The sequence below is a fragment of the Maribacter caenipelagi genome (assembly GCF_004364175.1).
GTDB lineage: Bacteria > Bacteroidota > Bacteroidia > Flavobacteriales > Flavobacteriaceae > Maribacter > Maribacter caenipelagi.
The window spans coordinates 307,339-365,009 of sequence record NZ_SNZW01000015.1 but is presented as its reverse complement, the minus strand read 5'-3'; the positions used below and the strand labels follow the sequence as shown (position 1 = coordinate 365,009).

Annotated in this window: 51 protein-coding genes and 1 other RNA gene (2 of these 52 only partly in view); 34 read left to right on the top strand and 18 right to left on the bottom strand. The window is 35.7% G+C overall.

Features of this window, described 5'->3' with window-relative positions; all coding sequences use genetic code 11:
- Positions 1–1,729, top strand: partial view of an endopeptidase La gene (gene lon, locus DFQ03_RS12075; protein WP_133673536.1) — the 3' portion only. It extends 722 nt beyond the left edge of the window; only the last 1,729 of its 2,451 coding nucleotides appear in the window; the start codon falls outside the window, past its left edge; its stop codon occupies positions 1,727–1,729.
- Between the two features lie 28 nt (positions 1,730–1,757).
- Positions 1,758–2,453 (top strand): (d)CMP kinase, encoded by a 696-nt coding sequence (gene cmk / locus DFQ03_RS12070; protein ID WP_133673429.1) that lies wholly within the window; start codon positions 1,758–1,760, stop codon positions 2,451–2,453.
- Between the two features lie 50 nt (positions 2,454–2,503).
- Here cmk and DFQ03_RS12065 read toward each other — a convergent pair whose 3' ends face one another.
- The gene (locus DFQ03_RS12065; RefSeq protein ID WP_133673428.1) at positions 2,504–2,884 is read right to left on the bottom strand and encodes a LysM peptidoglycan-binding domain-containing protein; all 381 of its coding nucleotides are present in this window, start codon (positions 2,882–2,884) and stop codon (positions 2,504–2,506) included.
- A gap of 266 nt (positions 2,885–3,150) precedes the next feature.
- Between DFQ03_RS12065 and rpsA the strand changes: the two genes are divergently transcribed.
- Complete coding sequence (rpsA, locus tag DFQ03_RS12060) at positions 3,151–4,986, top strand: 30S ribosomal protein S1 (RefSeq protein WP_133673427.1); 1,836 nt, start codon at positions 3,151–3,153, stop codon at positions 4,984–4,986.
- A 456-nt stretch (positions 4,987–5,442) separates the two neighbouring features.
- Here the strand turns inward: rpsA and DFQ03_RS12055 are convergent, their stop codons facing one another.
- Positions 5,443–6,693 (bottom strand): OmpP1/FadL family transporter, encoded by a 1,251-nt coding sequence (locus tag DFQ03_RS12055; RefSeq protein ID WP_133673426.1) that lies wholly within the window; start codon positions 6,691–6,693, stop codon positions 5,443–5,445.
- Complete coding sequence (locus tag DFQ03_RS12050; RefSeq protein ID WP_243834489.1) at positions 6,683–8,023, bottom strand: DUF4270 family protein; 1,341 nt, start codon at positions 8,021–8,023, stop codon at positions 6,683–6,685. Before DFQ03_RS12050 ends, DFQ03_RS12055 begins: the two co-directional genes overlap by 11 nt.
- Before the next feature lie 240 nt (positions 8,024–8,263).
- Between DFQ03_RS12050 and DFQ03_RS12045 the strand changes: the two genes are divergently transcribed.
- From DFQ03_RS12045 to DFQ03_RS11990, 12 genes are all read left to right on the top strand, one after another.
- A complete protein-coding gene (locus tag DFQ03_RS12045) occupies positions 8,264–9,256 on the top strand; it encodes a Kelch repeat-containing protein (RefSeq protein WP_133673425.1) in 993 nt (330 codons plus the stop codon).
- A 74-nt stretch (positions 9,257–9,330) separates the two neighbouring features.
- The gene (locus DFQ03_RS12040) at positions 9,331–9,672 is read left to right on the top strand and encodes a DUF4907 domain-containing protein (RefSeq protein ID WP_133673424.1); all 342 of its coding nucleotides are present in this window, start codon (positions 9,331–9,333) and stop codon (positions 9,670–9,672) included.
- Positions 9,673–9,679: 7 nt separating this feature from the next.
- Positions 9,680–10,714: a sensor histidine kinase gene (locus DFQ03_RS12035; RefSeq protein WP_133673423.1), complete on the top strand. Its 1,035-nt coding sequence runs from the start codon at positions 9,680–9,682 to the stop codon at positions 10,712–10,714.
- The gene (locus DFQ03_RS12030) at positions 10,711–11,439 is read left to right on the top strand and encodes a LytR/AlgR family response regulator transcription factor (RefSeq protein ID WP_133673422.1); all 729 of its coding nucleotides are present in this window, start codon (positions 10,711–10,713) and stop codon (positions 11,437–11,439) included. Before DFQ03_RS12035 ends, DFQ03_RS12030 begins: the two co-directional genes overlap by 4 nt.
- Positions 11,440–11,552: 113 nt before the next feature.
- Positions 11,553–12,092 carry a bifunctional pyr operon transcriptional regulator/uracil phosphoribosyltransferase PyrR gene (pyrR, locus tag DFQ03_RS12025; RefSeq protein WP_133673421.1) on the top strand — a complete coding sequence of 180 codons (540 nt, stop codon included), beginning with the start codon at positions 11,553–11,555 and terminating at the stop codon, positions 12,090–12,092.
- A gap of 4 nt (positions 12,093–12,096) precedes the next feature.
- The gene (locus DFQ03_RS12020; RefSeq protein WP_133673420.1) at positions 12,097–13,023 is read left to right on the top strand and encodes an aspartate carbamoyltransferase catalytic subunit; all 927 of its coding nucleotides are present in this window, start codon (positions 12,097–12,099) and stop codon (positions 13,021–13,023) included.
- A gap of 1 nt (position 13,024) precedes the next feature.
- Positions 13,025–13,357, top strand: coding sequence for a ribonuclease Z (locus tag DFQ03_RS12015; protein ID WP_133673419.1), 333 nt, complete (start codon positions 13,025–13,027; stop codon positions 13,355–13,357).
- 41 nt (positions 13,358–13,398) lie between these two features.
- Entirely contained in the window at positions 13,399–14,304 is a 906-nt protein-coding gene (locus DFQ03_RS12010; protein ID WP_133673418.1) for a ribonuclease Z, read from the top strand.
- Between the two features lie 78 nt (positions 14,305–14,382).
- The gene (gene pdxH, locus DFQ03_RS12005) at positions 14,383–15,030 is read left to right on the top strand and encodes a pyridoxamine 5'-phosphate oxidase (protein ID WP_133673417.1); all 648 of its coding nucleotides are present in this window, start codon (positions 14,383–14,385) and stop codon (positions 15,028–15,030) included.
- 15 nt (positions 15,031–15,045) lie between these two features.
- On the top strand, positions 15,046–15,534 hold the full coding sequence (locus DFQ03_RS12000) for a SixA phosphatase family protein (RefSeq protein WP_133673416.1): 489 nt from the start codon (positions 15,046–15,048) through the stop codon (positions 15,532–15,534).
- Positions 15,531–17,597 carry a polyphosphate kinase 1 gene (gene ppk1 / locus DFQ03_RS11995; RefSeq protein WP_133673415.1) on the top strand — a complete coding sequence of 689 codons (2,067 nt, stop codon included), beginning with the start codon at positions 15,531–15,533 and terminating at the stop codon, positions 17,595–17,597. Before DFQ03_RS12000 ends, ppk1 begins: the two co-directional genes overlap by 4 nt.
- Positions 17,598–17,609: 12 nt before the next feature.
- Entirely contained in the window at positions 17,610–18,500 is an 891-nt protein-coding gene (locus DFQ03_RS11990; RefSeq protein WP_133673414.1) for a Ppx/GppA phosphatase family protein, read from the top strand.
- A gap of 8 nt (positions 18,501–18,508) precedes the next feature.
- Here the strand turns inward: DFQ03_RS11990 and miaE are convergent, their stop codons facing one another.
- Positions 18,509–19,090 (bottom strand): tRNA-(ms[2]io[6]A)-hydroxylase, encoded by a 582-nt coding sequence (gene miaE, locus DFQ03_RS11985; protein WP_133673413.1) that lies wholly within the window; start codon positions 19,088–19,090, stop codon positions 18,509–18,511.
- A gap of 121 nt (positions 19,091–19,211) precedes the next feature.
- On the opposite strand from miaE, the gene DFQ03_RS11980 reads away from it, so the two are divergent.
- From DFQ03_RS11980 to DFQ03_RS11950, 7 genes are read left to right on the top strand one after another with little or no spacing between them, the layout of a single operon-like run.
- Complete coding sequence (locus DFQ03_RS11980; protein WP_133673412.1) at positions 19,212–20,060, top strand: EboA domain-containing protein; 849 nt, start codon at positions 19,212–19,214, stop codon at positions 20,058–20,060.
- Positions 20,061–20,064: 4 nt separating this feature from the next.
- Positions 20,065–20,973 (top strand): TatD family hydrolase, encoded by a 909-nt coding sequence (locus DFQ03_RS11975; RefSeq protein WP_133673411.1) that lies wholly within the window; start codon positions 20,065–20,067, stop codon positions 20,971–20,973.
- 1 nt (position 20,974) lies between these two features.
- Complete coding sequence (gene eboC / locus DFQ03_RS11970; RefSeq protein WP_133673410.1) at positions 20,975–21,874, top strand: UbiA-like protein EboC; 900 nt, start codon at positions 20,975–20,977, stop codon at positions 21,872–21,874.
- A 7-nt stretch (positions 21,875–21,881) separates the two neighbouring features.
- Complete coding sequence (locus DFQ03_RS11965) at positions 21,882–23,042, top strand: 3-dehydroquinate synthase (RefSeq protein WP_133673409.1); 1,161 nt, start codon at positions 21,882–21,884, stop codon at positions 23,040–23,042.
- Positions 23,043–23,047: 5 nt separating this feature from the next.
- Positions 23,048–24,241, top strand: a complete 1,194-nt coding sequence (gene eboE, locus DFQ03_RS11960) for a metabolite traffic protein EboE (protein ID WP_133673408.1) — start codon at positions 23,048–23,050, stop codon at positions 24,239–24,241.
- A gap of 1 nt (position 24,242) precedes the next feature.
- The gene (locus tag DFQ03_RS11955; protein WP_133673407.1) at positions 24,243–25,616 is read left to right on the top strand and encodes an alkaline phosphatase family protein; all 1,374 of its coding nucleotides are present in this window, start codon (positions 24,243–24,245) and stop codon (positions 25,614–25,616) included.
- Between the two features lie 6 nt (positions 25,617–25,622).
- Positions 25,623–25,970, top strand: coding sequence for a transmembrane 220 family protein (locus DFQ03_RS11950; RefSeq protein ID WP_133673406.1), 348 nt, complete (start codon positions 25,623–25,625; stop codon positions 25,968–25,970).
- Here DFQ03_RS11950 and DFQ03_RS11945 read toward each other — a convergent pair.
- Positions 25,965–27,830 carry a DNA polymerase III subunit gamma/tau gene (locus DFQ03_RS11945; RefSeq protein ID WP_133673405.1) on the bottom strand — a complete coding sequence of 622 codons (1,866 nt, stop codon included), beginning with the start codon at positions 27,828–27,830 and terminating at the stop codon, positions 25,965–25,967. The genes DFQ03_RS11950 and DFQ03_RS11945 overlap by 6 nt on opposite strands.
- Positions 27,831–27,939: 109 nt before the next feature.
- Between DFQ03_RS11945 and rnpB the strand changes: the two genes are divergently transcribed.
- Positions 27,940–28,249, top strand: an RNA gene (rnpB, locus tag DFQ03_RS11940) — RNase P RNA component class A.
- 93 nt (positions 28,250–28,342) lie between these two features.
- Here the strand turns inward: rnpB and DFQ03_RS11935 are convergent.
- The 3 genes from DFQ03_RS11935 to DFQ03_RS11925 are packed head-to-tail and all read right to left on the bottom strand — an operon-like array spanning position 28,343 to position 30,343.
- Positions 28,343–28,879: an RsmD family RNA methyltransferase gene (locus DFQ03_RS11935; protein ID WP_133673404.1), complete on the bottom strand. Its 537-nt coding sequence runs from the start codon at positions 28,877–28,879 to the stop codon at positions 28,343–28,345.
- Positions 28,879–29,715 carry a DUF3822 family protein gene (locus DFQ03_RS11930; RefSeq protein ID WP_133673403.1) on the bottom strand — a complete coding sequence of 279 codons (837 nt, stop codon included), beginning with the start codon at positions 29,713–29,715 and terminating at the stop codon, positions 28,879–28,881. Before DFQ03_RS11930 ends, DFQ03_RS11935 begins: the two co-directional genes overlap by 1 nt.
- Positions 29,693–30,343 (bottom strand): hypothetical protein, encoded by a 651-nt coding sequence (locus tag DFQ03_RS11925; protein WP_133673402.1) that lies wholly within the window; start codon positions 30,341–30,343, stop codon positions 29,693–29,695. Before DFQ03_RS11925 ends, DFQ03_RS11930 begins: the two co-directional genes overlap by 23 nt.
- Positions 30,344–30,444: 101 nt before the next feature.
- On the opposite strand from DFQ03_RS11925, the gene DFQ03_RS11920 reads away from it, so the two are divergent.
- From DFQ03_RS11920 to DFQ03_RS11880, 9 genes are all read left to right on the top strand, one after another.
- Entirely contained in the window at positions 30,445–31,878 is a 1,434-nt protein-coding gene (locus DFQ03_RS11920; RefSeq protein WP_133673401.1) for an ATP-dependent DNA helicase, read from the top strand.
- Between the two features lie 60 nt (positions 31,879–31,938).
- Positions 31,939–32,508 carry a DUF4126 domain-containing protein gene (locus DFQ03_RS11915; RefSeq protein WP_133673400.1) on the top strand — a complete coding sequence of 190 codons (570 nt, stop codon included), beginning with the start codon at positions 31,939–31,941 and terminating at the stop codon, positions 32,506–32,508.
- 26 nt (positions 32,509–32,534) lie between these two features.
- Entirely contained in the window at positions 32,535–33,248 is a 714-nt protein-coding gene (gene kdsB, locus DFQ03_RS11910) for a 3-deoxy-manno-octulosonate cytidylyltransferase (protein ID WP_208295924.1), read from the top strand.
- Entirely contained in the window at positions 33,239–33,937 is a 699-nt protein-coding gene (locus DFQ03_RS11905) for an HAD family hydrolase (RefSeq protein ID WP_133673398.1), read from the top strand. Before kdsB ends, DFQ03_RS11905 begins: the two co-directional genes overlap by 10 nt.
- Positions 33,938–34,014: 77 nt before the next feature.
- The gene (locus DFQ03_RS11900) at positions 34,015–35,070 is read left to right on the top strand and encodes an iron-containing alcohol dehydrogenase family protein (protein WP_133673534.1); all 1,056 of its coding nucleotides are present in this window, start codon (positions 34,015–34,017) and stop codon (positions 35,068–35,070) included.
- Positions 35,071–35,140: 70 nt separating this feature from the next.
- Positions 35,141–35,671 (top strand): 1-acyl-sn-glycerol-3-phosphate acyltransferase, encoded by a 531-nt coding sequence (locus DFQ03_RS11895; protein WP_133673397.1) that lies wholly within the window; start codon positions 35,141–35,143, stop codon positions 35,669–35,671.
- 396 nt (positions 35,672–36,067) lie between these two features.
- Positions 36,068–36,628 carry a peptidase associated/transthyretin-like domain-containing protein gene (locus tag DFQ03_RS11890; protein ID WP_133673396.1) on the top strand — a complete coding sequence of 187 codons (561 nt, stop codon included), beginning with the start codon at positions 36,068–36,070 and terminating at the stop codon, positions 36,626–36,628.
- 12 nt (positions 36,629–36,640) lie between these two features.
- Positions 36,641–37,153 carry a phage tail protein gene (locus DFQ03_RS11885; protein ID WP_208295919.1) on the top strand — a complete coding sequence of 171 codons (513 nt, stop codon included), beginning with the start codon at positions 36,641–36,643 and terminating at the stop codon, positions 37,151–37,153.
- A 38-nt stretch (positions 37,154–37,191) separates the two neighbouring features.
- Positions 37,192–42,816, top strand: coding sequence for an Ig-like domain-containing protein (locus DFQ03_RS11880; RefSeq protein ID WP_133673394.1), 5,625 nt, complete (start codon positions 37,192–37,194; stop codon positions 42,814–42,816).
- A 132-nt stretch (positions 42,817–42,948) separates the two neighbouring features.
- Here the strand turns inward: DFQ03_RS11880 and DFQ03_RS11875 are convergent, their stop codons facing one another.
- From DFQ03_RS11875 to thrA, 8 genes are all read right to left on the bottom strand, one after another.
- Entirely contained in the window at positions 42,949–43,659 is a 711-nt protein-coding gene (locus DFQ03_RS11875; RefSeq protein WP_133673393.1) for a YebC/PmpR family DNA-binding transcriptional regulator, read from the bottom strand.
- 100 nt (positions 43,660–43,759) lie between these two features.
- Positions 43,760–44,050 carry a 4a-hydroxytetrahydrobiopterin dehydratase gene (locus DFQ03_RS11870; protein WP_058105510.1) on the bottom strand — a complete coding sequence of 97 codons (291 nt, stop codon included), beginning with the start codon at positions 44,048–44,050 and terminating at the stop codon, positions 43,760–43,762.
- A 17-nt stretch (positions 44,051–44,067) separates the two neighbouring features.
- On the bottom strand, positions 44,068–44,895 hold the full coding sequence (locus DFQ03_RS11865; protein WP_133673392.1) for a sugar nucleotide-binding protein: 828 nt from the start codon (positions 44,893–44,895) through the stop codon (positions 44,068–44,070).
- Positions 44,892–45,806 (bottom strand): glutaminase, encoded by a 915-nt coding sequence (locus tag DFQ03_RS11860; protein WP_133673391.1) that lies wholly within the window; start codon positions 45,804–45,806, stop codon positions 44,892–44,894. The genes DFQ03_RS11865 and DFQ03_RS11860 overlap by 4 nt, the downstream gene beginning before the upstream one ends.
- A complete protein-coding gene (gene gcvT, locus DFQ03_RS11855) occupies positions 45,807–46,892 on the bottom strand; it encodes a glycine cleavage system aminomethyltransferase GcvT (protein ID WP_133673390.1) in 1,086 nt (361 codons plus the stop codon).
- A 99-nt stretch (positions 46,893–46,991) separates the two neighbouring features.
- The gene (gene thrC / locus DFQ03_RS11850; protein ID WP_133673389.1) at positions 46,992–48,287 is read right to left on the bottom strand and encodes a threonine synthase; all 1,296 of its coding nucleotides are present in this window, start codon (positions 48,285–48,287) and stop codon (positions 46,992–46,994) included.
- Positions 48,288–48,328: 41 nt separating this feature from the next.
- Complete coding sequence (locus DFQ03_RS11845) at positions 48,329–49,255, bottom strand: homoserine kinase (protein ID WP_133673388.1); 927 nt, start codon at positions 49,253–49,255, stop codon at positions 48,329–48,331.
- Positions 49,256–49,278: 23 nt separating this feature from the next.
- Positions 49,279–51,720, bottom strand: coding sequence for a bifunctional aspartate kinase/homoserine dehydrogenase I (gene thrA, locus DFQ03_RS11840; protein WP_133673387.1), 2,442 nt, complete (start codon positions 51,718–51,720; stop codon positions 49,279–49,281).
- Between the two features lie 268 nt (positions 51,721–51,988).
- Here thrA and DFQ03_RS11835 point away from each other — a divergent pair, with 268 nt between their 5' ends.
- Positions 51,989–53,536, top strand: coding sequence for an NAD(P)H-hydrate dehydratase (locus DFQ03_RS11835; protein ID WP_133673386.1), 1,548 nt, complete (start codon positions 51,989–51,991; stop codon positions 53,534–53,536).
- A 7-nt stretch (positions 53,537–53,543) separates the two neighbouring features.
- On the opposite strand, the gene DFQ03_RS11830 is transcribed toward DFQ03_RS11835, so the two are convergent.
- Positions 53,544–53,942 carry an STAS/SEC14 domain-containing protein gene (locus tag DFQ03_RS11830; protein ID WP_133673385.1) on the bottom strand — a complete coding sequence of 133 codons (399 nt, stop codon included), beginning with the start codon at positions 53,940–53,942 and terminating at the stop codon, positions 53,544–53,546.
- A gap of 207 nt (positions 53,943–54,149) precedes the next feature.
- Entirely contained in the window at positions 54,150–56,702 is a 2,553-nt protein-coding gene (locus DFQ03_RS11825) for an ATP-dependent Clp protease ATP-binding subunit (protein ID WP_133673384.1), read from the bottom strand.
- Positions 56,703–56,961: 259 nt separating this feature from the next.
- On the opposite strand from DFQ03_RS11825, the gene gyrA reads away from it, so the two are divergent.
- Positions 56,962–57,671 carry the beginning of a DNA gyrase subunit A gene (gyrA, locus tag DFQ03_RS11820; protein WP_133673383.1) on the top strand. The gene runs 1,849 nt beyond the window's last position, so the window shows 710 of its 2,559 coding nt (coding positions 1–710); its start codon is at positions 56,962–56,964; its stop codon lies beyond the right edge, outside the window.

The following is a 57,671-nucleotide window of genomic DNA, read 5'->3' as shown; positions in this document are numbered from 1 at the left end:
GCTGGAGCTTAAGAATGATATACAGTCTAAAGTTAGAAATGACTTAGATCAACAGCAAAGAGAATACTTTTTACATCAGCAAATGAAAACCATTCAAGAAGAATTGGGTGGCGTTTCTTATGATGAGGAATTAGAGGAGATGAAAATCAAGTCTAAAAAGAAGAAGTGGGGTAAAAAAGTAAAAGAGCATTTCGATAAAGAATTAGCGAAAATGAAGCGGATGAATCCGCAGGTCGCAGAATATTCTATTCAAAGAAACTATTTAGATCTTTTATTGGAATTACCTTGGAGGGAGTATTCGAAAGATAAGTTCGATTTAAAAAGAGCGCAACGAATTTTGGATCGTGATCACTATGGTTTAGAAGATGTTAAAAAGAGAATCATTGAGTATTTAGCGGTATTAAAACTGAGAAACGATATGAAATCTCCTATTTTATGTCTGTACGGACCTCCGGGTGTTGGTAAAACTTCGTTGGGTAAATCTGTTGCAGAGGCATTAGGTAGGGAATATGTACGTATGTCTTTAGGTGGGTTACGAGATGAAGCTGAAATTAGAGGACATCGTAAAACTTACATTGGTGCAATGCCGGGTAGAATTATTCAAAGTCTCAAAAAGGCTGGTACTTCAAATCCTGTTTTTATACTTGATGAAATAGATAAATTGTCTAATAGCAATCAAGGAGATCCTTCGTCTGCCATGTTAGAAGTGTTGGATCCGGAGCAGAATAGCGACTTTCATGATAACTTCTTAGAATTGGGCTATGACCTTTCTAAAGTAATGTTCGTGGCTACCGCTAATAACCTAGGGAGCATTCAACCTGCACTTAGGGATCGTATGGAGATTATACATGTAAGTGGTTATACTATTGAAGAAAAAGTAGAGATTGCCAAAAAACATTTGTTACCAAAACAATTGACCGAGCATGGTTTAGATTCTAGTCACTTGAAAATTGGAAAACCACAGCTAGAGAAAATTGTTGAAGGGTATACACGTGAATCTGGAGTACGTTCTTTAGAAAAGCAAATTGCCAAAATGGTACGTTATGCAGCGAAATCTATTGCTACAGAAGAAGAATATGATATTAAGGTAAGTAATGAAGATATTATTGAAGTATTGGGAGCGCCTAAAATGGAGCGTGACAAATATGAAAATAATGAAGTTGCGGGTGTAGTTACAGGTTTAGCTTGGACGAGTGTTGGTGGAGATATTTTATTCATTGAATCTATACTCTCAAAAGGTAAAGGGACAATGAGTATTACCGGTAACCTTGGTAAAGTCATGAAAGAGTCTGCCACCATTGCCATGGAATACATAAAATCTAATGCAGAACGTTTTGGTATTGATTCGTCTGTATTTGAAAAGTACAATGTACATATTCACGTGCCAGAAGGTGCTACGCCAAAAGATGGCCCTAGTGCAGGTATAACCATGTTAACTTCGTTAGTTTCGTTATTCACTCAAAAGCGAATTAAAAAGAGTTTGGCAATGACAGGTGAGATAACATTGCGTGGTAAGGTATTGCCTGTTGGCGGAATAAAAGAGAAGATTCTTGCGGCTAAAAGAGCAAAAATAAAAGAGATTATTCTTTGTGCTGATAATGAGCGTGATATTAAGGAAATTAAAGAATCTTACTTGAAAGGACTTACTTTTCATTACGTAAAAGAAATGTCAGAAGTAATTGATATCGCTATCACAGATGTCAAAGTTAAGAACGCTAAGGAGCTATAGCTTAGCTTTTCTTTATATTTTTGGGAAGATGAAAAAAATCACCATTGCAATAGACGGATTCTCTTCTACGGGAAAGAGCACCTTGGCTAAACAACTGGCTAAAAAGTTAGAATATGTATATGTTGATACAGGTGCAATGTATCGTGCAGTTACGTTGTTTGCTATGAAGTCAGGTTTTGTAGATGCGGGTAAGGTTGATGAAGATGCATTGGTAAGATCATTAGATGATATTGAACTGAATTTTATTTTTAATTCGGATTTAGGGTTTGCCGAAATGTATTTGAATGGTGAAAATGTAGAAAAGGAAATTAGAACCATGCCGGTATCTAAGAATGTAAGTCAGGTATCTGTAATACAAGCTGTACGAGAGAAATTAGTTGCTATGCAGCAGGCAATGGGTGTTGATAAAGGTGTAGTGATGGACGGTAGAGATATTGGTACCGTGGTGTTCCCTAGTGCAGAACTTAAAATTTTCATGACGGCTTCACCAGAAAAGAGGGCGGTAAGAAGGTATAAAGAATTGTTAGATAGGGGAGAAGATGTTGTGTATGAAGATATTCTTGAAAATGTTCAAAAACGAGATTATATAGACAGTAACCGTGCAATTTCACCTTTAAAAAGGGCAGAAGATGCCATTAAGTTTGATAATAGTGATTTAGGATTGGAAGATCAGTTTCAAAGAATCTATGAACATTCGCTTCGGGTAATTGAGAAGCAAGCATAAAAAAAGAGGTTAGCATTGCTAACCTCTTTTTATTTATATAATATCGAATATTATTTGTTTGGAATAACCAATACTTGATCAGGATGTATAACATCAGGATTTTTCAAAATGTTGGTATTTGCTTCAAAGATAGCTTTGTACTTCATAGCATCACCATAGTAGTGCTTCGCTATTTTGCTTAAAGACTCACCACCTTTAACTACGTGTCTGTGATAAACAGAATCATCGGCAACAGTAATGTTGGCTTTGATGTCAGAAGGGCTTTCACCACCTAGTTGTTTAATTTTATCCCACATTAGGTCTTTTTCATAAGGCGTTTTTGCTTGTCCTTTTACTTTAAGAACATCACCTTCAACAGTTACATTACCGTCTTTTATACCTAATTGTTCACCAAGATCTAATACACCCTGATATTTTGCCTTAACACTCATAATTTTACTTTTTTTAATGGTTATTATAATACTTCTAAGATAAGCATATTTAAGATGTATTTACTCTAAAATCATGCCATATTACTTAAATGAACGTGTAATACTTTGTTCTGTTGTCTAATTTAAATAAAATGATTATTTTTGCACACCTTTTTTGCAAGGAAGTCAAGAGAAAAAGGGATTAGATAAACAAATAAATATAACTACTTTCATAGTCGTTGCCTAGGTCTTGATAAGATTATGAAATACAAATTATTAATCAGCAAATGGCTGAAGAAAAAACAAACGCAGAGGTAGAAGCTACTACCGAAGCAACACAACAAGCTGTTGAAACTCCACAGCAAGATCCAAAAGAATTCTTAGAAAACTTTAACTGGGAAAAATACGAGCAAGGAATTGAGCGTGTTGATGATTCTAAATTAAAGGAATTTGAAGAATTAGTTGCCGAAAACTTTGTAGATACTGCCGATGAGGAAGTAGTAGAAGGTACGGTAGTTTATATCACAGATAGAGAAGCTATTATTGATATCAACGCAAAGTCTGAAGGTGTAATTTCGTTAAACGAATTTCGTTACAACCCAGGTTTAAAAGTTGGTGACAAAGTAGAGGTATTGATCGATATTCGTGAAGATAAAAGTGGTCAATTAGTATTATCTCACAGAAAGGCGAGAACTATTATGGCTTGGGACCGTGTTAATGCGGCTCATGACAAAGAAGAAATCGTTAGTGGTTTTGTTAAGTGCAGAACTAAAGGTGGTATGATCGTTGACGTATTTGGTATTGAAGCTTTCTTACCAGGTTCTCAAATCGATGTTAAGCCTATTCGTGATTACGATCAGTATGTTAACAAAACAATGGAATTTAAGGTTGTAAAAATCAACCACGAATTTAAAAACGTTGTTGTTTCTCATAAAGCTCTTATTGAAGCTGATATTGAAGAACAGAAGAAAGAAATCATTAGCCAATTAGAAAAAGGACAAGTATTAGAAGGTGTTGTTAAAAACATTACTTCTTACGGTGTGTTTATTGATCTTGGTGGTGTTGATGGTTTAGTTCATATTACTGACCTTTCTTGGAGCAGAATCAACCACCCGAACGAGGTTGTTGAATTGGATCAGAAATTAAATGTTGTAATTCTTGATTTTGATGAAAACAAATCTAGAATACAATTAGGTCTTAAGCAATTAGAGAAGCACCCTTGGGAAGCTTTATCTGAAGAAATTAAGATTGGTGATAAAGTAAAAGGTAAAGTAGTTGTTATAGCTGATTACGGCGCATTCATCGAAGTTGTTGAAGGTGTTGAAGGTCTTATACACGTTTCTGAAATGTCTTGGTCTACGCACTTGCGTTCTGCACAAGATTTCGTGAAAGTTGGTGATGAGGTTGAAGCAGTTGTATTGACATTGGATCGTGAAGATCGCAAAATGTCTCTTGGTATCAAGCAATTGACTCCAGATCCTTGGACTGATATTACTACTAAATACCCTGTAGGTTCTAAGCATAAAGGTATTGTAAGAAACTTTACAAACTTTGGTGTTTTTGTTGAGCTAGAAGAAGGTATTGATGGTTTAATTTATATCTCTGATCTTTCTTGGACTAAGAAAATCAAGCATCCATCTGAGTTTACCAATGTTGGTGATACTTTAGAGGTAGAGGTGTTAGAATTAGATGTTGATGGTCGTAAGTTAAGCTTAGGTCATAAACAAACTACTGAAAACCCTTGGGATAAATATGAAACTGAATTCGCATTGGGTACAGTACATACTGCAACCATTTCTGATGTAGTTGATAAAGGTGCAACAATTGAATTTAATGAAGATATTACTGCATTCATTCCTCAACGTCATTTAGAGAAAGAAGATGGTAAGAAACTAGGTAAAGGCGATGAAGCTGAATTCAAGATTATTGAGTTCAATAAAGACTTCAAACGTGTAGTAGCTAGTCATACTGCTATTTTCCGTGAAGAAGAGCAACGTAACGTAAAAGCAGCTGTCAAAAGACAAGCGGCTAGCGCAGATGAAGCTAAGCCTACTTTAGGGGATGCTAACGATGCACTACAAGCGTTGAAAGATAAAATGGAAGCTGATTCTAAGAAGAAGTAATTTCATTAACATACATTCTTGAAAAAGGATTATTGGTAAAAGCCCGGATTTTATATCCGGGCTTTTTGTTTCTTATTAGTGTACTTTAAACATAACAAGCAGATTAACACCAATGATTTATCCAAGCAACAAACTTCATTGGCGATAGGTGGTCAAGGAGAATAATCGTCATAGAATATTTGTTTTACTTTTATATATCTGAGGTCGAAACTTCTGAAAAGGAGTAGTAATTAAGGTGTTAGAAAGTGATGAATTCATTCGTTTTTACCTTCTATAAAAAGAGATTAAAAGTAAAAGCCCAGAAATTAATCTGGGCTTTTTTAATATCCATAATTTTTAGTTCCTATTAGGGTTCCAAAAAAATGAATTACTAATGGAGATTTTAATAGTAGAAGTTTAAATAACTTCTAAGTAGGGCTTAATACCAATTGCTTGATACTCCCATAGTATTATTTATTAATAGACCTTTTTCTTTACGAACCAAATGTCTTCTAAACTTAAGTTTAAGGTAACAAGATGAAAATTTTCTTTAACCAAAACGTTTTGTAAAAGTCCCTTAGAGCCATAGCTATAAGAAAGGTTGATCATAGAGTGTGTGCCTCTACTTGTTGGTATACCGATACCTGCAGTAAAATTGTAGCCCTCTACCTTGTTATCGCCAATGGCTAAGTAACCATTGTCATAATTATAGCCTAATCTGTACGCAAGTCTTTGACCGTATTTATAGCTGGTAGGATCTTGAATAAACTCTAGCCCAAAAGCATAAATATCTTGATCTACATAGCTACCAATATTTTCTGATTGATTGGTGTCTGACCAGAAATTTTTCTTGTAGTCTGCGCTAAAAGTAAGTTCTTCAATAGGTTTAATGCTCATACCAAAACCAAGCTCAAGGGGTAGTTTAAAATCAGAAACATTGCCAGAACTTTCATCTTCCACAGAAATGGCAATTCCGGTTATTGATTTATCTATAGATCTTTTTAAGTTGCCATTTAAACTGGTAGGTAGCTGAACGGTGCTACCAATGCTTATTTTGTCATTAATATCGTATTGAAGTCCGAAACCTAATCTGGCACCATTATAATTAGTTTTTTCTACAGATTCGAATGTAGACGAACTATAGATAAAAGATTCCGTTTCCTCTATACTTCCGAATAAAAACGATGCACTTAAACCTAGTCTCAATTTTGGTATTAGTGCATAGCCGACATTTAATTTAATATCATTTAGTCCACCCAATCCGGTAACATTACTTTCGAAAGAATCGGTTGATCCTTCAATGTTGCTACTAACGCCAAGAAGTGAGTATCCAACATCACTATAAGGTACCATGGTAATACCGGCACCTAAATTTTCCATGATTCTAAATCCGAAGGCTATATTTGAAAAGTTTACATTCGATTTTTCTTCAGAAGAAGTTGTATTACTATAACTATTGAACTCACCTGTAACGCCTATATCATATAAGAACGAGTTTTGAGGTATTAAGGCATAGTTTGCCGGATTTAGGTTGTTGAGTTCGTATGGAGATTTTATACCAATACCGCTATATCCTAAGCTATTGAATTTTCCGATACTTTTTTGATTAATAACTCCTAGACCATAAAGCGAATATGGAGAACTCGTTAAAGCTTCAGACTGTGCCGAAGATTGAAGAGCTGCTAATAATGCTCCAATGGTAACAAATATAATTTGGTTAATCTTCATCGTATATACCGTATGTTAATTCTAAAATTGTTTCGTTTTCGCCGTTGGCATTCCCGTTCAAAATAAATCTATCGACCGTAGAATTATAATCTGAAGGAAGTAGAATCAATGCATCATCAATATCTCTATCTTTTAACTGTAATTCTTCTAAGTAATAGGCAATTGGTATTTCATAATAGATATCGTTAAACTCTTGGTTATCTCTATTTAGAATAGCAAAAGAAGAAGAGCTTAGAGTCTCTATCAAATTATTGTTTTGGTCAACTACATAAACTGCCAGTGTATCTCTAAGTTTTAGATGTTCATCATAAGATTGAGCCATAGGTTTAATTTTTAAGACTCCGTCCAAAATGGTTCCGCTTCCAGGTATGTCATAAAGGCTTGTAATGCTGGGAAATTGCACACGCATAGCAATGCCTACACCTGACTGAATGTAGCTTTGGTTATTAGAATCTGAGCTTGGTAGATTTGTTTTGCTATCGGTCAAAGTTTGCAAAGGGGCAATAGGGTCGTCTGCCGTAATTCTATTAAAAAATGGAACAGGTGTAGTAGTACCATCTATTGAAATATCAAGAGATTTTTGCTCAGATTCAAATTCGGTATCTAGACTATAATATAAGCGCATGTAGGTCTTTTCAGAAGATTTTGAAAAACCTATTATGGCTCCGTTATCCGTGTTATCAGGTATCATACCAATACCTTTAAAGTAGTCGCGGTATTCGTCGGCGTTTACAATATCTTTTTCTTGTAGTTTAGAAAAAACGTCGGTGCCAAAATCATCAACAAGTTTAATAGTAATAGAATCACCTGCTAATGGTCGTGGGTGATATTCTTTAAAACCAAGGTCGTTTTCTTCATAACCAATACTACTTGTATTATAGAAAAAATCATCACTTTCTGGATTGAAATTTTCATTGATTTTTTTAATGTGTATGGAGTTTTTCTGTAGTGTATCATTGTAATAGTATTGATCATAGCCCAGTACCATAACAATACTGTCAAACTCAGCTTCAGAGTCTATGGTATATGAATCGGGTAAAAATTGCATATAACTAGATGCGGTAACGATGCCAAAAACGGTGTCGGTATATTTTCCTAAAAGTATTCTAGTAGATTCTGAAGTAACAATACTATCAAACTTCATGGTAGAAGTACTAACCGTTAAAGTGTCGATTAGTATAAGGCGAATATTGCTATCGGTAAAAGTTTCACCCGCGACAAATTCTGAATCATTGTAAATATCATCGCTGCATGAAACGATAGCAATAGATAGTAAACCGCCCAACATTACAATGTATAGCGCACGTACTTTGTTTAAGAACACTTTCATTTATTATTTAATTTTTATCAAAGCTAAATACCAAGTGCGTTTGTAAAAACCTGAATAGACCAACCCGTAATGTTAAGGGATGAACACTATTATTTAAACTATTAATAAAAAGTTTGCATTGGTAGATGAAAAATGGGGTTTGGTATGTTAAAAACCAATTTTAATCTATTGTGTTTTTTTCAACACTAGGGTCTCTAGTAGATTTGATCTTATAAAGAAAGAACCTTAAAACAAAAAATAATGAATAAAAGAAAATCGTATGTGTACAAGATTACTGGTATGGCGCTTATGGCCATCGTAATTTCAAGTTGTTCAAGTGATGATGATGAAGACGATTTAGGAAACTGGGTAGATAAATCTGTATTTGATGGTAGTCCTAGAAGTAGTGTATCTGGCTTTACAATAGATAATGTGGGTTACATGGGTGTTGGTTATGACGGTGATGATTATTTAGCTTCATTTTGGGCATATGATATTGAAGGTGATTATTGGTCTCAGAAAGCAGATTTTCCTGGTGTGGCTAGAAATGCAGCTGTAGGTTTTGAAATAGATGGTATCGGTTATATTGGTTCTGGATATGACGGGGTTAATGAATTGACAGATTTTTACAGTTATAATGCAACATCTAATACTTGGACAGAAATTGCATCGTTAGCAACGGCTAGAAGAAATGCGGTTGGTTTTGGTACTAACGGTTTCGGTTATGTAGGTACCGGATATGATGGTGAAAATGATAGAAAGGATTTTTGGAAATATAACCCAGGTACTGATACTTGGACAGAGTTAGTAGGTTTTGGAGGAAACAAAAGAAGATCGGCTACAACGTTTACTATTGACGGACTTACATATTTAGGAACAGGAGTTTCTAACGGAGTGTATTTAGATGATTTTTGGGTGTTTGATCCAACTACAGAAAGCTGGACAAAAAAATTAGATTTGGACGAAGAAGATGATTATGCTGTGCAAAGAAGTAATGCCGTTGGTTTTACTTTAAATGGTTATGGCTATATAGCATGTGGAGAATTAAGTGGTGCGACCAATACAGTTTGGGAGTATGATCCTGCAACTGATGAGTGGGAGCAAAAAACATCTTTTGAAGGTGCGACAAGACAAGATGCTATTGCATTTTCTAATGGCAGTCGTGTATTTATTGGAATGGGTAGAACAGGCTCTTTGTACCTAGATGATTTAGATGAATTTTTTCCTCAAGATGAGTATGAAGAGGAAGATTAATTTTTCATAGTGAGTGCAATTGTTAATTTTTTGGGTCAATCTGAGTGGATTGGCCCATTTTTAAACATTTATTTATGATTTCTACTGTAAAATATTGGGTCGCTATTGTACTATTTTTGGCATTTGTTTTAGGCTATGCAATTTATAATCAACCGCTCACTAATAAAAATCAAAATTTTCATAGTAAGGTGGTGGATCTAAATGATGGTTACGGCTATCAGATTATGAGAGGAGAAAAAATAGTGATTCTGCAAGAATATATTCCTGGTTTTCCGGGCAAACAGAAATTTGCAACAGAAGATCAAGCCCAAAAAACAGCAAAGTTGGTAGTGTCGAAATTGGAAGACGGTAAGTCGCCGATATTGTTACTATCAGATTTGGCAACTTTGAATATTTCTACTGTAGTAGATTACTAGTTTCTTTATGAAATCGATTATTAAAAATAAGATTCAAATAGTTGTTCATATTAGTATATGGATATTGTTATACGGACTCACTTTTTATCCTATTTTAAACGATGCAAGACCAATTCCTTCAGATGTCTTTCCGAAGCTAATCGTTATAATCGTTCTTTTTTATTTTAACTACTTCTACGTAGTACCAGAGTATTTATTAAAAAAAAGTGTGCTGTCTTATTTGATAATTTCGTTGGGTTTATTAATTGTTTCGGCTTTGTTGCTGAATCATTTTTATGAACCTAAGTTTCCAGAGAATTTTTTCATGGATAGAGAACGAACAAGAGGTTTTGGTGTTATGCCTTATTATAGGTCTTTCGTAAGCCTTGGTATACCATATGTTATCAGTGCCATTTTAAGAATGTATGTAGAATGGAAACGTAACGAGACTTTGCGTTTATCAGTAGAAAAAGAGAATATAAAATCTGAGTTACAGTTTTTGAAAGCACAATTGAATCCGCATTTTTTATTTAATACACTCAATACAATATATGCGCTTTCGGTAAAAAAATCGCCAGATACTTCTGAGGCTATCGTTGATTTATCTGAGCTAATGCGATACATGATTTATGAGGCCGATAAAGATTTGGTGCCGTTGAACAAAGAAATAGATTATATAAAAAGTTACATTCAATTACAGCGTTTACGATTATCTGACAGTGAAAACGTTTCTTTAAAAATAACAGGAGAAGATAGGGGAAGAGCGGTACCGCCTTTGCTATTTATTTCTTTTATTGAAAATGCCTTTAAATACGGTACCGACTATAAAGGCAAGACCTATGTAAAAATTACATTGACCATTACAGATGTATCGGTTTATTTGAATGTAAAGAACAAAATAGGAGTTTTTAGAGAGCCTACTAAGAACTCTGGTATTGGTTTAGAAAATATTAGAAACCAATTAAAGCTAATCTACCCAGGGTTACATGATCTCGAAGTTGACAATGATGGAAAAAATTATGAAGTGTCATTAACTATTTACCAAAAACAATCTAGCCTATGAAATGTATAATTATAGATGATGAGCCATTAGCGATAGAAATACTTTCAGGTTATTGTGAAAAGCTAGATTTTATCGATTTAGTAAAAACGTACACCAATCCGTTAGATGCTATTAGTGATATAAAAGAGAAGAAAATCGATTTGATTTTTTGCGATATCGAAATGCCCCAAATCAATGGGATCGATTTTATGGGCACTTTAGATAATAGACCATTTTTCATATTTACAACGGCCTATTCTCAATATGCCGTTGAAGGGTTTGAGTTGAATGCAGTAGATTATTTAGTAAAGCCTATACCATATCATCGCTTTATAAAATCAGTTTCACGAGTACAAGATTTAATTTCTAAAAAACAAAAAACTATTATGGAGGCAAATGTTTTCTCATCTACCGGCGATAATTCAGTTGACAAAAAGTTCATTTTTGTAAAGGCAGAATACGAAAGTATTAAAATAGATTTAGATCAAATCGAATATGTACAGGGCTTAAAAGATTATTTAAAAATACACATTACCAATACCAACAAAACCATACTTACACTTATGAGTTTCAAGGAGATTATGAGTAAATTACCTTCTAATCAGTTTCTTAGAGTACATAAATCTTACCTTGTAAATGTAAATTATATTAAAACTGTTCAGCGTAATAGAATAGTTATAAATGATATGAGAATTCCCATTGGTGAAAGTCATAAAGAGGCTTTTTTCTCTATATTAGGTTTGTAGATTGCCTTGATGGCTACCTAAATTTATTCTTTCGATTTTACTTCCTAATTTAACCTATCAAAGTTTAGATAGAATTCTCTATTTTTGTTTAGCTAAAAGCACGGGTGCAAATTATGAGTCAAAAAGTTTTACTCTCTTCCAAAGAAATAAATATCATCCTGCATCGGTTGGCTTGTCAGCTTCTTGAAAATCATTTAAGCTTTGAAAATACGGTATTAATAGGTATTCAACCTAGAGGTAAGTTTCTTGCACAACGTTTAACTAGAATTCTAAAAGAAGAATACAAAGTAAAACAGATAGACTTAGGTTTCTTGGATATTACTTTTTATCGCGATGATTTTAGACGCGGTGACAAGACTTTAGAAGCTACAAAAACAAAAATCGATTTCTTGATAGAAGATAAGAATGTGGTCTTAATAGATGATGTTCTTTATACTGGTAGAAGTATAAATGCAGCGTTGACTGCTCTGCAGTCTTTTGGTAGACCAAAAGATGTAGAACTTTTGTGCTTGATAGACCGTAGATTTAGTAGACATTTGCCAATACAACCTAATTATAGAGGTCGTCAAGTAGATGCTATTAATGATGAAAAAGTAAAGGTGATGTGGGAAGAAAATGATGGGGAGGATATTATATATTTAGTAAATAGATAAGAAAATGAGCGAACTGAGTGTTAAACACTTACTGGGAATTAAATACCTAAAGGAAACCGATATTCAGCTTATTTTTGAAACTGCAGATCATTTTAAAGAAGTAATCAATCGCTCCATTAAAAAAGTTCCTTCACTTCGAGATATCACTATTGCCAATATATTTTTTGAGAATAGTACTAGAACTAAATTATCATTTGAGCTTGCTGAAAAACGACTATCTGCAGATGTACTTAATTTTTCTGCCAGTCAATCATCTGTAAAAAAAGGAGAAACCTTAATAGATACCGTCAATAACATTTTATCTATGAAAGTAGATATGGTGGTCATGCGACACCCAAATCCTGGGGCGGGTATATTCTTGTCAAAACATGTAAATGCTTCGATTGTAAATGCGGGCGATGGCGCGCATGAACACCCTACGCAAGCATTATTAGATTCTTACTCCATTCGTGAAAAACTTGGTGATGTTGCTGGTAAAAATGTAGTGATCGTAGGTGATATTCTTCACTCAAGGGTAGCGCTTTCAAACATTTTCGCGCTAAAATTACAAGGAGCAAACGTTAAGGTATGTGGACCTAAAACTTTGTTGCCAAAATTTATAGAATCTTTAGGTGTAGGTGTAGAAACAGATTTGAGAAAAGCGCTGGAATGGTGCGATGTGGCAAATATGCTACGTATACAGAACGAAAGATTGGATATATCTTATTTTCCGACTACAAGAGAATACACTCAGCAATTTGGAGTGAATAAAAAATTACTTGATAGTTTGGATAAAGAAATTGTAATTATGCACCCCGGACCAATTAATAGAGGAGTTGAAATTACAAGTGATGTTGCCGATTCAAAACAATCAATCATTTTGAATCAGGTTGAAAACGGAGTTGCCATTCGTATGGCGGTAATTTATTTGTTAGCATCTAAAATTAAATGATATGATTTTTACTAAAGAAGAATCGTTGATTATTGTTTCTCAAGAAGAAATTTCAATTGAGCGTTTTTTGGAGAATTTGCAGAAAGAATATGCAAAGTTAAAGAACGATAATCTAGTGTTAGACTTGTTGAGCTTCACTAAATTGACCCCTTACAATGTTATTTCATTTTTAGAAATAGCCAGAAAGCATAAAAAGAATGGTAATTCATTCGTATTGGTGTCCGATAAGGTATCATATGACGATGTGCCAGAAGAAATCAATTTAGTGCCTACGCTTCAAGAAGCTAGGGACATAGTTGAAATGGAAGAAATAGAACGTGATTTAGGTATTTAAATAGACCTGAAGAACAAATAAGAATACTTAAGTACTTTTTTATGCATCTTACTGTATTGGGATGTTATGCGGCAACACCAAGAACCCTTACGAACCCAACTTCACAAGTTCTTGAGATAAACAATCATATTATTTTAATAGATTGTGGAGAAGGTACTCAAGTAGAGCTTAGAAGGCATAAAATAAAGTTCTCAAGAATTAATCATATTTTCATTTCGCACCTTCACGGAGACCATTTTTTTGGTCTACCAGGGTTCATTTCTACAATGAGATTACTTGGCAGAGAGAAAGAACTTCATGTCTATGGACCAAAAGGTATAAAAGAAGCAATTACTTTACTTTTAAAATTGGGAGATTCGTGGACTAATTACCCTTTACTCTTTCATGAACTTTCAAGTAAAGAGTCAGAACTTGTATTTGAAGATGAAAAGATTAGTGTAACCACAATTCCTTTAGATCATAGAATCTATACAAATGGCTATTTGTTTAGGGAAAAAGTTGGAAAGAGAAAATTGAACATTGAGGCTGCAGAGAAATATGGTATTGATAAAGCATATTATCAAAATATAAAAAATGGTAAAGATGTTACCTTAGATAATGGAGAGATAATTGGGAATAACGAATTGACTTTTGATCCTCCTAAACCAAAATCTTATGCCTTTTGTAGTGATACTATTTATGATGAAAGCTTAGCTGCAAAAATTAAAGATGTTGACGTTTTGTATCATGAATCTACTTTTTTAGAGTCAGAGGTAGAATTGGCAACAAAAACCAAGCACGCTACGGCATTGCAAGCAGCGAAAGTAGCAAAAGATGCTAATGTAAAAACCTTAGTATTAGGTCATTATTCTACACGTTATAAATCTATCGAGCTTTTTAAAGAAGAAGCATCAAAAATTTTTCCAAATGTGCTTCTTGCCAATGATGGCAAAACTTTCGATTTTTAAACCTTTTAATCAGTTTTTATACCGTTTATTTTCCTTTCTTTTTAGAACTTTGTTTATATTGTTTTTAACACGAAAATGATGCAAAAAGATTTAGGGGATTATAGAAAATCATACGAAAAAAGCGCGTTGATGGAAGATAGTATATCTGACAACCCCATTCAGCTATTTCAAACATGGTTTTATGAGGTTGAAAAATCAGACGGAGTAGACGAACCTAATGCCATGACGGTTTCTACGGTAGGCTTAGACGGTTTTCCGAAAAGTAGGGTTGTTCTTCTTAAAAAATATACACACGAAGGTTTTATTTTTTATACCAATTATAATAGTGAGAAGGGAAGAGCGATAAGTGAAAACCCTAAAATTTGTATTTCTTTTTTCTGGGCGAATTTAGAACGCCAAATAATTATAAAAGGTACCGCCGAGAAATTGGCAAAAAATCTCTCTGATGGTTATTTTGAATCAAGACCTGACGGAAGTAAATTAGGAGCTTTGGTTTCTGATCAAAGCAATGTTATAGATTCTAGGTCTGTATTAGAAAATAAACTTACCGAGTTAGAGAAAGAGTATGATGGTAAGGAAATTGAAAGACCAGAACATTGGGGCGGGTATTTGGTGAGACCAGTGTCGATGGAGTTTTGGCAGGGTAGACCAAATAGATTGCATGATCGTATTCGTTATACGCTGACAAATGATTTTGATTGGAAAATAGAACGATTGGCTCCTTAAATTATAGTAAGCTATATGAAGAATTTATATTTAATGCGACATGGTAAGTCTTCTTGGGAACTAAATGTTAGTGATCAAGACAGGTCATTATTACAAAGAGGTGTTTTTGATGCGCATTTGGTAGGGGAAGAAATAGCAAGAAAGAATTTAAAAATAGACCACGTTTATACGAGTCCGGCAAACAGGGCGTTTCATACCTGTATGATTTGCTTGCGAGCACTTAAGTATCCTCTTGAGAATTGTATTATAAATTCAGAGTTGTATGATTTTTCAGGAGACCAAGTGCTACAATTTATTAAGAATTTAGATGATAATTTAGAAAATGTCCTTCTTTTTGGGCATAACCATACCTTTACCCATTTGGCAAATTCATTAGGTGATAAGCATATTATTAATGTACCTACTAGCGGATTTGTTCATGTGCAATTTGATGAAAATACCTGGGTTAATATTTCAAAAGGTTCAACAATACAAACCATTTTTCCGAAGCAACTAAAAGCATGATAAAAAATAACAATCAGTACGTAAATAGAGAGATAAGTTGGTTATGGTTCAACGAGCGTGTATTACAAGAAAGCGCAGATAAGAATGTTCCATTAATTGAAAGACTTCGTTTTTTAGGTATTTTCTCTAACAACCTAGATGAGTTTTTTAAAGTTAGATATGCAACGGTTAAGCGTATAGTTGAAGCAGGTAAAACTGGAAAAAGTGTACTTGGTGGTGAAAAAGCTAAAGATCTCTTAGAAGAGATTACCAATATTGTAATTGAACAGCAAACCAAAAGTTTAACCATTCTAAGAAGAATAGAGCATGAACTAGAGGGCAAGAATATATTTATCATTAAAGAAACAGAGCTAAACGAAAGCCAGAAGGAGTTTGTAAAAGCCTATTTCTTGAAAGAGGTGAGTCCGCAGTTAATGACCATCATTCTTAATGATCTTACTCGTTTTCCTACCCTAAAAGATACTGCAGCATATTTGGCAGTAAAAATGGTCATTAAAAGCGAAGAAAGTAAGAAGGAGAAACGATATGCATTAATTGAAATTCCTAAGGGAATAGACCGTTTTGTTGTATTGCCAGACGAAGGAGAAAAGAGTTATATAATCATTCTTGATGATTTAATTAGATACTGCTTGGGCAACATTTTTACCATGTTTGAGTACGAGTCTATTTCGGCTCATATGATTAAGATTACAAGAGATGCCGAGCTAGATATCGACAATGATTTAAGTAAGAGTTTTATTGAGAAAATATCATCTAGTGTAGAACACAGAAAAATTGGAGATCCTGTACGCTTTGTATATGACAAAAGTATAGGTAGAGATACCTTAACTTTTCTAAAAGAGAAGATGAATATTGAAGATACGGATAGTGTAATACCTGGCGGTAGATATCACAACCGTAGAGATTATATGGGCTTTCCGAGCTTGGGTAGAAAAGATTTACTGTACGATAAAATTGTACCATTACCGGTAAAAGGTTTAAGTGTAGAGGGTAGTATTTTAGAAAGTATCGCTAAAAAAGATTATTTACAATATACACCATATCATACCTTTACATATGTTTTAAAGTTTTTGCGAGAAGCTGCGCTCGACCCTAAAGTTCGAACTATTAAGATTACGGTGTATAGGTTGGCAAGTAACTCTCAAATAGCTGCATCATTAATTAATGCGGTTAAAAATGGTAAGCAAGTTACCGTACAGATTGAGCTTCAAGCTCGTTTTGATGAGCAAGCCAATATTGAATATGCGGAACAATTACAGGCAGAAGGAGTAAAACTGATTTTCGGTGTACCAGGGTTAAAAGTGCACAGTAAAATTTGTTTAATTGAGCGTGAAGAAGCTGGTTCAATCAAACGTTACGGCTTCGTAAGTACAGGTAATTTCAATGAATCTACCGCAAGAATTTATACTGATTTCACCCTTTTTACTGCAGATGATTCTATATTAAAAGAATTGAATAAGGTCTTTGACTTCTTTGAGACAACTTATAAGATAAATAAATACAAGCACCTTATTGTATCCCCGCATTATACCAAAAATGCATTCATGAAATTAATTGATAATGAGATTGCAAATGCCAAGCAAGGTAAAGTTGCGTTTATCAAAATAAAGATGAACAGTTTTACATCATATAAGATGGTTGATAAACTGTATGAAGCGAGTAGGGCAGGGGTAAAGATCCAGTTGATCATAAGAGGTATATGTTGCTTAATACCAGGTGTTGAGGGTATGAGTGAAAACATAGAAGCTATAAGTGTAATAGATAAATTTTTAGAACACACACGCATATTCGCATTCGCTAATGGTGGTGATACTAAAATATATATATCCTCTGCAGATTGGATGACCAGAAACCTCGATTATAGAGTAGAAGTAGGTTGCCCAATTTATGATGAGGATATTAAAAAAGAATTGATGGACACTTTTGATATTTGTTGGAAAGATAATATGAAAGCACGTGTATTCAACGTAGCGCAAGATAATGCGTATAGAAAAACAACGTTACCTAGAATTAGGTCGCAATTTGCAACGTACGAGTATTATTTAAATAAACAAGACTCTTAAAAAAGATATCTTTTGAAGGTAAGAAAATTTGCAGCGATTGACATAGGCTCTAATGCTATTAGGTTGCTTACACATAACGTCATTGAAGACAAAGGCAAAAGAACCCAATTTAGAAAAAGTGCTTTAATAAGGGTTCCTGTAAGATTGGGCGAAGATGCATTTACAGTTGGTGAAATATCTGAAGTAAATGAAGCAAGGTTGATAAAGACAATGAAAGCCTTTAAGCTTTTAATGGATGTAGCGGGAGTTGAAAAGTACAGGGCCTGTGCCACTTCTGCCATGAGGGAAGCTAATAACGGAAATGAGATTATTGAAAAGATAGTTAAAGAGTCTGGGGTTAAGATAGACTTAATAGATGGTAAGCAGGAAGCTGCCATAATTGCCTCAACAGATTTAAAAAACTTGATTAAAGATGATCAATGCTATTTATATATAGATGTTGGTGGTGGTAGTACTGAGTTTACTTTGTTTTCTTATGGTAAAATACAAGTGTCCAAATCGTTTAAGCTAGGTACGGTACGTCTATTGAACGATATGGTAAAACCAGAAACTTGGAAAAAATTAGAAGAATGGATTAAGTTCAATTTAAAGGACAAACCTAAATTGTCCATAATTGGCTCTGGGGGTAATATCAATAAGCTACATAAACTTTCAGGAAGAAAAGAAGGTGAACCTTTATCTTATATTTGGCTGAACGCTCAGTATCATTTTTTAGACAGCTTAAGTTATGACGACAGAATATCCGAGCTTGGGCTAAATCCAGATAGGGCAGACGTTATAATTCCAGCAACTAAAATATTTCTTTCGGCCGCTAAATGGAGTGGAGCTAAGAAGATTCATGTTCCTAAGATCGGGCTTTCAGATGGTATTATAAAGGATCTGTATAATTCGGAAACTAAATGAGGTAAGCCTTATCCGTGAATAGATTCTTTTTTGCTTAAATCTTTCATGATTTGAGCTTCATATACCAGAAGACTTTCCCATTTTTTATTCACCTCTTCTAATTCTCCATATTTACGGGCAAATTTTAAGAACATAGTATAATGACCGGCTTCACTAATCATTAATTTATGATAGAATTCGGCTAATTTTTTATCTTCTAGCTCTTCAGATAATAGTCTAAATCGCTCACAGCTACGAGCTTCAATAAGTGCTGCATAAAGTAATCTATGTACTAACTGGGTAGTTCTGCTTCCTCCTTTTGGAAAGAATTTGATTAGCTGAATTACATAATCATCTTTACGGTCTCTACCTAAAGTGTTACCGCGTTTTAAAATAAGGTCATGCACCATTTTAAAATGACCCATTTCCTCTCTTGATAAAGCAACCATTTCTTCAACAAGCTCAGTATATTCGGGGAAAGATACAATAAGCGATATAGCGGTACTAGCAGCTTTTTGCTCACAATATGCATGATCGGTTAATATTTCGTCAATATTCTTTTCTACAATATTGACCCATCGTGGATCGGTAGGTAGTTTTAGGCCTAACATAGATAACTTTTTTTCAAAATTAGAAAGAATTTGTAGACCTAGCGAATTTTAATCAAAAACCTAGACCACTTCCTGATGAATAATAATTATTTTTGATATAGAGACTATCCAAACAACAACAATGCACAATCAAAAAGATATTCAAGATATATTGATCAAGTATGGGGCACCTGAAAATGTCGCTTGGTTAAAAGGTAAAATTGAAAGCTTGAAAGAAAATAAATCTTCTAAAGATTTATTTATGACCTATAGCTTGTTAAATGCGAAGTATGATGCGAGTAATGCGATATCATTTGATACGTTAGATACCGACAGTTCGCGCTATTTCAATGAGCATGGGGCAAATATGCTGCAAATATCGCGTATTTACCTGCTAGCTGAGGTTCTTCGGCAAGATGTCGAATTTTATACGCCCAAGGTCGCCAATATCATACAAGTGGCAGATACAAGTGAATTAGAAACCTTTTTGAAATACTTGGTTTTACTGCCCAATCCGGAAGCTTACAAGCAAACAGCAGTAGAAGCGTTGAGAACCAATATAGCTACTATATTCGATGCTATAGCGATGAACAATCCATATCCTGCAAAATATTTTAACGACCAACAATGGAATCAGATGTTTTTGAAAGCGGCTTTTATGGAGCGAGATCTTTCTCAATTAGAAGCTGTTGATGAGAGGGCAAATGAAGATTTGACCAGAATCATTTCGGACTACGCACATGAAAGGTGGGCTGCTGGAAGAAAAATAGACCCGTTGTTTTGGAGACCTGTTTCTAAGTTTTTAAACGAACAGCTTTTAGATGATATGAAGACTTTGCTTAACAGCGATGATGAAATAGAAAATAAAGCAGGGGCCCTTTGTTGTTATTATTCAGAAAATGATAAAGCATTGGCACTTTTAAATAGTAAACCAGAGCTAAAACATAAAATAGCGGAGGGGCAGATAACCTGGAATACGATTAAACAATAATAGAATGGAAGATAAAATGATGATTATTGACCCGCATGTTCACATGACGTCAAGAACAACAGATGATTATGAAGCAATGGCGGCAGCAGGAGTTGTAGCGATAATAGAACCTTCTTTTTGGTTGGGCCAACCTAGAACCCAAGTTGGTTCTTTTCAAGATTACTTTAGCAGTCTTGTTGGTTGGGAGCCTTTTAGAGCTAGCCAATTTGGTATCAAACATTATTGCACTATTGGCTTAAACTCTAAAGAGGCTAATAACGAGGCTTTGGCAGAACAGGTTATAGAGTTACTGCCTTTATATCTACATAAAGAAAATGTAGTTGCTATTGGTGAAATAGGCTACGACGATCAAACTCCTGCAGAAGACAAGTTCTTTAGAATGCAGTTAGATATGGCTAAGGAATTAGATATGACCGTTCAGGTTCATACACCGCACAGGGATAAAAAAGCAGGGACCATAAAGAGCATGGAGGTTTGTTTAGAACACGGTTTAGATCCAGCCAATGTGATTATTGACCATAATAACGAAGAAACGGTAAAAGAAGTTCTTGACCGCGGATTCATAGCTGCTTTCACCATTTACCCAAAAACAAAGATGGGTAATGAGCGAATGGTAGAGGTAGTGAAGAAATTTGGTAGTTCTAACATTATAGTAGATAGCTCGGCAGACTGGGGTGTAAGTGATCCATTAGCAGTGCCAAAAACAGCGTCTTTAATGTTGAAAAGAGGTATTTCTATGGAAGATGTTAGAAAGACCTGTTACCAAAATGCCTTAGATGCTTTTAGTAAAAACGGTAAAATGAAAGAAGCACATTGGTTACAGCCAGATAGTATTAATCAATCGCAATTATTTAATGATAATAGTGTTTTAAGAGGTCAGAAACCAAGAATAGACGAAGACCAAATAACCTAAAATGAAAGAGAAGTTAATGGGTTTTGCTCGTTTGGCAAGACCCGCAAATTTGCCGACTGCAGCAGCAGATATTTTAGCAGGTATCGCTATAGCATTATATCTAAAAAATATTGAGGCGCTAAAATTCCTAACAGAACAAAGCGGCGATGTGCTTCTTTTAGTTCTCTCGTCAGTTGCTTTATATGCAGGCGGAGTTGTTTTTAACGATGTTTTCGATGCGGAATTAGATGCGATTGAAAGACCTGAAAGAGCAATACCAAGCGGACTTGTACCTAAACGAGAAGCTATTTATTTTGGAACCATTTTAATGTTGATCGGTATAACTTTGGCATTTAATTGCACATTGTTGTCCGGGCTAATATCTGTGGTGTTGACCATTGCTATTTTAACGTACGATGGGTATTTCAAGCAATTCAGTTTTGCTGGTCCTTTGAATATGGGTATTTGCCGTGGTTTGAATCTTTTATTGGGCATGTCTATTTTAGGAAGCCTTACTAATTGGTACATTTCATTGGTTCCGGTCGTATATATATTTGCCATCACTTTGATCAGTAGAGGTGAGGTACATGGTGATAATAAAAAACACATTGTTTGGGCAGGTATTCTCTATGCAATAGTTGTACTGTCTATTGCGTTAATTGTAATACAACAGAAAGACAATCTCTTGGTGTTATTGCCGTTTTTACTTTTGTTCGGGTTTTTAATTTATTCGCCCTTAATTAAGGCATATAAAGAAAATTCACCAAAGAATATTAAAAAAGCAGTAATGGGCGGTGTGTTGTCCTTAGTTGTTATGAACGCTTGCTGGGTGGCCGGTTTTTCTAACTGGTATTTAGCTTTAGCAGTTCTGCTGTTATTACCATTATCCATGCTTTTGTCTAAATTATTTGCAGTAACATAAAATACGTATGCAATTACAACCTATAAAACAGTCTTTTCAAGTGCAATATGATTATCAGTTGTACTTCACATCAGGACTATTTGCTTTAGAGAACCCGTTGTTCGCAAATCTAATTGCGGATTATAAAGATTTTGAGCCCGTTAAACTTTTCTTTGTATTGGATGACGGAGTTAAAAATTATCATCCGGCTTTAATCCGTCAAATTGAGGAATATTCTGAAAAGAATCGGTCGATTATAAAATATACCGATACTTTGGTTCTGCCAGGCGGCGAGCAGGTAAAGAATAGTGATAATGCCATTGAATCCGTTTTAAAAGGAGTCAACGAAAATAAAATTTGTCGTCATTCATTCGTTGTCGTTATCGGTGGTGGTGCGGTGATAGATATGGTCGGTTATGCTGCAGCTATTGCACATAGGGGAGTAAAGCTGATCAGAATACCTACTACGGTTTTATCTCAGAACGATTCTGCCGTTGGTGTAAAGAACAGTGTAAATGCCTTTAAGAAGAAGAATTTCTTAGGAACATTCGCTCCGCCATTTGCAATAATCAACGATAGTAATTTTCTTGAAACCTTAGAACAACGCGATTGGATTTCCGGAATTTCAGAAGCCATTAAGGTAGCTTTAATTAAAGACAAGACGTTTTTTAAATATATAGCGGACAACGCAACAGCTTTAAAGAATAGGGAAATGGAACCTATGCAATATGTAATTTATAAGTGCGCAGAAATGCATATGCACCATATTGCACAAGGTGGAGACCCATTTGAATCGGGATCATCTAGACCGTTGGATTTTGGACATTGGGCTGCCCACAAGATGGAATTCATGACCAATTATGAATTAAGACATGGTGAAGCAGTAGCAAAAGGCATTGCATTAGACGTCACCTACGCACAACTTATTGGCTTAATTTCCGAAGAAGATTTACAGCACATTTTAGATGTAATGATAGCAATAGGTTTTGATTTGTCATTACCGGTAGAAAGTAAGAAAGAAATAGAGGCGCTGTTAAATGGAATAGAGGAGTTTAGAGAGCATTTAGGGGGGCAATTGACAATTACTCTAATTTCTGATTTAGGAGTGAAGCATGATGTGCACACCATTGATATGGGGCTAATGTCGCAGGCAATTTCAAAATTAAATCATCAATTCGCATTAAATTAAGTTCAATGCAACTACAAGATAAATTTCATCTAACTTATTGCACAAATATACACCCGGGACAAGATTGGAAAAGTACTTTTGAAAGTATTAAACAACATGTGCCAGGTATAAAAAGTAAGGTTTCAAAAGAACAACCTTTTGGTCTTGGGCTTCGATTATCCAATAAAGCAAGTGAAGAGCTTGAAATGGGTAATAACATGTCCGAATTTAAACAATGGTTAGATACTAATCATTTATATGTGTTTACCATGAACGGTTTTCCATATGGTAATTTTCATGATGAACGTGTAAAAGATATGGTCCATGCTCCTGACTGGACTACAAATGGTCGATTAGAGTATACAAAAAGAATGTTTCGCCAATTATCTGAACTGCTTCCCGAAGGAATGAATGGCGGAATTTCAACATCGCCTATTACCTATAGATATTGGCATAAGACGGATAGTGCAATTAAAAATGCATTTGAAACTGGGGCAAAGAATATGCTTGAAGTTGCTTTTCAATTGCATAATATAGAGAAATCAACAGGAAAATATCTGCATTTGGATATTGAGCCTGAGCCAGACGGATTGTTAGAAAATAGTGAAGAGGTATTGGAATTTTATGCTGATTTTTTAGTGCCTATAGGAGTAACTTATTTTAAGCAAGAATTAGGTGTAGATGCTAACAAGGCAGAAGCTATAATTAAGAAATACATTACCGTTTGTTATGACGTTTGTCATTTTTCTTTGGCTTATGAAGAGCCAATTGATACGTTTACAAAGTTTAAGGCCAATGATATAAAAGTTGGTAAAATTCAAGTAAGTGCAGCATTGAAAATTCTTTTTAACGGTAAAAATGATGAGAAAATTTGGGAACAGTTGTCTCAATTCAATGAGCCTACTTACTTACATCAAGTTACCGAAATAATTGATGGTAAGGTAAAGACCTACAGCGATCTTCCTTTGGTTTTAGAAGGGGAGAGAAATCACAAAGAACTACGGGCTCATTACCATGTACCAATTTTTCTAGAGAAATATGGAGAGCTTTTCTCTACCCAAGACCATATTTTGAAAACTATGCAGTACTTGAAATTAGATCCAATTTCAGAACACTTAGAAATTGAGACCTATACTTGGGATGTGCTTCCGGTTGCTCTAAAACAAGATTTATCAGTATCAATAATACGAGAAATAGAGTGGTTTAAATCACACATGTAATATGAAAAAAACGGTAGTCATAAATGTAGTTGGGTTAACGAAACGATTGATAGGTGAACATACGCCGTTTATAAAATCATTTTTGAAGAGAGGGCAGGCATCCTATATAGAGCCTGTACTACCTGCTGTAACGTGCTCTGTGCAATCTACCTATGTAACAGGTAAATGGCCAACAGACCATGGTATAGTTGGTAATGGATGGTATTTTAAAGATGAATGCGAGGTTAAGTTTTGGAGGCAGTCTAACAAACTTGTGCGGCAGCCAAAAATTTGGGATGATATAAAGAAAGAGTATCCCAATTTTACCTGTGCAAACCATTTTTGGTGGTACAACATGTACAGTAATGTTGACTTTAGTCTTACTCCAAGACCTAATTATTTGGCAGACGGCAGAAAAATTCCAGATGTATATTCTTATCCGGCTCAATTGCGAGATGAGATGCAAAGTACGTTAGGTACATTTCCATTATTTGAATTTTGGGGACCTAAAACAACCATAAATTCTTCTAAGTGGATTGCCGATGCGGCAGTATTAACGGATAAAAAGCATAATCCCGATCTAACCTTAATTTATTTACCTCATTTAGATTATAACCTGCAGCGATATGGACTCGATTTTGAGATAATTTCTAAAGATTTAAATGAAATAGATGCTGTAGTGAAAAATTTGGCGAATCACTATGAAGCAATAGAAACCAGGGTGATACTTCTCTCGGAATACGGAATTACAAATGTAAACAGACCAATTCATCTTAATCGTGTTTTAAGAAAAGAGGGTATGTTAGCTATACGCGAAGAACGGGGATTAGAGCTTTTAGATGCTGGGGAAAGTGATGCGTTTGCAGTGGCTGATCATCAAATAGCGCATGTATATTGTAAACAATCTAAAGATATAGAGCGTGTTGCCGAATTGATGAAATCAATTGAGGGCGTAGAGAAAGTATTGTATGGAGACGATTTAAAGACTTATAAGATAGACCATGAACGTTGTGGTGATATTGTAGTTGTTGCAGATAAAGACTCTTGGTTTACCTACTATTTTTGGTTAGATGATGCTAAAGCACCAGATTATGCTAGAATGGTTGATATTCATAAAAAACCGGGCTATGATCCTGTTGAAATGATGACCGATCCAAAAGATAAATTGGTGATGGCAAAAGTGGTAGGCAAACTACTTAAGAAAAAAATAGGTTTTAGAACGGTAATGAATATCATACCTATTGATGCTACGTTGATTAAAGGTTCACATGGTCGTTTAACCGAAGATGTTGATGACTTTCCTATCTTTATAAGTAATCATGTAACGGGTGATAATGATCAGACTATTAGTGCAATACAAGTACGTAATCTTATTGAAGATCACCTTTTAAACTAAATTCAAATGAATCTATTATTTAAGATATTAGGCTACGTTTTTGCCCTGTTGTTTACTGTTGGTGCTGTTTTACAATACAATGATCCAGACTCGTTAGGTTGGATTATCATATATGCTATTGCAGCTTTAATCTCTTTATTATTTGCTTTAAATAAAATCGGATATATAGTGCCGATGATATTAGGTGTGCTTGCTTTTATAGGCTTCATGTACCTTTATCCTGCAGACTTTCAGGGATTTGATTTAAATGATGGTGATATTAAAACGGTAGAGTTGGGTAGAGAGGCTTTTGGATTATTGATAATTTCAATAGTACTTTTAATATTCTCCTTCCGAATAAAAAGAAAATTATAGGTAAAGGTCGAATTCAGATCTTAGCAAATCAATAACCGGATTCTTTTCTCGTAATTTTTCGTATTTCTCTTCAGGTGTAAAGGCAAATTTGGTAGATGTAGTTTCGTTTACAACAATATCTAAATGTACAAAGTGATTGTTCAGTTTAGCACGTAAATACTCCATTAATGCGAACTGCTCACGCTCAATTTCCTTTTTCATGGTTCCGTTAGGAAGCTCTAAATGAATAGCAAAGCCTTCTTTTAATTTCGGAATATCTGAATGAAGGTTAGAAGCTAGAATCTTTTGACCTTTCTTATCAATAATTTCTATAAAATCTGCCCAATGCTTACGTAAGTCTTCTTCGGTAAAATTATCTTTAGGTAAGTTGTTTTCATCAATAACAACTTCAATTTTATTAAGCTCGTGTTGCTTTTTGGCATTTAAGCTCGAAATTGAAAGTCCTGAAACTCTTTTGGTAGGGCGATTTATAATCGGTTTTTTACCATCGGTATCAGTATTTGCCGTTGGCGCTTTTTTAGTCTCTTCTTGATGTTCCTTGGTTTTTACAATTGCTTGTTCTGCCTCGATTTCAGTAGTCTTTACAATTAGTTTTGATTCTGCTGGTGTTTCGTTTGTCTTATTCGGAGCAAGTGTTTCTTTTGGAACTTCAATTTCTGTAGCAGCTGGTTGATTTCCGGTTACTGATTTCAACTCAGATTCCTTAATTGGTGCTTTAGGTACTTGATTGTAAAATGCGGAAGGAGCAATAAAATCAATAGTCTTGTTTCTGAGAGCTACGGATTCAGGATTTTTTTTTTCTCCATCAAAATTGATAGAGGCAAGTTTCATAAGTGTAAGTTCAACTAACAAGCGTTGATTCTTACTTGTTTTGTATTTTAAATCACAGTCATTTGAAATTTCCAAACCTTTAAGTAGAAAGGAAGGAGAGGTCTTTTTACTTTGGTCTCTGTATAATTGCTGTGCAGCTTCACCAACCTCTAATAGGGTAATAGTGTCAGGATGTTGGCATACCATTAAATCTCTAAAATGAGATGCTAATCCAGATATAAAGTGGTGCCCGTCAAAACCTAGAGATAATGTCTTGTTGAACAACAATAATAACCCTGGTATATTATGTTCCAATATTAAATCTGTAGCCTCAAAATAGGTATCGTAGTCTAATACGTTTAAATTTTCGGTAACTGCTTTACGAGTAAGTTCAGTACCAGAAAAACTAACTACTCTATCAAAAATCGATAAAGCGTCACGCATGGCACCATCAGCTTTTTGGGCAATGATGTGCAACGCGTCTTCCTCAGCATTTATACCTTGGTTTTCAGCAATATATTTTAAATACTCAGCAGCATCTTTAACTGTAATTCTCTTGAAATCAAAAATTTGACATCTAGACAGAATCGTTGGTATAATCTTATGTTTTTCAGTAGTCGCTAATATAAAAATAGCATGCTTTGGTGGCTCTTCTAGCGTTTTTAGAAATGCGTTGAAAGCAGACTGAGACAACATGTGTACCTCATCAATGATATATACTTTGTATTTACCTACCTGCGGCGGTATACGAACTTGGTCAATAAGATTACGAATATCATCGACCGAGTTATTAGAAGCGGCATCAAGTTCAAAGATGTTGAAAGCAAAATCTTCATTTTCTTGTTCGGTACCATCAGAATTTATCTGTTTGGCTAAGATACGGGCGCAAGTAGTTTTACCAACACCTCTTGGTCCACAGAATAGTAATGCTTGTGCCAGGTGATTTTGGTCAATCGCATTTTGTAATGTATTGGTAATAGATTGTTGACCCACAACATCTTTAAATGTCTGTGGTCTATACTTTCTAGCCGATACAATAAATGGTTCCAAATTGCTACTTCTGATTAATCTTGTACAAATATAATTATAGCCTTTAATTCTAAAGAGAATTAAGAAAAGAGATCATCCTTAGTTATCAACAATTGCAGTACATTTGCGCTAAGCAGGCCACCTTATCGCTGCCAAGTAATTGGGAGAGGAAAGTCCGGACACCATAGTGCAGTATAGCGGGTAACGCCCGTCCACTGAGAAGTGAGGACAAGTGCAACAGAAAGCAAGTACAGTTCGGCTGTAGTGAAACCAGGTAAACTCTATACGGTGAAACGTCATGTAAATCGGTGTTTGAGGGCTGCACGCTCAAGCCGAAGGGTAGGCGGTTCGAGCTCTGGGGTAACCCTTTGCCTAGATAAATGATAAGGAATTCTGAATTTTTTCAGAATACAGAATCCGGCTTATGGCCTGCTTTTTTAATAATATTGCAAAGCTACTATTAGCGTAATCGAATGAACCCTGAGCGTAATCGAAGAATCTTATTTTGCTGTAATAAGGCTATATTTTGAAATTTACTTTTCAAAAAAGCTAAAAACACTTCCGCCGTATTTTCTAGAGTTTTTATAGTGAGGAAACTCAGCTAGGCTAGTGCGGTTAGAATGTTCAATAATTAGCACACCGTCTTCTAATAGAAGGTCATTTTCAAAAACTAATTCTGGTAATTTCTCAAAATCAGAAAGCTCCATGTCATAGAAAGGATCAGCGAATATGATATCGAACTTTTCAGTATTTCTTTGTAGAAAACTAAATACATCACTTTTTAAAGTGCGAATATTCATATCTAACATTTCTACGGTTTTATCAATGAATTCAATACAGCCAGAATGTGCATCAATAGCAAGTACATCATCAACACCTCTTGAAGAGAATTCGTAGCTAATATTACCGGTACCGGCAAAAAGATCAAGAATTTTCAAATCTGGAAAATAGAAACTATTGTTCAGAATATTGAACAAACTCTCTTTGGCCATATCTTTTGTAGGCCTTACAGGTAGTTTTTTAGGGGCCATTAAGTGGCGTCCTTTATGTTTTCCTGATATGATGCGCATTATATAGTATTAATAAGTGTGAAGTCTATAGAGCTTGTCGAGGTCTCTCCAAGCTTTAATAATTGAGCGGTCAATGGTTCAAAAATGCTAATATTTTGAATGTAATTATAGCAAAGTTTAAAAATTTCGTCATCTTCTTCTATGCTTCCAAATAGTTTTACGGCTACAGTTTTAGGATCTAATTCTAGTTGCTCGATTACAAATAGAAGGTAATAGACGAAGTCTTCTTTTGTTTGATATTTAAAACTATTGTATAGAAGTAGTTTACGTTGGTTTAGCACAGTTATGTCTAACTGCTCTTTATTAACATGTGCAAAACAAGTAATCTCTTGATTTTGTATTTGGTTATTTAGCAAAAACTGCAGTAATACCGTGCCATTATGCATAAAATCGAATTCACCAAAAAGATCATATATATAATTATTGATGTTTACGTAGGGTACATAAACATTGACTAAGTCATGATTTTCGACCTCGTCATATGCTAAAACATCATTCGCTAATACCTTTGTGTTGAATTTAAGGTATTCATTTAAATTATTCGGGTTGAACAAAGATTTAGGTACAAGCCCGAAAAGGGTATTTCTATGAACAGCAACTACCTCGTCAAACACCATATTTTCTATATCATGCTTTTGAAAAAGTTTTTTCAATTCATCTTTAGCGGTCATCGGATTTTTTTCATCAGAAAAATCCACTTTGTCAGAAATCAATAATTTTTGTGAAACAGTATCAGCTACACAAAAAGAAAGTCCATTCAAGCTAACCTGAATGGACAATTTCTTAAAATTTTTATCCGCTATGTTTAAGCTACTATTTTTTAATTTTTTTGTCATAAATAGGAGGCCAGTTACCGCTTGTGCTAACATCATCTAAAGAACCTACATAAATAAATGGTCCATTTACTTCTTCTACACTTAAGGCTGCTTTTTCACGAGATAATAAATCTTTAGGTTGGTCATAAAGAACAACTTCTTTATCAACCTTTGCTTCGAATACAGGAGCTTTATAGCCACTCTTTTCAACAAAGCCAGCTTTCATTGTGAATTTTTCACCGTTTGGTGCTGTAGGCACATCCATTAAGCTTTTATATCTAGTATCATTTTTGAAAAGTGAATCTTTAACAGATACTAATCCTAATGTATCAATGATTTTAACTTCTTTCAACATATCAATACCGTAAGCTTTGTCAAACTCCATGAAAGAAGAGTCTCTCTGTTGGGTAATAACATAGTTACCAGTGTCAATAAAACGAATAAGACTATTGAAGTCATTTGCGTACTTACCATTAACGGTTTTGTATGCCTCTTGAGAATTTTTGATATCTTTTAATTTGGCAATAACTTGAGAAAAACGTTCCTCTTTTACCTCTTTAAATTTAATTGGTCCAGTTATGGAGTTGTAGATAAAGTATCCTAAAGCGATACATCCAATCCAAAGTACAATTTGTATAACGGTCTTCATTTCGTATGTGTTATTTTTATTTAGTGGTCTTCACAAATCTACAATTTTTTTTTAATCGTAAAAGTTTTTAGGCTAAAAATCATCTTTATCTTTGAAGGCACATGAAACCAACGACACCCGCATCATTCTATAGTATACTAGAATCAAAATTTCCACATACACCAACTGCCACACAATCAGTGGCTTTACAAAAATTAGCTGAGTTCACGCTTTCGAATGTCAAGGATGAAGTTTTTTTGTTAAAAGGTTACGCTGGTACGGGTAAAACTACTTTAATAGGCACTTTAGTTAACAGTTTATGGAAAGTTCAGAAGAAAGCTGTGCTCATGGCACCGACCGGTAGAGCGGCAAAAGTGATGTCGAATTATTCAAAAACACAGGCATTTACCATCCATAGAAAAATATATTTTCCGAAGAAGCAAAGTGGTGGGGGAGTACAGTTTGTATTAGCACCAAACAAACATAGAGATACCTTATTTATAGTAGATGAAGCATCTATGATACCAGATACTGCTGCAGATTCTAAATTATTCGAGAACGGTTCTTTATTAGATGATTTAATGATGTTCGTGTACTCTGGGCATAAATGTAAATTATTGTTAATAGGTGATACAGCACAATTGCCGCCGGTTCATTTAGTATTGAGCCCAGCTTTAGATGGCGATAAACTTTCATTGAATTATAATAAAGAAGTGGTTCATTTAGAGTTGAATGAAGTAGTGAGGCAAGCAGGTGATTCAGGAATATTAGCAAATGCAACTTTATTAAGAGAGCAATTGCAAAGTGATTTCTTTGAAGATTTTAAATTTAATGTAGATCCGTTCACTGATATTGTACGATTAATAGATGGTAATGAAATTCAAGAAGCCATCGACAGTTCATATTCAGAAAACGGAAAAGAAGAAACTGCATTTATAGTCCGCTCTAATAAACGTGCAAATCTTTACAATCAGAATATAAGAGAGCGAATTTTATTTTTAGAGAATGATATTGCTGTAGGCGATTTTATGATGGTGGTTAAAAATAATTACTATTGGTTAAAGCCTAGCACAGAAGCCGGTTTTATTGCAAACGGAGATATCATAGAAATTTTAGAAATATTTGATATTAAAGAAATTTTCACATTTAAGTTTGCCGAGGTGAAGGTTAAAATGGTTGATTATCCTAATATGGCACCTTTTGAAACTGTTTTGTTGTTAGATACGATTACTGCAGAATCTCCGTCTTTATCATATGAAGATGGTAACAGACTGTATCAAGAGGTCATGAAAGACTTTGCACATGAAAGTTCAAAGTACAAGAAATTTCTGGGTGTAAAAAATAATAAATACTTCAATGGTTTGCAGGTGAAATTCTCATATGCAATAACCTGTCATAAATCTCAAGGGGGACAATGGAATACTGTTTTCATAGAACAACCCTATTTGCCGAACGGTATAGATAAAGAATACCTTAGATGGCTATATACTGCAGTTACCAGGGCAAAGAGCAAGTTGTATCTAATAGGTTTTAAAGATGATTTTTTTCTTGAATAAGAAAAGGTTATTTTAGTAACTATTGATATAGGAAAATATTTCTCTAATAGTAAATTGAATATGACAACAGATACAGTTTTAAGTATATTTTTAGGAATTGGGTTAGCGGCATCTGTAGGATTTAGAGTTTTTCTACCCTTATTTGCCCTGAGTTTGGCGTCATATTTCGGAGTATGGGAACTGAATGATAATTGGCAATGGATAGGAAGTATAGTAGCTGTTCTAACTTTAGGCGTTGCTACATTATTAGAAATATTTGCCTATTTCATACCGTGGTTCGATAATTTATTAGATAGTATAGCGGTGCCCTTGGCAGCTATAGCCGGTACTGCGGTGATGGTTTCTACGGTAGCAGATCTTGATCCGGTAATAACTTGGTCATTGGCAATAATAGCGGGTGGCGGTACTGCTACAGCTATTAAAGGAGCTGGTGCCACAGGAAGATTGGCTTCTACAGCCACAACTGGCGGTTTGGCGAACCCAGTAATTACAACGGTGGAAACCGGAACAGCTGCAGTTGTTTCCATTGCTTCGATATTTGCACCTATCTTAGCAGCCGTTTTGGTCATTATCATTTTAGTGATCATTTTTAGGATTTACAGAAAATTACGACCAAAGACTAATACTTAAAATAGATTTAGTTGAAGAAAATAGCAATGATTCCTGCCCGATATGCGGCATCAAGATTTCCTGCCAAATTAATGCAGGACCTGGCTGGTAAACCGGTCATTTTAAGAACATATCAAGCTGCAGTACATACCAATTTATTTGATGAAGTATACGTAGTGACAGACAGCGATGTTATCTATGACACTATTAAAAAAGAAGGTGGTTTGGCTATTATGAGCCAAAAAGAGCATGATTGTGGTAGTGATCGTATTGCAGAGGCCGTAATGCAGATGGATGTTGATATTATTGTAAATGTTCAAGGAGATGAACCGTTTACGGATAGAGAAAGCTTAGAAGGAGTAATGAAAGTTTTTGAAGATGATATTCACAAAGAAATTGATTTGGCTTCTCTAATGGTGAAAATTACAGATGAAGAAGAAATTAACAATCCGAATACGGTAAAGGTAATAGTAGATAATAGAGATTTTGCGCTGTATTTTTCTAGATCACCTATACCTTATCCAAGAGCAAAGAGTGAACAGACCATTTATTATAAGCACAAAGGTATATACGCCTTTAGAAAAAGTGCTTTGATGGATTTTCAACGATTACCAATGCTACAATTAGAAGCCACGGAGAAAATTGAAGCCATACGTTATTTAGAATATGGTAAGAAGATAAAAATGGTAGAAACTAATGTTCAGGGTATCGAAATAGATACTCCTGAAGACCTAAAGAAAGCCCAAGCAGCATGGAAATAAATTTTGACGGAATTAATGTAATTGGCTTTGATGCAGACGATACCTTGTGGGTAAATGAGACTTACTTTAGGGATACTGAAGATAAGTTCGCGAATTTATTGGAGAAGTACGAAACCAAAAATAAAATAGATCAAGAGCTCTTTAGAACAGAAATAAAGAATTTAGATTTATACGGTTACGGTATAAAAGGCTTTATGCTTTCTATGATTGAGTGTGCTTTAGAACTTTCCAATAATGAAGTATCGACAAAGACATTGGGAGCACTTTTAGATTTAGGAAAAGATATGATTACCCAACCGGTAGAATTGTTAGATGGTATTGAAGAGGTTTTAAAAAGCTTGAAAGATAAATATCGGTTAATTGTCTTGACAAAAGGCGACCTTTTAGATCAAGAGCGAAAATTAGAAAGATCCGGATTGTCAGAATATTTTCATCATGTAGAAGTATTAAGTGATAAAAAAGAGAAAAATTATAGCGACCTTCTAGAACATTTACAAATAGCTCCTAGTGAGTTTTTAATGATCGGTAATTCTCTAAAATCAGATGTATTACCATTAGTAGAAATAGGAGCAAGGGCAATACATGTGCCCTTTCATACCACTTGGGAGCATGAAGAGGTAAAGGGTCCCATTGAAAATAAAGGATATATGACCATTTCTACCTTAACTGATATATTGGAATATGTTTAATGAAAATGGACGTGAATAAACAAATGATATTGAAGAAAATACCAACAAAGGCGTCAGAGGAGTTTAGAAATTTCCCAATGGTACCAAGAGTAGTTTATGGAAAAGGCAGTTTTGATACTTTAGGTGACATTTTAATGCCAAAAAGAAAGCATTCAGAAGCACCAATGATTTATTTGGTTGATGATGTTTTTGAGAATACAGAACTCATTAATAGAATTCCGAGTATATTTTGTGATCAGATTGTTTTAATTTCTGCCGAAGAAGAGCCCAAAACTGGACAGGTAGATGCTCTTGTGAAGATGATTCAGGAAAAGTTCACCGAATTGCCATCGGGCATTATCGGAATTGGTGGTGGCACCCTTTTAGATATGGCAAAAGCAGTCGCAATTATGCTGACTAATAAAGGTAGCGCATCAGAATATCAAGGATGGGACCTGGTTAATAAACAATCAATATATCACGTAGGTATACCTACCATAAGTGGTACCGGTGCTGAAGTTTCAAGAACTACAGTATTAATGGGTCCAGAAAAAAAGTTAGGTATAAATTCAGATTATACCACTTTTGATCAAGTTTTATTAGATCCAGATTTAACCAAAGGTGTACCAAAAGAACAATGGTTCTATACAGGTATGGATTGTTATATACATTGTATTGAATCTTTGAACGGAACATTCTTGAATGCATTCAGTCAGAGTTATGGAGAGAAATCTTTAGAACTTTGCAAAGAAGTTTTTTTAGAAGACATATTGGCATCAGAAAGTAGGGAAAAATTAATGATGGCATCATGGCATGGTGGTATGAGCATAGCCTATTCACAAGTAGGTGTTGCACATGCTATGAGTTATGGTTTAGGGTACGTTTTAGGTGTAAAGCACGGAATAGGCAATTGTCTTGTTTTTCAATATTTAGAAGAGTTTTATCCAGAGGGAGTTGCGTTATTCAATAAAATGCTAAAAAAGCATAATATAGAATTGCCAAAAGGTATATGCGCAAACTTGTCTAATACAGAAATGGATACGATGATTACCGTTGCATTAGGAATGGCACCCTTATGGGAAAATGCATTAGGCGAGCAATGGAAATCTATTATTACCCCCAAAAAGCTAAAGACTATTTATCAAAAAATATAGTCAAATATAATATTACCTTTTACTCATAAAAAGAAGGTTTGTCGGTAAGGCAAATCAATACCCTTGTCGTATGCAACAAATAGCAAAATTTATATATTTTAAAATTCTAGGGTGGAAACTAAATGGAGAATTTCCCTCTCATTTAGATAAGTTTGTAGCTATTGTGGTGCCACATACCAGTTGGTGGGATTTTCTTTTAGGACTATTAATTCGTGCAGTTTGGCAAGAAGAAATTAATTATATAGGAAAAAAGAGTTTATTCAAACCACCATTCGGATGGTTTTTTAGATGGACAGGTGGTGCACCTATAGATCGTACAAAAAACAGTGATACGGTAAAAGCGACAGCGCAAATTTTCAGCGAACGAAAAAAATTCAGGTTGGCACTTTCACCAGAAGGCACAAGAAAAAAAGTAGAAAAATGGAAAACAGGTTTTTATTTCATCGCTAAAACTGCAAATGTACCTATTGTACTAGTCGCCTTTGACTACGGTAAGAAAGAAATAAAATTATCAGAGCCCCTTATTCCAACAGAAGATAAAGACGCTGATTTTATTAAGTATCATGCTTTTTTTGAGGGGGTTGTGGGGAAGCATTTATAGTATTTTCTAGTTCGTTTCGTTATTGAAATTTTCTAAATATCTACTCGTTGTATAGTAGATAATTTTCCATTTATTTAGTGTTAAATGTATTACTTTAAAAGAATGATTTTCTCGAAATCCTTAACTATTGAAGTTGTGTGAGAGTTTCTTTGAATCTTTTATTGTTCGAAATTATGGTAGTTTAACCTATTAACTATACAGTATATCGAAAAAAAGAACATTAAAGATACCTAAAACTTTAAATAATTCTTATTTTCAAAGAATTGAATAAAACCATATCCAACCGGTTTTCCCCCCTTCCATATTCTGATGGACTTGTTGTATAACTATTAGTTTTTTTAAACCCATTGCTTACTTGAAATTGGTCTAGTTATCTATTAACCTAAAATAACTAGAATGGAAAAAAATTACCCAAGACGTCTTTTTCTTGGTAAGTCTTTGTTGGTAGCAACAGGGCTTATTTGTGTTCCAACAGGGGCAATCGCAAAAGAATTAGGTTCTGATAGTGCACCATTTAAGGGCTACAACCCCTATACAGATTATAAAACAGATTTACGAACTTCCCTTTTTGGTAAAGAAGTATCTGTATCTGGTAAAATATATGATGCTTCGGGCAAAACTACGATACCAAATGCCTTTGTAGAGGTATGGCATTTATCTCCAGAAAAACAGGTTTATAAACATCGCGGTAAAATGTATACCGATGACGATGGCAAGTATCAGTTTATAACAGACTGGCCAAACCGTGAGCCAGGTAAACAACACCGTATTTATTTTAAAATTTCAAATGATGGTAAAACCATTTTTACAGAACTATTGTTCAGTGATTTTGGAGCACATATTACAGATAAACATTGGGAACAAAATCAGCAATTAGCTGAAAACATACGTTTCCCTTCTTTCTCTACTTTTTTAAATAAATCAACAATCGATTTCAATATTTCAATTAACAACTAAACGTAAATAATTATGGAACCATTTATAGGACAAATAATGATGGTAGGCTTTAATTTTGCACCGCGAGGATGGGCATTATGCGATGGTCAACTTTTATCTATTGCATCAAATTCTGCATTATTTTCATTACTCGGAACCACATACGGTGGCGATGGAAGAACCACCTTTGGTCTACCCGATTTACGCGGTAGATTGGCAGTACATGTAGGTCAAGGCCCAGGTTTGCAAAATAGAGCATGGGGTCAGAGATTCGGAGTTGAAAATAATTTTTTAACTGAAGCTAATTTACCTTCTCATAAACATACAGTTAATTTACCGGCAAAGGAAGAAGCTAATGCTGAAGTTCCTACTGGAAATTTTATAGCGGGTGCAGGTTTTGATGGTTTTGGTACAACCAGTGATACAACTATGGCAACACTGCCTGTAAGTAATACTGGGGGTAATGTACCGATTACTAACATGCAGCCTTCATTAGGAATTTATTACGTCATAGCTCTTGTTGGAATATTCCCATCTAGAAGTTAATTAATAGTATAAAAACTCACCAACCAAAACCGGACAATATGAAAAAATTTACTTTATTATTGGTATTTTACCTTACTACATTTCTTGCATTAGCACAGACCTCTTTAACTGCGGGTGATATCGCATTTCTAGGTGTCAATACTGATGGAGTCGAAGATGCAGACGATTCTTTCGCATTTGTACTGCTAAAAGACGTTGATATTAATACTTCAATAATTTTTACAGATAGAGGTTGGAACGATGGTACTGGTTTTGTTGAACCATTGGCGGTTGGTGATGGTGAATTTACTTGGACTTCAGGATCTGCACTTACTGCAGGTGAAGTTGTGATATTGAATTTTTCAAATTTAAGCCCAAATGCTGCGGCTTTTACGGTTTTAGGGGATCAATTGTTTGCCATTCAAGGTGCTATTTCTAACCCTATATTTATAGCAGGTATGCAACTGAATATTGGTACAGGAAGCGATGATGCCAATTGGGATGGCGCTGCAACGAGCAATACAACTTCAGCTTTACCAGATGCGTTGACCACTGGTGATACGGCAATACGATTTCCAATAGAGCAAGATAATTGGCAATTTAGTTGCTCAACAGGCTTATGTCCGTTATCAGGTACAGCAGAGGAGATTCGTTCCATTCTTCATAATCCGGTGAATTGGGTTAGTGATAATACCAATGTTTTTCCGGGAACTGTAGATGTAAACCTCGGTACCATAACTGTAGGTCCTGTAAATACACCACCAACAATTACAAGTTCAAGTACAGCAAATGTAGAAGAAAATCAAACATTAGCTATACATGTAGAGGCTTCTGATGATATAGATGTAGAAGGACCAGGTTTAACGTACAGTCTTACCGGAGATGGTGTAGACCAACTACTTTTCAATATAGATGAGGTAACAGGTGAAGTAACATTTATGAACGCACCAGATTTTGAAAACGCAGAAGATGAAGGTGGTAATAATATATATGAATTTCAAGTAACCGTAACCGATAGCGGGGGATTAGCCGCAATGCAAGATATCAGCATTACTGTAACGAATGTTGATGATACACCACCCACAATTTCATCCCTTACTCCTTTAAACGGAGCAACCGATGTTGCCGTTGATGCCAATTTGGTGGTAGAATTCAATGAGGACGTACAGGCGGTCTCGGGGAATAATATTATAATTTTAGCGAATTTAGTACCTGTGGTCACTATCCCCATTGATGATTCTCAGGTGACCATCGGTGGAAGCACTTTGACCATAAATCCAACAGCAGATTTGCCATCCAATGCCAGTATTTCGGTTGGTATCCCTGAAGGTGGGTTAGAAGATTTGGCAGGTAATGATTTTGGAGGTATTGATCCCACTACCGGCTGGGTATTCACGACGGCTGTGCCTGTTGACAATACCCCCCCAGTCATTACCTGCCCAGCAGATGTTTTTATTGCGTTCGGCTCACCTACAGATCCCGCGAATACTGGTTCTCCAGATGCAACGGATGCTAATGGAATCGATGCAATTAGTTTTGCCGATGTGGTGGAAGAAGTTAACGGATTTAGTTCTATTTGGAATGCTCCTATTAGCCAAAGAATAACTAGAACATGGACTGCCTTTGATAATACTGGTAATTCAACTTCATGTGTCCAGACTATTTCAATCGAGGTTGCACCGGACAATGCCCCCCCAGTAGCCGTTTGCCAAGACGTTATGGTTCAATTGGACCCTAACGGCAACGCTACGGTCAGTGTCACCGATATCGATAACGGTTCTAGCGACAACGAGGGCAGTATTACGTACGGCGTACAACGCAGGGTCGCAAGAGTATTTGACCAGAACGCAACACCCGATGCCATTTTTGGTTCTGGGAATGCCAATGGCAGTTTTACGGTAAACCAAACAGGTAGTGTAGAACTTGGCCTACGGGCAAAGGTTCGCTACCCGACTCCTATGAACACCTTTAACAGTAATGGTGACGGAACGTACCAACATTTAGCCATGGCTGGATCACCTGCGAGCAGGGCAGGTTGGAATTTTGAGTGGAGCGTAAACACCGACCCTACAAGCACTGCAGGCGATAAACTTAGCGGTCTTACCTATGAAATGGGTATTGATTTCGATGCCAGTACAGGCACCGATTATTATGTATTCGACCCTATTAATCAGCCCTTTGCGGACCATGCCATCGGTACTAATATGACGACCAATGGTGGTGGTGTGGAGGCTACGGATCCAGCATCCTATGCAGGGTTATTGGCAGCGAACAATGTAGCGCAGAACTCATGGAACCTTGATTTCTTCAATGAATTGGCGGGTAAGACCTTCGACCCAACGGTTGATGGCACCTATGAGGTGTACTTAAAAGCATTTGATGGCAGCGGTGCCAGAGTTGGTGAAACCAAGATTACCGTAATTGTAGGTAAAGGGGGGACACCAGGGTTGTTACCGCAGAGCATCGACTTTACCAATGCAGATATTGGGACCAATATAGTAGAACTGATTGTTGTGGATACTGCAGGCAATACAGCCATCTGTACTTCAACGGTCACTGTAAAATCTGCATGCGAGGTTGTAATCGAAGCACAACCAATGGATTTTGTAGTTTGTGAAAAAGAACCCTATAGTTTTAGGGTAGAGGCCACCGGTAATGGTATGCTCTCCTATCAATGGGAATATTTATTTGCTGTTGGCGCATCATGGGATTATTATCCTAATGCTACCGAAAATGTTCTTGATATCCCTGCACAAGGGGCGGTCATTAATGCCGATGGTTGGCTATTTCGTGTCAGAGTGACCTCGGACAACGGTACACCGAACGACCCTTCCGATGATTGTACAACAACGAGTGAAGCGGCGACCTTGACGGTGAACCCGGCCCCTATAGTCGAGATCACCGGAGATGACAGCTATTGCCATGGCGGCAACGGCGTGGTGCTGGATGCCGGAGTTGGATATTCCAGTTATCTATGGTCACCAGGAGGTGAAACCACCCAGACCATATCGGTAACGGAAGGCAGTTATACCGTAGAAGTGACCAATGAATTTGGTTGCAAGAACTTATCGGAGCCGTTTATGGTCACCAACAACCAGCCGTTGGTCTGTAACATTCTACAAGATGTGCTGACTACCGACCATGAGACTACTGACGGTGTCGCTACGGTCAATGTGACGGGGGGAACTGACCAGTTCACGTATCTATGGGATAATGGCGAAACGACACAAACAGCAACCACGTTAACGTATGGCATGCACAGTGTAACGGTCACCGATTCTAATGGATGCGAGACCAATTGCCAAATAGATATTGCCAAAGAGCTGTACTGTTGGACAAATTTGGTGCAAAATGTAAGTGTGCGTGGTGGCAATGACGGTATGGCACGTGTATATGGCCACGGAGGTTATAGGCCTTTCACTTTTCTTTGGGACGATGGTTCTACCAAAGAACTGAATACGGGGTTAACGGTAGGAACACATTATGTGACCATTACAGATGCCACCGGGGCAACATCTCAATGCAGTGTTACCATAACAGAACCGAGTACTGGTAACTGTAATGACTTTACGACGAGTATTGAACAAGAGAAACTTACTACTGACCATGAGACTACCGATGGTATTGCCACAGTATATCCGAAAGGAGGTACTGGTCAATACACCTATTTATGGGACAATGGCGAGACCACCCAGACCGCTACGACGATAACCTATGGTATGCATAGCGTTACGGTAACCGATGCTGAAGGGTGCATAAGCATTGCTCAAATAGACATAGCCAAGGAACTGTACTGCTGGATAAATCTTTATGGGAACGTAAGTATTCACGGTGCTAAAGATGGTTCTGCCATGGTTCATGGTAACGGTGGGTATAGACCACATACATTTAAATGGGACGATGGATCAACAGAACAATTAAACAATAATCTAAGTGCAGGCACCCATTATGTAACGATAACGGATGCCACTGGTGCGACATCGAGATGCAGTATTACCATAAACCAACCCAACGAAGAGGTATGTGACGGTGTTGACAACGACGGTGATGGCGACATAGATGAAGGCTTTGACCAAGACGACGATGGTATCTCTGATTGTCAGGACGATTGCGATGATAGAATCGATAGTGACGGCGATGGCATTTCGGACTGTGAGGATACTTGTGATGACACAATCGACACCGATGGTGATGGCATTTCGGACTGTGAGGATACTTGTGATGACACAATCGACACCGATGGCGATGGCATTTCGGACTGTGAGGATACTTGTGACGATACGATAGACTCAGACGGCGATGGCATTTCGGATTGCCAGGATACTTGTGATGACACAATCGACACCGATGGCGATGGCATTTCGGACTGTGAGGATACTTGTGATGACACAATCGACACCGATGGTGATGGCATTTCGGACTGTGAGGATACTTGTGACGATACGATAGACTCAGACGGCGATGGCATTTCGGATTGCCAGGATACTTGTGATGACACAATCGACACTGACGGCGATGGCATTTCGAACTGTGAGGATACTTGTGATGACACAATCGACACCGATGGTGATGGCATTTCGGACTGTAAGGATACTTGTGACGATACGATAGACTCTGACGGCGATGGCATTTCGGACTGTGAGGATACTTGTGATGACACAATTGACACCGATGGCGATGGCATTTCGGATTGCCAGGATACTTGTGATGACACAATCGACACCGATGGCGATGGCATTTCGGACTGTGAGGATGACTGTGATGATACAATAGACACCGATGGTGATGGTGTATCGGACTGTGAGGATATCTGTCCAGGATCGGATGATAATGTGGATACCGACGGTGACGGCATACCTGACGGTTGTGATGTTGAGGAATGTGACGGAGTGGACAACGATGGTGACGGCGACATTGACGAAGGTTTAAATTGCAATACAGGAACCATCGACCAATGTGAGACGGCGTTTGCTAGATCTGCCGATGAAAATGTTAGAACTTGTTTCTTAGATATTTCTAGTTTTGACGCAAATCGTTGGGGATGGACTAATAGCATACCATCTATAAATGGCAATTATGAACTAGATTTATATGCAGCTGCCGGTCAATGTGATATTACAAAAGGCGCATTGGTTGGTAACGTAGTGGTGGTATACAAGAATGGTTTTGTTGATGTAACAGTTTCTGTTTTAAATGGTTATAAGGTGACTGAGGCTCAATTATATGTAGGAAGCAATCCGATTCCTTTAAGTAATAATGGCAGGCAAACCGTCGCACCTGGGCAGTATCCTTATAAAGATGATGTAAATGGAGATTTTAACACCTATACGTTTGAAAATTTGAGTGCTGGCGATATGGATAATTTTTATGTAATTCTTCACGCAAATGTTTGTCCGAATGTGACAGTACCTAAAAAAGCAGCAACAACCAATGTGGATCTGACTGCTTATCCTGTACCATTTAAGAATGAAATAAACCTTAAAATAGAATCACCAAGAAAAATGACAGGGAAGTTATCTATATATGATGCAATAGGTCAGAAAGTTCAGGATTTTGGAAGATATGATCTAAAAGAAGGTGAAAATGAAATAAAGCTATATGTTAATGAATTACCAGTAGGTATGTATTTTATTCATATGTCATCTGATTATGGTAAAGATATCTTGAAGATTTTAGGTAAATAAGTATTTATTCCTATATGCAAAATGGTGTATTTGATTAGTATACCTAAAATTGTCAGAGAACATGTAATTTGAATTTCAACAAATTGAAAAAGCCACCTATATAGGTGGCTTTTTTTTAAATTAACTAGTTAGTTATTCCTCCATAGAGTGATAAACGTTCTGTACATCATCATCCTCTTCTAATTTTTCTAGAAGCTTTTCTACATCGGCAGCTTCTTCTTCGTTAAGTGCTTTGGTTACTTGAGGTATTCTTTCAAAACCTGATGATAATATTTCAAGTTCCCTATTTTCTAATTCTTTTTGTAAGGCACCGAAACTTTCGAATGGTCCATAAATTAAAATACCGTCATCATCAACGAATACTTCTTCTGCACCAAAATCTATCAATTCTAATTCTAGTTCTTCAGGGTCAATACCATCCGCAGGTATTCTAAAATTACAGGTGTGGTCAAACATAAACTCAACAGAGCCGGAAGTGCCTAAGTTGCCATTACACTTATTAAAGTAACTTCTAACATTGGCAACCGTTCGTGTGTTATTATCTGTAGCAGTTTCTACCAATACAGCGATTCCGTGAGGTGCGTATCCTTCAAATAATACTTCTTTATAATCACCAAGGCTTTTATCACTTGCTCTTTTTATAGCACGTTCAACATTGTCTTTTGGCATGTTGACCGACTTGGCATTCTGTATGACTGCTCTTAATCTTGAATTAGAATCTGGATCTGGCCCACCTTCTTTTACAGCCATTACAATATCTTTGCCTATGCGTGTAAAGGCTTTGGACATTGCAGACCATCTTTTCATTTTACGTGCTTTTCTAAATTCAAAAGCTCTTCCCATGGTAAATTATTTTAAACAAATGTACAAAAACAGGCAATGTTCAGAAATCATTAAATCGAATTTCCTTATTAACCTTTTTATCTGTAATTAGTATCGATTATTAAAATTCACTTTCTATTATGTCTTCGATAGTTCTGGCTAGAACAAAATCTTTTTCGGTAACACCATTAGCGTCATGTGTGTTTAGGCGAATATTTAAGGTATTATAAACATTACTCCAATCTGGGTGATGACCTTGTGCTTCACATTCAAAAGCAATACGAGTCATTACAGAAAAGGCTTCTTTGAAATTCTTAAATTCAAATGTGGTTTCTATGGCGCCATCCACATACTCCCATCCGTCAAGTTGACCCAAATAGTCCGCTATTTGCTGGTCAGTAAATTTTTCCATTTCTTTCATAATTGTTACTAATTTAAAACATGATGGTCAATAATATCTTGAAAAGTAAACTGTAAATTTTTAGGTAATTTATTAGTCTTTGGTAAGACTGCCAAATACCTGTCTTCATTAGTGGTATATACCCTTTTTATAATGGGATTAAAATTACCTACACGTTCTAAAACTTCTTTTATAAAATCTTCATGATGCGTTAGGTCATTGCTCCCTAAATGGTAAATACCTGTTTTATTTCTATTGATAAGGTAATGAATTTGCTGAGTAAGCTTATCATCATTAGCGACATTTAATATCAAATTAGGAAATACTTCTACAGGTTCATTTGCTATAATAGCCTTTTTCATATCCTTAACTCTAGGGGAGCTATTGCCAAATACCATAGGCACTCTTAAGATAGCCATTTTATCTTTCGGCAACCTAAGCAGCATATTTTCAATTTTTATTTTTAGTCTGCCATAAACACTCTCAGATAAGGTCTTGTCCATTTCGTAAGATGGATATTTACTGTACGCATCAAAAACATTGGCAGATGATATAAAGTATATTTTACAATCTTCTTTAGAAATGTATTCGGCAATATGATTGTGGGCGATTACCAAAGCAGCAAAATTTCCTCTTAAGGCAGAAACTATAACTTGTGGCTTAACGGTTTCTAAAACTTCAACAATATCATCTTCCTCTAAATTATAATGTACAAATTGTTTATTAGAGGAGAAGGAATTTGCGGCATGACAATAGGTGCCATAGGTATCGAAGTAATTACAAAGCTCTTTGTAAATCGCATTACCTATGAAACCGCTGCCGCCAAGAATCAATATTTTTTTTGTGTCTAATTTCAAAAAATAGAAAGTTCAGTTTCTGTGGTTAATTTTTCTAAAGCAAGCATTCCTAATTTAGAATTTCCTTTGGGGTTGAGTCCGGGAGACCAAGTAGCCACACAGAATTTATTTGGTAGAAATGCAACAATACCGCCACCAACTCCACTTTTACCAGGAAGACCGACTTCAAAAGCAAACTCACCTGCTTCGTCATAAAAGCCGCAAGTCAACATTATGGCATTAATACGTTTTACTTGTGATATGGTCAACAACGTATTATTTCTTCTGCACTTTCCATTGTTCATGAACATGAAAAAAGTGTTCGTTAATTGAACACAGTTCATAGCAAGTGAACATTGATGAAAATAAAAATCTAGAACGATATCAACATCATTATTTAGATTGCCGTATGATTTTAATAGGTTGGCAGCTGCAAAATTTCGAAATCCTGTCCGTTTTTCAGATTTTGCTACACCTAAATCATATGCTATAGTATCGTCATTTGCAATATTTTGAACGTAGGATAAAAATTCTTCCTTCGGATGTTCTAATTTAGAAACTAGAATATCGGCAATTACAATTGCACCAGGATTTATTAACGGATTTCTCGGAATTCCGTTTTCTAATTCTAAAAGAGACAAATGATTGAAAGGATCTCCAGAAGGTTCAACATCGACACGTTTCCAAACTTTTTCTCCAATGAGTCCTAAGGCCATAGAAAGCGATAAGACCTTTGAGATACTTTGAATCGAAAATTTTTCATCAGATTTTCCGGCAGAAAAATTATTTTGTTGAATATCTATAAGATGTATTCCAAAATTGTCAACATTAACTTTTGCTAATTCAGGTATATAATCTGCAATCTTACCTTTATCTTTTTCATTAGATGCCGCTTCATTAATTGAGGTAAGAATATGTTGAAAATCTATCATTTATTTTTTGTAAAAAGGTAATTTAACTACACTTGCAGGAACCGCATTTTTTCGAATTTGAATGTTGATTTTACTACCTAAATCTGAAAAAATTGGTGGAACATAACCTAAGCCGATACCAGTACCTATTGAAGGTGACATAGTACCTGAAGTTACAACGCCTATTGTTTTGCCATTACCATCAACAATATCATAACCATGTCTAGGTATACCACGTGCATCTAGTTCAAAAGCAACCAATTTGCGCTCTGGTCCTTGTTGTTTCTCTTTTTCTAATGCTGCAGAGTTGACAAAATCCTTATTAAATTTTGTCACCCATCCTAATCCAGCTTCAATCGGAGAGGTGTTGTCGTCGATATCATTACCGTAAAGACAGTATCCCATTTCTAAACGTAAGGTATCTCTCGCTGCCAATCCGATTGGTTTAATTCCGAAATCTGCTCCCGCTTCAAAAACCTTGTCCCATATTTGTTTTACCTCGTCGTTCTTACAGTAAATTTCAAATCCGCCAGATCCAGTATATCCTGTTGCAGAAATAATTACATTTTCTATACCTGCAAAATCGGCAACTTCAAAGTGATAAAATTTTATATCGGCTAAATTGACAGAAGTTAAAGATTGCATAGCTTCAACAGCCTTAGGACCTTGAATAGCTAAAAGTGAATACCCTTCAGATATGTTTTTCATATCTGCATTAAATTCATCGTTGTAAGATGAAATATGATTCCAGTCTTTTTCAATATTCGAAGCGTTCACCACTAATAAATATTGTTCTTCTTTAATTTTGTAAATGATAAGGTCGTCAACAATACCACCAGTTTCATTTGGTAAACAACTGTATTGTGCTCTGCCAATAGTCAGTTTCGTCGCATCGTTAGATGATACTTTTTGAATTAAATCTAATGCTGTAGGGCCAGAGATTAAAAACTCGCCCATATGCGATACATCAAAAACTCCCACACCTTTTCGTACAGTTTCATGTTCGGCATTAACACCTTCATAAGAAACGGGCATATTATAACCGGCAAATGGAACCATTTTGGCACCAAGAGATTCGTGAGTTGTGGTAAGCGCAGTATTTTTCATCTTTTTATATTTATTGGCGATACAAATTTATCGAAAATAAATAGAAGCAAATGTGGCTAAACCCCGAATTAGGAAAATATTGTAGCCATTACTTGAGGACTAAGATTTCAATAGAAAATCTTTAAGTCCGCTATAGGTTGAAATCTTGATTGATTTTTTACTTTTACCCATTACTTTTTGAATTTGAGAGGGGATTTCTAATTTTACATTAAGCGTTTCTTCAACAATATCCAAGAATTTTACGGGGTGGGCAGTTTCTAAGAAAATACCATAAGTATTTGGGTGTTTTTCTTGATATTTCTTTAATCCCAAGTAACCTACAGCACCATGAGGATCAGCAATATATCCGTTTATATTGTAAATTTCCTTTAAGGCATCCTTTGTTTGATTATCATCAAAAGGATAGGAGGAAAGGTTCTCTTTTAGTACTTCAAAATCGTCTTGAAACAAATGTCTTATTCTTATAAAATTACTAGGATCACCAACATCCATTGCATTAGAAATCGTAGCTGTTGATGGTTTAGGGGTATACTCTTTTGTTAGCATAAACTGCGGTACAGTATCGTTCACGTTTGTAGAGGCTATAAAGTGCTTTACAGGCATGCCTAATCGTTGTGCAACTAAGCCTGCACATATATTACCGAAATTACCGGAAGGAACAGAGAATACAATTTCTTTACCTTTGGGTTTCGCTTGTTTATAGGCAAACAAAAAATAAAATAACTGTGGTAACCAACGAGCAACATTAATAGAATTTGCCGAAGTCAATTTCATATGTTCCAGAAGTTCTTTGTCTAAAAAGGCATTCTTTACCATAGCCTGGCAATCGTCAAAAGTACCATCAACTTCTAGAGCGGTAATATTTTTACCTAGAGTAGTTAACTGTCTTTCTTGAATATCGCTTACTTTTCCGTTAGGGTATAGTATAACTACGTTCACACCTGAAACACCTAAAAAGCCATTAGCAACGGCACCACCTGTATCACCAGAAGTAGCTACAAGTACCGTAACTTCATTTTTTGTAGACCTTGAGAAATAGCCTAAGCATTGTGCCATAAAACGAGCGCCAACATCTTTAAATGCCATGGTCGGACCATGAAAAAGCTCTAGAGTTCCTATATTGGGAGTGATTTCAACTACCGGAAAATCAAAGTCCAACACCTCTTTTAAAATATCCTTCAAGACATCATCAGGAACAATACCCGATACAAATTGCTGTATTGCCGTAAATGCAATTTCTTCATTAGACAAAGTATCTATATTCTCAAAAAAAGAACTTGGTAACGGATTAATTTCTTCTGGAAAATACAAACCTTTATCAGGTGCAATACCATTGACAACGGCAGTATCAAAAGAAACTTCGGGTGCTGTATTATTTAAACTATAGAATTTCAAGCTGAATATTTTTAAATGTTATAAATGTAATGCTGTTGAACTTATAAAAGTTTAACGCCTTCCATATTAATTTTTGAAACATGTATTTCGTAAGCTATGCCGATTTTATCATAAACTGTTTTCATTGCATTACCGACTTTTATAGCTGTTTCGCTCCCTTTACTAAATGCGAAGATTGATGGTCCTGATCCTGATATACCTGATCCTAATGCACCAGCTTCAAGAGAAACCTTTTTAACTTCGTCAAAACCGGGAATCAATATAGAACGTATAGGCTCTACAATATGGTCTTCTAATGAGCGACCGATTAAGTCGTAATCTTCTTTAAATAAGCCGGCAACCAAGCCACCTACATTTCCCCATTGTTTAATTCCAGTTTCCATAGAGATAGTGGTTTTCAAAATCTTTCTAGAATCTGATGTTTTTATTTCTATCTGCGGATGTATAATAGTAACATATAATTCTGTGGGAGATGGGATTGCAATTACGTCTAACGGACTATAGCTACGCACAAGAGTAAAGCCTCCGAATAGGGCAGGGGCCACATTATCGGCATGGGCAACATCACTTGCCAAACGTTCACCTTCCATGGCAAAATTCACTAATTCTGTTTTACTGAACGGGCTACCCAATAGATGGTTCATTGCCCAAACAGCACCAGCAGAACTTGCAGCGCTACTACCGATACCACTTCCAGGTTTTATTTTTTTATTGATTTCAATTTCGAATCCACCATCATAATCAGATGCCAATAGAAAGGCATTACCGGCAACACCCGCAACATTGTTCAAGGTTTCTTTAGGTAGATCTTGTCCTGTTAGTTTGGTAATTCTAATACCCTTTTGGGAAACTTTTCTAACCACCATTTCATCACCGACAGAATCAAGGGCAACGCCTAGAACATCAAATCCGCATGAAATGTTTGCAACCGTAGCGGGACAAAAAACTTTAATTTCGTTTTGGCTCATAATGAATACTCTTGTTATGAAATTTAGAAATTACCAATTCGTATAATATCTGCAAATATACCAGATGCTGTAACTGCAGCACCGGCACCGGCACCTTTGATAATCATTGGTTGATTTGGATATCTTTCAGTGTAAAAAAGTACGATATTATCGCTGCCCTCTAGGTTGTAAAAATCGTGTCCTTTAGGTATTTCTTGTAAACCTACACTTGCTTTACCATTATCAAATTGAGCAACATACTTTAGTTTACTATCTGCATTTTTTGCTCTAGTATATAAAGACTGAAAATGAGATTCATGCTTTATTAAAGAGGCAAAGAAGTCTTCATTATTATCGGTGTTTAAACTCTCTTCAGGTAAAAATGGGTTATTTGTTATATCACTAATTTCTAATTGATTTCCACTTTCACGAGCCAAAATTAATATTTTACGCATTACATCAACTCCGCTTAAATCAATTTTTGGATCAGGTTCTGTGTATCCCTCTTCCTGAGCTTGTTTTACCACATCGTGAAAGGTGGTTTTATCATTGAAATTATTAAAAACAAAGTTTAAACTTCCTGACAGAACAGCCTGAATTTTTAGGATTTTATCTCCAGATGCAATAAGATGTTTTAAAGTGTCAATAATCGGTAGACCTGCGCCAACGTTAGTTTCGAATAAGAAAGGAGCGTTATATGTTCTTGCTAGAGATTTTAGATGAGAATAATTCTCAAAGGCAGAAGAACACGCAATTTTGTTACAGGTTACCACAGAAATACTATTACCTAAATATTCGCTGTAGGTTTTAGAAACCTCTTCACTTGCTGTATTATCAACAAAGATGCTATTTCTATAGTTTAGACTATTTACTAATTCTAAAAATTTAACTTTATCGGCTTTTTCACCTGCCGCAAGTTTTGTTGACCAGTCATTTAAATCTATCCCTTTTTCATCAAAAAGCATGGTCCTAGAATTTGACATTCCGATGACCCGAATGTTCAATTTTAAATTCTCTTTCAAGAATTTACGTTGCTCTTTAATTTGCTCAAGAAACTTTGCACCAACATTACCAACACCCATTACAAATAGGTTTAATTGTTTGATGTTTTCCTCAAAAAACTCTTCGTGTAAAGCGTTAAGGGCTTTTTTTACATCTTTTTCATCTATAATACAAGAAATGTTTCTTTCAGACGCACCTTGAGCAATCACTCTAATATTGACATTGTTTTTACCAAGAGTACTGAACATTTTACCGCTCAATCCTTGATGACTTTTCATGTTATCACCAACTAGGGCTACAATTGCCAAATCTTTTTCAGGAATCACTTCTTTTATACGACCTCTTTCAATTTCATATTCAAAAGCTTCATTAACAATATTTACTGCCTTTTCAACATCATCGGCAGAAATACCAACGCAGATAGAATGCTCAGAGGACGCTTGTGTAATTAATACCACGCTAATATCTGCTTGAGAGAGCACTTCGAAAAAGCGTTTTGAAATACCTGGTATACCTACCATTCCCGGTCCTTCTAGAGACAATAGGGAAATATTACCAATATGGCTTATACCACGAACTGTCTTTCCTTTTTCGTTTTTAGATTTTGTAATTAAAGTTCCAGCTTCATCAGGGCTAAAAGTGTTCTTGATTACGATAGAAATCCCTTTCGATAACACTGGTTGTATAGTAGGCGGGTAGAGTACTTTAGCACCGAAATGAGAAAGCTCCATAGCTTCCTCATATGAGATATGTGGAATTGCTTTTGCTTGCTTCACCATTTTTGGGTTGGCAGTGTACATACCACTAACATCTGTCCATATCTCTAAAATATCTGCATCAATAGCAGCAGCATAAATTGCGGCTGTGTAATCAGAACCACCTCTTCCTAAAGTAGTAGATACACCTTCTTCGCTAGTAGCTATAAACCCCGGGCATACGATTACCTTCTTGTTTAAAGTCTTAAAAAAATCTACGCAGTTAGCATTGGTTTTTGCGAAATTAACCACATTCTTGCCGTTAAGCTTATGTGTAATTATTAGCTCTCTACTATCTTTAAACTCGGCGTCAAGTTTTTCACTAATAAGGTATTCGCTAATAATGTAAGAAGAAAGAAGTTCGCCGTAGCTTACTATTTTATCTGATAACTTCGGAGTGATCTCTCCGATAAAATAAGCACCTTCCAATAGAGTTTCCAATACATTGAATTCACTCTTAACTTTGCTAAGTACTTTGCTTTGTGCCGTTACAGGTATTAATTCTTTAACGGTAGAAAGGTGTCTTTCTTCTAATGTGCTAAGAATTTCTTTGTAAGATTGATCTTGTGTAGAAGCTAATGATCCAGCTTCTAATAATAGATCCGTTACACCTCCTAAAGCAGAAACAACCAAAATTATAGGGTCGTTGTACTTAGAGATTATATTTTTAATTTTAATTATATTTTCGGGTTTGGCTACAGATGAACCACCAAATTTTAGAACTTTCATGATATGAAATATTGACTTTGTAATTTAAGATATGGTGTAATTAAACACGGGTACGGAGAAATATAGTTTTTAACCCCTAAGGGTGAACCATGCAGTTGTTGTACCATAAGTAATAGTAGCTGTAGTGAAATCGAATGTTATGTCTGTTTTATAGCAGTCCATAAATACTAATGGTTGAAAATCAAAAGTAGTACATTTGATATCCTAAACAAATGATTCCACAATTTTTTACGGAATCGTTACTTTTTAGATGTAAAAAAAATAAAGAATGAAATTATATAGTGCAAAACAGATTTATAAAGCAGATCAGATTTCTATTAAAAAAGAAGAAATAGGAAGCAATGAATTGATGGAACGCGCAGCTTTACAGCTCTTTAATTGGATGCATTTGCGTATGCAAGGTGCTCCGGTAAAAATACATTTATTCTGTGGTATTGGAAATAATGGGGGAGATGGTATTGCTCTTGCCAGACACCTTGTCGATCACGGTTATAATGTTGAAGTGTATGTTATAAATTACAGTGAGAAGCGTTCAAAAGATTTTCTAATAAATTTAGATAGATTAAAAGATCGCAAGGTTTGGCCACACTTTATGAATTCTGATGATGAACTGCCAGAAATTGGTAGGGAAGATATTATTGTAGACGGAATTTTCGGAATAGGATTAAATAGGTCTCCTGATGCATGGGTGGTTAAGGTTATTCAACATTTAAATAATTCTCAGGCTTTTATACTTTCTATTGATATACCTTCAGGTCTGTTTACGGATCAAGGTCCCGAAGATTTTGAAGCTATTGTAAAATCTAATTTTGTATTAAGTTTTCAGACTCCGAAACTGGTATTTTTCTTACCAGAAACAGGAAAGTATATAGAACAGTGGGAAGTTTTAGATATCGGACTAGATCCAGAATATTTAAGAGTTACAGAAACAGATTATGAATTAATAGGAAAGAATGAAGTTCTTACAATGTATAAGCCTCGTGAAAAATATGGGCATAAGGGAACTTACGGCCATTCATTAATTATTGGAGGTAGTTATGGTAAGATGGGATCAGTATGTCTATCGTCTAAAGCAGCATTGTATTCAGGTAGCGGTTTGGTAACGTCTTATGTGCCAAAAATAGGGTATAACATTTTGCAATCTTCATTACCAGAAATTATGGTCTTAACAGATGCCGATGAAAATGAACTTACAGATATAAATATAGAAATAGAACCAACGGTTATTGGAGTAGGAGTTGGAATAGGAACAAGTGAGGCAACCGTTAAGGCTTTATCTAGTTTTTTAAAAACCAATAAGCTGCCATTGGTACTTGATGCAGATGCGCTTAATATTCTTTCTCTTAATAAAGAGTTATTAAAGAATTTGCCAGAAGATTCTATTTTAACACCGCATCCAAAAGAGTTAGAAAGATTGATAGGCAAATGGGAAGACGACTTTGATAAACTAGCTAAAGTTAAAAAGTTTTCAAAAAAGCATAAGTGTATTGTAGTGATCAAAGGTGCGCACACTATAATAGTGCAGAATGGAAAAGGTTATGTAAATACAACAGGTAATCCTGGTATGGCTACTGCAGGAAGTGGTGATGTCTTAACAGGTGTAATTACAGGTCTTAGGGCTCAGGGTTACCCTGCTTTAGATGCGGCAATATTTGGAGTCTACTTGCATGGTAGAGCTGGTGATATTGCAGTGGAATCTACAGGTTTTCAATCTTTAACAGCATCTCATCTAATTGATAATATAGCTGGTGCGTATTTAGATTTGTTTAAAATGCCCGAACAACCTGTGGTTGAAGAAGAAAATCAACCAAGTTGATTTTCTTTTAAGAGTTAACTCGCCTTTTTACCCATTTTAAGGCGTTATCAAATTCAATGAAAAATTTCATTGGTTTTTTATAAAACAGTTTTTCAATCTTAAAGTTATGCATGTCAATTTCTTTGACAGAAACAATAGCAAAAGCTTTAAGGTTGTCTAATTGTTTAAGATAGTTGTAAATGGTTGGGTCGATAGCAAATGAATGTTTTCGTAGACTTATAAAACCAAAGTTTTTATCTCTAAAGTGAATTTCAGATATACCAATAATTTGATATGCTCTTTCTAGCGTAAGCGTAGCGCCCTCATCAAAGATGGATACCATGTAGTTATCATATACTTGAATTTTTCCTGTTTCTAATTCGTATTCCCTTACAATTACCTTCTTCTTGGTAGATCCAATCTTCATTCTATTCGTATTAATATAGTGTGTCTAAAGCGAAAGTATAAGGAACTACTTTCTCTAGGTAAATTTTTAGTTTAAACGCGAAAATATCGTTCATACTGCGCGTACCTACTATACAGTGTATTTGTATTCTTACAATTAAAAATGAATTGTACGAAAAAGGAGCCCTACATAGGGCTCCTTTTTTATATGCTAGTAAAGTGTGAATACCTATGTTTTAGGCGATTCTTCCTCTGCTTTTTCAATTTTAATGGTCAATTCTTCACTTTTCTTGTCAAGATCGATATAAATGCTATCTCCCTCTTTAAGTTTAGAATTTACTATTTCTTCCGCCAGGGCATCTTCTATATACTTTTGAATAGCTCTTTTTAGCGGTCTGGCTCCGTATTGTTTGTCAAAGCCTTTCTCTGCGATATAATCTTTAGCTTCATCAGTAAGGTTCAAGTGATAACCTATATCCTTGATTCTTTTGAACAACTTAGCCAATTCAATATCTATAATCTTATGTATGTCTTCTCTTTCTAAAGCGTTGAAAACAATTACGTCATCAATTCTATTTAAAAATTCAGGAGCAAAGGCTTTCTTCAAAGCATTTTCGATAACACCTTTTTGATGAGAGTCTTCTTGTGACTTTTTGGCAGAAGTACCGAACCCGACACCTTGTCCAAAGTCTTTTAATTGTCGTGCACCAATATTAGAAGTCATTATTATAATGGTATTTCTAAAATCGATTTTGCGACCAAGACTATCTGTAAGGAAGCCATCGTCCAATACCTGTAAAAGCATATTGAATACATCTGGATGTGCCTTTTCAACTTCATCTAAAAGAATTACAGAATAAGGTTTCCTTCTAACTTTTTCAGTCAATTGACCACCTTCTTCGTAACCAACATATCCTGGAGGTGCGCCAACTAATCTAGAGATAGCAAACTTCTCCATGTACTCACTCATATCTATACGAATAAGTGCGTCTTCAGAATCAAAAAGTTCTTTGGCTAAAACTTTAGCCAATTGAGTTTTACCAACACCTGTTTGTCCTAAAAATATAAACGAACCAATTGGCTTGTTAGGATCTTTAAGTCCAGCTCTATTACGTTGTATTGCCTTTGAAACCTTTGCAACTGCATCATCTTGACCAATTACATTCGATTTAATTAGTTCTGGTAATCCAGCTAATTTATTGCTTTCCGTTTGTGCAATTCTATTTACAGGAATACCGCTCATCATAGAAACTACATCGGCAACATTATCTTCGCTAACGGTCTCTTTGTTAAGCTTGCTATCATCTTCCCAGCGCTCTTGAGCAATGGCAAGTTCCTTTTCTAGACTTTTCTCGTCATCACGTAATTTCGCGGCTTCTTCGTATTTCTGTTTCTTAACAACACTGTTCTTAAGCTCACGCACATCTTCTAATTTCTTTTCCAATTCAAGAATTTGTTTTGGAACATCCATATTAACGATGTGAACTCGAGAGCCAGCTTCATCAAGGGCATCAATAGCTTTGTCTGGTAAAAAACGATCTGTCATGTACCTATTTGTCAATTTAACACAAGCTTCAATTGCTTCGTCAGTATAGGTTACATTATGGTGATCTTCATATTTACTTTTGATGTTATGAAGTATTTCAATGGTCTCGTCAACAGAAGTTGGTTCAACGATAACCTTTTGAAAACGTCTTTCTAAAGCACCGTCCTTTTCGATGTATTGTCTGTATTCATCTAAAGTAGTAGCGCCAATACATTGAATTTCACCTCTAGCCAATGCTGGTTTGAACATGTTAGAAGCATCTAAACTTCCGGTAGCTCCACCTGCACCTACAATAGTGTGAATTTCATCAATGAATAAAATGACATCATCATTCTTTTCTAACTCGTTCATTACGGCCTTCATTCGCTCTTCGAACTGTCCACGGTATTTTGTGCCGGCAACTAAAGAAGCAAGGTCAAGGGTAACAACTCTTTTGTTATATAGAATTCTAGAAACTTTTTTATCAATTATACGTAAAGCAAGACCTTCTGCAATGGCACTTTTACCAACACCTGGTTCACCTATAAGTAATGGGTTGTTCTTTTTTCTTCTACTAAGAATTTGAGAAACCCTTTCTATTTCTTTTTCTCTACCAACGACAGGGTCTAGTTTATTTTCTTCTGCCATTTGAGTAAGGTCTCTACCAAAATTATCTAACACCGGAGTTTTAGATTTTTTTGCACCTTTCTGGCTAGAAGAAGCACCAAATGTGCTTTCCTTTCCTTCATTTGTGTCATCTGAATCACTAGGGAAAGATTCGGCCGTTGGGCCGTCTACCATATCGTCGTCACTTGTAATCATAAATTTAAACTGTTCCTTGACGCCATCATAATCCACTTTTAATTTATGTAAAAGCTTGGTAGTAGGGTCGTTTTCATTTCTAAGGATACAAAGTAAAAGGTGCGCGGTATTTATAGAAGAACTTTGAAAAAGTTTAGCTTCTAAAAAAGTTGTTTTTAAGGCACGTTCTGCCTGCCTTGTCAAGTGCAAGTTCTTTTTATCTTTTTGTACGCCACTAGCGTTAGGGTTAGAAGGGCTAAGTATTTCTACTTTTCTACGTAGGTGTTCCAAATCAACTTCTAAAGCATCTAAAATGCTTATAGCCTTCCCGTTTCCATCTCTTAGAAGCCCTAACATGAGGTGCTCGGTACCGATAAAATCGTGACCAAGTCGCAATGCTTCCTCCTTGCTATAAGCAATTACATCCTTTACTCTTGGGGAAAAATTATCATCCATATACTATATTATCTACTATAAAATTACTAAATATGATTCAATCAATGGCAAATACCGTACCTATAATCGTTAAAGTTATTGTAAAACCCATTAAATGTGGCTTTAATAGTGGCGAAATACTGATTTAAAGTGAAAATTAACATAACTATGCCAAGTGTTAATAAAAAATAATATTATTAAATCCACTTATTCTTGAAACGCCTAGGATTTAAGTATATTGGCATGCTTTTTTACTAATTAAAAAACAGAAGATTTTAAAATGGCTGAAGGTGAAAAATTGATTCCCATTAATATTGAAGATGAAATGAAATCTGCTTACATTGATTATTCAATGTCGGTCATTGTGTCACGAGCCCTGCCAGATGTCAGGGATGGATTAAAACCCGTACACAGAAGAGTTCTTTTTGGAATGCATGAATTAGGAGTTAGAAGTAATAGCTCTCATAAAAAATCTGCGCGTATCGTAGGGGAAGTATTAGGTAAGTATCACCCACACGGTGATACTTCGGTATATGATGCTATGGTTCGTATGGCTCAAGAGTGGAGTTTGCGATATATGCTAGTAGATGGTCAAGGTAACTTTGGATCTATAGATGGTGATAGCCCTGCAGCAATGCGTTATACGGAAGCCCGTATGCGTAAGATTGCAGATGATATGCTAATCGATATCGAAAAGGAAACTGTAGATTATCAATTAAACTTTGATGATTCTTTGAAAGAGCCGACAGTGCTACCTACAAGAGTGCCTAGTTTATTGGTAAACGGTGCATCTGGTATTGCTGTGGGTATGGCAACTAATATGCCACCACACAATTTATCTGAAGTTATTGATGGTACAGTTGCCTATATCGATAATAATGACATTGAAATAGATGAGTTAATTACACATATTAAAGCGCCAGATTTTCCGACGGGAGGTATAATCTACGGCTATGATGGTGTAAAAGAAGCTTTTCATACAGGAAGAGG

Excerpts from the sequence above, each read along its gene's own strand:
- DFQ03_RS11870 (WP_058105510.1), bottom strand. The coding sequence starts at position 44,050 with ATGGAAAAATTTACTGACCAGCAAATAGCGGACTATTTGGGTCAACTT.
- gcvT (WP_133673390.1), bottom strand. The coding sequence starts at position 46,892 with ATGAAAAATACTGCGCTTACCACAACTCACGAATCTCTTGGTGCCAAA.
- cmk (WP_133673429.1), top strand. The coding sequence starts at position 1,758 with ATGAAAAAAATCACCATTGCAATAGACGGATTCTCTTCTACGGGAAAG.
- DFQ03_RS12065 (WP_133673428.1), bottom strand. The coding sequence starts at position 2,884 with ATGAGTGTTAAGGCAAAATATCAGGGTGTATTAGATCTTGGTGAACAA.
- DFQ03_RS11905 (WP_133673398.1), top strand. The coding sequence starts at position 33,239 with ATGGAAATAAATTTTGACGGAATTAATGTAATTGGCTTTGATGCAGAC.
- DFQ03_RS11835 (WP_133673386.1), top strand. The coding sequence starts at position 51,989 with ATGAAATTATATAGTGCAAAACAGATTTATAAAGCAGATCAGATTTCT.
- DFQ03_RS11875 (WP_133673393.1), bottom strand. The coding sequence starts at position 43,659 with ATGGGAAGAGCTTTTGAATTTAGAAAAGCACGTAAAATGAAAAGATGG.
- DFQ03_RS12000 (WP_133673416.1), top strand. The coding sequence starts at position 15,046 with ATGAAGAATTTATATTTAATGCGACATGGTAAGTCTTCTTGGGAACTA.
- miaE (WP_133673413.1), bottom strand. The coding sequence starts at position 19,090 with ATGTTAGGCCTAAAACTACCTACCGATCCACGATGGGTCAATATTGTA.
- DFQ03_RS11920 (WP_133673401.1), top strand. The coding sequence starts at position 30,445 with ATGAAACCAACGACACCCGCATCATTCTATAGTATACTAGAATCAAAA.
- DFQ03_RS11935 (WP_133673404.1), bottom strand. The coding sequence starts at position 28,879 with ATGCGCATCATATCAGGAAAACATAAAGGACGCCACTTAATGGCCCCT.
- DFQ03_RS11955 (WP_133673407.1), top strand. The coding sequence starts at position 24,243 with ATGAAAAAAACGGTAGTCATAAATGTAGTTGGGTTAACGAAACGATTG.
- kdsB (WP_208295924.1), top strand. The coding sequence starts at position 32,535 with ATGATTCCTGCCCGATATGCGGCATCAAGATTTCCTGCCAAATTAATG.
- DFQ03_RS12040 (WP_133673424.1), top strand. The coding sequence starts at position 9,331 with ATGATTTCTACTGTAAAATATTGGGTCGCTATTGTACTATTTTTGGCA.
- ppk1 (WP_133673415.1), top strand. The coding sequence starts at position 15,531 with ATGATAAAAAATAACAATCAGTACGTAAATAGAGAGATAAGTTGGTTA.
- DFQ03_RS11860 (WP_133673391.1), bottom strand. The coding sequence starts at position 45,806 with ATGATAGATTTTCAACATATTCTTACCTCAATTAATGAAGCGGCATCT.
- DFQ03_RS12045 (WP_133673425.1), top strand. The coding sequence starts at position 8,264 with ATGAATAAAAGAAAATCGTATGTGTACAAGATTACTGGTATGGCGCTT.
- DFQ03_RS12020 (WP_133673420.1), top strand. The coding sequence starts at position 12,097 with ATGAGCGAACTGAGTGTTAAACACTTACTGGGAATTAAATACCTAAAG.
- DFQ03_RS12030 (WP_133673422.1), top strand. The coding sequence starts at position 10,711 with ATGAAATGTATAATTATAGATGATGAGCCATTAGCGATAGAAATACTT.
- DFQ03_RS11890 (WP_133673396.1), top strand. The coding sequence starts at position 36,068 with ATGGAAAAAAATTACCCAAGACGTCTTTTTCTTGGTAAGTCTTTGTTG.
- DFQ03_RS12050 (WP_243834489.1), bottom strand. The coding sequence starts at position 8,023 with ATGAAAGTGTTCTTAAACAAAGTACGTGCGCTATACATTGTAATGTTG.
- DFQ03_RS12055 (WP_133673426.1), bottom strand. The coding sequence starts at position 6,693 with ATGAAGATTAACCAAATTATATTTGTTACCATTGGAGCATTATTAGCA.
- DFQ03_RS11845 (WP_133673388.1), bottom strand. The coding sequence starts at position 49,255 with ATGAGCCAAAACGAAATTAAAGTTTTTTGTCCCGCTACGGTTGCAAAC.
- rpsA (WP_133673427.1), top strand. The coding sequence starts at position 3,151 with ATGGCTGAAGAAAAAACAAACGCAGAGGTAGAAGCTACTACCGAAGCA.
- DFQ03_RS11980 (WP_133673412.1), top strand. The coding sequence starts at position 19,212 with ATGCACAATCAAAAAGATATTCAAGATATATTGATCAAGTATGGGGCA.
- eboC (WP_133673410.1), top strand. The coding sequence starts at position 20,975 with ATGAAAGAGAAGTTAATGGGTTTTGCTCGTTTGGCAAGACCCGCAAAT.
- DFQ03_RS11825 (WP_133673384.1), bottom strand. The coding sequence starts at position 56,702 with ATGGATGATAATTTTTCCCCAAGAGTAAAGGATGTAATTGCTTATAGC.
- DFQ03_RS12035 (WP_133673423.1), top strand. The coding sequence starts at position 9,680 with ATGAAATCGATTATTAAAAATAAGATTCAAATAGTTGTTCATATTAGT.
- DFQ03_RS11885 (WP_208295919.1), top strand. The coding sequence starts at position 36,641 with ATGGAACCATTTATAGGACAAATAATGATGGTAGGCTTTAATTTTGCA.
- DFQ03_RS11975 (WP_133673411.1), top strand. The coding sequence starts at position 20,065 with ATGGAAGATAAAATGATGATTATTGACCCGCATGTTCACATGACGTCA.
- DFQ03_RS11830 (WP_133673385.1), bottom strand. The coding sequence starts at position 53,942 with ATGAAGATTGGATCTACCAAGAAGAAGGTAATTGTAAGGGAATACGAA.
- DFQ03_RS11930 (WP_133673403.1), bottom strand. The coding sequence starts at position 29,715 with ATGACAAAAAAATTAAAAAATAGTAGCTTAAACATAGCGGATAAAAAT.
- DFQ03_RS11895 (WP_133673397.1), top strand. The coding sequence starts at position 35,141 with ATGCAACAAATAGCAAAATTTATATATTTTAAAATTCTAGGGTGGAAA.
- DFQ03_RS11880 (WP_133673394.1), top strand. The coding sequence starts at position 37,192 with ATGAAAAAATTTACTTTATTATTGGTATTTTACCTTACTACATTTCTT.
- pdxH (WP_133673417.1), top strand. The coding sequence starts at position 14,383 with ATGCAAAAAGATTTAGGGGATTATAGAAAATCATACGAAAAAAGCGCG.
- thrA (WP_133673387.1), bottom strand. The coding sequence starts at position 51,720 with ATGAAAGTTCTAAAATTTGGTGGTTCATCTGTAGCCAAACCCGAAAAT.
- DFQ03_RS11950 (WP_133673406.1), top strand. The coding sequence starts at position 25,623 with ATGAATCTATTATTTAAGATATTAGGCTACGTTTTTGCCCTGTTGTTT.
- eboE (WP_133673408.1), top strand. The coding sequence starts at position 23,048 with ATGCAACTACAAGATAAATTTCATCTAACTTATTGCACAAATATACAC.
- DFQ03_RS11965 (WP_133673409.1), top strand. The coding sequence starts at position 21,882 with ATGCAATTACAACCTATAAAACAGTCTTTTCAAGTGCAATATGATTAT.
- DFQ03_RS11900 (WP_133673534.1), top strand. The coding sequence starts at position 34,015 with ATGGTACCAAGAGTAGTTTATGGAAAAGGCAGTTTTGATACTTTAGGT.
- pyrR (WP_133673421.1), top strand. The coding sequence starts at position 11,553 with ATGAGTCAAAAAGTTTTACTCTCTTCCAAAGAAATAAATATCATCCTG.
- DFQ03_RS12010 (WP_133673418.1), top strand. The coding sequence starts at position 13,399 with ATGCATCTTACTGTATTGGGATGTTATGCGGCAACACCAAGAACCCTT.
- DFQ03_RS11925 (WP_133673402.1), bottom strand. The coding sequence starts at position 30,343 with ATGAAGACCGTTATACAAATTGTACTTTGGATTGGATGTATCGCTTTA.
- DFQ03_RS12015 (WP_133673419.1), top strand. The coding sequence starts at position 13,025 with ATGATTTTTACTAAAGAAGAATCGTTGATTATTGTTTCTCAAGAAGAA.
- DFQ03_RS11915 (WP_133673400.1), top strand. The coding sequence starts at position 31,939 with ATGACAACAGATACAGTTTTAAGTATATTTTTAGGAATTGGGTTAGCG.